This is a genomic window from Dactylosporangium sp. NPDC000244 (genome assembly GCF_040300725.1).
In the GTDB taxonomy this organism is placed as follows: Bacteria; Actinomycetota; Actinomycetes; order Mycobacteriales; family Micromonosporaceae; genus Dactylosporangium.
This window is the reverse complement of sequence record NZ_JBEPEH010000046.1, coordinates 57,067-108,579: the sequence shown is the minus strand read 5'-3', so window position 1 is coordinate 108,579 and position 51,513 is coordinate 57,067. Positions and strand designations below refer to the sequence as shown.

44 protein-coding genes and 3 pseudogenes (1 of these 47 only partly in view) are annotated in these 51,513 nt (G+C 70.5%); 15 read left to right on the top strand and 32 right to left on the bottom strand.

Annotation, left to right across the window (positions count from 1 at the left end; translation table 11 throughout):
• Window positions 1–173: 173 nt before the first annotated feature.
• The 7 genes from ABT369_RS47315 to ABT369_RS47285 form a co-directional block, all read right to left on the bottom strand.
• Window positions 174–887: a hypothetical protein gene (locus tag ABT369_RS47315; protein ID WP_350623348.1), complete on the bottom strand. Its 714-nt coding sequence runs from the start codon at window positions 885–887 to the stop codon at window positions 174–176.
• A gap of 281 nt (window positions 888–1,168) precedes the next feature.
• Complete coding sequence (locus ABT369_RS47310) at window positions 1,169–1,570, bottom strand: hypothetical protein (RefSeq protein WP_350623346.1); 402 nt, start codon at window positions 1,568–1,570, stop codon at window positions 1,169–1,171.
• A 161-nt stretch (window positions 1,571–1,731) separates the two neighbouring features.
• Window positions 1,732–2,115: a DUF6283 family protein gene (locus tag ABT369_RS47305; protein WP_350623344.1), complete on the bottom strand. Its 384-nt coding sequence runs from the start codon at window positions 2,113–2,115 to the stop codon at window positions 1,732–1,734.
• A gap of 229 nt (window positions 2,116–2,344) precedes the next feature.
• Window positions 2,345–3,094: a tyrosine-protein phosphatase gene (locus ABT369_RS47300; RefSeq protein WP_350623342.1), complete on the bottom strand. Its 750-nt coding sequence runs from the start codon at window positions 3,092–3,094 to the stop codon at window positions 2,345–2,347.
• A gap of 289 nt (window positions 3,095–3,383) precedes the next feature.
• Window positions 3,384–4,235, bottom strand: coding sequence for a hypothetical protein (locus ABT369_RS47295; protein ID WP_350623340.1), 852 nt, complete (start codon window positions 4,233–4,235; stop codon window positions 3,384–3,386).
• A gap of 76 nt (window positions 4,236–4,311) precedes the next feature.
• Window positions 4,312–5,244, bottom strand: coding sequence for a nucleotidyl transferase AbiEii/AbiGii toxin family protein (locus ABT369_RS47290; protein WP_350623338.1), 933 nt, complete (start codon window positions 5,242–5,244; stop codon window positions 4,312–4,314).
• On the bottom strand, window positions 5,241–5,837 hold the full coding sequence (locus ABT369_RS47285; protein WP_350623336.1) for a hypothetical protein: 597 nt from the start codon (window positions 5,835–5,837) through the stop codon (window positions 5,241–5,243). Before ABT369_RS47285 ends, ABT369_RS47290 begins: the two co-directional genes overlap by 4 nt.
• A gap of 318 nt (window positions 5,838–6,155) precedes the next feature.
• Between ABT369_RS47285 and ABT369_RS47280 the strand changes: the two genes are divergently transcribed.
• On the top strand, window positions 6,156–6,611 hold the full coding sequence (locus ABT369_RS47280) for a hypothetical protein (RefSeq protein WP_350623334.1): 456 nt from the start codon (window positions 6,156–6,158) through the stop codon (window positions 6,609–6,611).
• A gap of 145 nt (window positions 6,612–6,756) precedes the next feature.
• Here the strand turns inward: ABT369_RS47280 and ABT369_RS47275 are convergent, their stop codons facing one another.
• The 5 genes and pseudogenes from ABT369_RS47275 to ABT369_RS47255 form a co-directional block, all read right to left on the bottom strand.
• Entirely contained in the window at window positions 6,757–7,200 is a 444-nt protein-coding gene (locus ABT369_RS47275; RefSeq protein ID WP_350623332.1) for a DUF6896 domain-containing protein, read from the bottom strand.
• A 271-nt stretch (window positions 7,201–7,471) separates the two neighbouring features.
• Entirely contained in the window at window positions 7,472–7,927 is a 456-nt protein-coding gene (locus ABT369_RS47270) for an HAD-IA family hydrolase (protein WP_350623330.1), read from the bottom strand.
• Window positions 7,928–8,032: 105 nt separating this feature from the next.
• Complete coding sequence (locus ABT369_RS47265; RefSeq protein WP_350623328.1) at window positions 8,033–8,257, bottom strand: IS3 family transposase; 225 nt, start codon at window positions 8,255–8,257, stop codon at window positions 8,033–8,035.
• Window positions 8,258–8,291: 34 nt separating this feature from the next.
• Window positions 8,292–8,951: pseudogene (locus ABT369_RS47260) on the bottom strand (IS3 family transposase); the annotation flags it as partial.
• Window positions 8,948–9,259 carry a transposase gene (locus ABT369_RS47255; RefSeq protein ID WP_350623326.1) on the bottom strand — a complete coding sequence of 104 codons (312 nt, stop codon included), beginning with the start codon at window positions 9,257–9,259 and terminating at the stop codon, window positions 8,948–8,950. The gene ABT369_RS47255 and the pseudogene ABT369_RS47260, both read right to left, overlap by 4 nt.
• Before the next feature lie 84 nt (window positions 9,260–9,343).
• Between ABT369_RS47255 and ABT369_RS47250 the strand changes: the two genes are divergently transcribed.
• Window positions 9,344–9,982 carry an SMI1/KNR4 family protein gene (locus ABT369_RS47250; RefSeq protein WP_350623324.1) on the top strand — a complete coding sequence of 213 codons (639 nt, stop codon included), beginning with the start codon at window positions 9,344–9,346 and terminating at the stop codon, window positions 9,980–9,982.
• A 60-nt stretch (window positions 9,983–10,042) separates the two neighbouring features.
• Here the strand turns inward: ABT369_RS47250 and ABT369_RS47245 are convergent.
• Together ABT369_RS47245 and ABT369_RS47240 are read right to left on the bottom strand one after the other, a co-directional pair.
• A pseudogene (locus ABT369_RS47245) lies at window positions 10,043–10,840 on the bottom strand (IS5 family transposase).
• A 344-nt stretch (window positions 10,841–11,184) separates the two neighbouring features.
• The gene (locus ABT369_RS47240; RefSeq protein WP_350623322.1) at window positions 11,185–11,820 is read right to left on the bottom strand and encodes a hypothetical protein; all 636 of its coding nucleotides are present in this window, start codon (window positions 11,818–11,820) and stop codon (window positions 11,185–11,187) included.
• 150 nt (window positions 11,821–11,970) lie between these two features.
• On the opposite strand from ABT369_RS47240, the gene ABT369_RS47235 reads away from it, so the two are divergent.
• Together ABT369_RS47235 and ABT369_RS47230 are read left to right on the top strand one after the other, a co-directional pair.
• Window positions 11,971–12,867, top strand: a complete 897-nt coding sequence (locus ABT369_RS47235) for a tyrosine-type recombinase/integrase (protein WP_350623320.1) — start codon at window positions 11,971–11,973, stop codon at window positions 12,865–12,867.
• Between the two features lie 119 nt (window positions 12,868–12,986).
• Window positions 12,987–14,093 carry an IS630 family transposase gene (locus ABT369_RS47230; RefSeq protein ID WP_350623318.1) on the top strand — a complete coding sequence of 369 codons (1,107 nt, stop codon included), beginning with the start codon at window positions 12,987–12,989 and terminating at the stop codon, window positions 14,091–14,093.
• A 27-nt stretch (window positions 14,094–14,120) separates the two neighbouring features.
• On the opposite strand, the gene ABT369_RS47225 is transcribed toward ABT369_RS47230, so the two are convergent.
• Both ABT369_RS47225 and ABT369_RS47220 read right to left on the bottom strand, forming a co-directional pair.
• Window positions 14,121–14,561: a hypothetical protein gene (locus ABT369_RS47225; protein WP_350623316.1), complete on the bottom strand. Its 441-nt coding sequence runs from the start codon at window positions 14,559–14,561 to the stop codon at window positions 14,121–14,123.
• 545 nt (window positions 14,562–15,106) lie between these two features.
• The gene (locus ABT369_RS47220; protein ID WP_350623314.1) at window positions 15,107–15,367 is read right to left on the bottom strand and encodes a hypothetical protein; all 261 of its coding nucleotides are present in this window, start codon (window positions 15,365–15,367) and stop codon (window positions 15,107–15,109) included.
• A 99-nt stretch (window positions 15,368–15,466) separates the two neighbouring features.
• Here ABT369_RS47220 and ABT369_RS47215 point away from each other — a divergent pair, with 99 nt between their 5' ends.
• Window positions 15,467–18,928 (top strand): ATP-binding protein, encoded by a 3,462-nt coding sequence (locus tag ABT369_RS47215; protein WP_350623312.1) that lies wholly within the window; start codon window positions 15,467–15,469, stop codon window positions 18,926–18,928.
• A gap of 79 nt (window positions 18,929–19,007) precedes the next feature.
• Window positions 19,008–20,381: an FAD-binding oxidoreductase gene (locus ABT369_RS47210; protein WP_350623310.1), complete on the top strand. Its 1,374-nt coding sequence runs from the start codon at window positions 19,008–19,010 to the stop codon at window positions 20,379–20,381.
• Here ABT369_RS47210 and ABT369_RS47205 read toward each other — a convergent pair.
• A complete protein-coding gene (locus tag ABT369_RS47205; protein ID WP_350623308.1) occupies window positions 20,378–20,815 on the bottom strand; it encodes a DUF2267 domain-containing protein in 438 nt (145 codons plus the stop codon). The two genes, ABT369_RS47210 and ABT369_RS47205, sit on opposite strands and share 4 nt — an antisense overlap.
• A 144-nt stretch (window positions 20,816–20,959) precedes the next feature.
• Between ABT369_RS47205 and ABT369_RS47200 the strand changes: the two genes are divergently transcribed.
• The 3 genes from ABT369_RS47200 to ABT369_RS47190 all read left to right on the top strand — a co-directional run bounded on the left by ABT369_RS47200 (window position 20,960) and on the right by ABT369_RS47190 (window position 22,664).
• On the top strand, window positions 20,960–21,391 hold the full coding sequence (locus ABT369_RS47200; RefSeq protein WP_350623306.1) for a hypothetical protein: 432 nt from the start codon (window positions 20,960–20,962) through the stop codon (window positions 21,389–21,391).
• A gap of 635 nt (window positions 21,392–22,026) precedes the next feature.
• Window positions 22,027–22,308 carry a hypothetical protein gene (locus ABT369_RS47195; protein ID WP_350623304.1) on the top strand — a complete coding sequence of 94 codons (282 nt, stop codon included), beginning with the start codon at window positions 22,027–22,029 and terminating at the stop codon, window positions 22,306–22,308.
• The gene (locus tag ABT369_RS47190; protein ID WP_350623302.1) at window positions 22,305–22,664 is read left to right on the top strand and encodes a ribbon-helix-helix protein, CopG family; all 360 of its coding nucleotides are present in this window, start codon (window positions 22,305–22,307) and stop codon (window positions 22,662–22,664) included. The genes ABT369_RS47195 and ABT369_RS47190 overlap by 4 nt, the downstream gene beginning before the upstream one ends.
• Window positions 22,665–22,838: 174 nt before the next feature.
• On the opposite strand, the gene ABT369_RS47185 is transcribed toward ABT369_RS47190, so the two are convergent.
• Both ABT369_RS47185 and ABT369_RS47180 read right to left on the bottom strand, forming a co-directional pair.
• Window positions 22,839–23,870 carry a hypothetical protein gene (locus tag ABT369_RS47185; protein WP_350623300.1) on the bottom strand — a complete coding sequence of 344 codons (1,032 nt, stop codon included), beginning with the start codon at window positions 23,868–23,870 and terminating at the stop codon, window positions 22,839–22,841.
• Window positions 23,867–25,399, bottom strand: coding sequence for a tetratricopeptide repeat protein (locus tag ABT369_RS47180; RefSeq protein ID WP_350623298.1), 1,533 nt, complete (start codon window positions 25,397–25,399; stop codon window positions 23,867–23,869). The genes ABT369_RS47185 and ABT369_RS47180 overlap by 4 nt, the downstream gene beginning before the upstream one ends.
• A gap of 402 nt (window positions 25,400–25,801) precedes the next feature.
• On the opposite strand from ABT369_RS47180, the gene ABT369_RS47175 reads away from it, so the two are divergent.
• A complete protein-coding gene (locus tag ABT369_RS47175) occupies window positions 25,802–26,020 on the top strand; it encodes a hypothetical protein (protein WP_350623360.1) in 219 nt (72 codons plus the stop codon).
• 59 nt (window positions 26,021–26,079) lie between these two features.
• On the opposite strand, the gene ABT369_RS47170 is transcribed toward ABT369_RS47175, so the two are convergent.
• From ABT369_RS47170 to ABT369_RS47145, 6 genes are read right to left on the bottom strand one after another with little or no spacing between them, the layout of a single operon-like run.
• Window positions 26,080–27,453 (bottom strand): sensor histidine kinase, encoded by a 1,374-nt coding sequence (locus ABT369_RS47170; protein ID WP_350623296.1) that lies wholly within the window; start codon window positions 27,451–27,453, stop codon window positions 26,080–26,082.
• A complete protein-coding gene (locus ABT369_RS47165) occupies window positions 27,450–27,743 on the bottom strand; it encodes a hypothetical protein (protein ID WP_350623294.1) in 294 nt (97 codons plus the stop codon). Before ABT369_RS47165 ends, ABT369_RS47170 begins: the two co-directional genes overlap by 4 nt.
• 52 nt (window positions 27,744–27,795) lie before the next feature.
• Entirely contained in the window at window positions 27,796–31,797 is a 4,002-nt protein-coding gene (locus ABT369_RS47160; RefSeq protein ID WP_350623293.1) for a glycoside hydrolase family 38 N-terminal domain-containing protein, read from the bottom strand.
• Window positions 31,794–32,657, bottom strand: coding sequence for a carbohydrate ABC transporter permease (locus ABT369_RS47155; protein ID WP_502891918.1), 864 nt, complete (start codon window positions 32,655–32,657; stop codon window positions 31,794–31,796). Before ABT369_RS47155 ends, ABT369_RS47160 begins: the two co-directional genes overlap by 4 nt.
• Window positions 32,658–32,683: 26 nt before the next feature.
• Window positions 32,684–33,661 (bottom strand): carbohydrate ABC transporter permease, encoded by a 978-nt coding sequence (locus ABT369_RS47150; RefSeq protein WP_350623289.1) that lies wholly within the window; start codon window positions 33,659–33,661, stop codon window positions 32,684–32,686.
• Window positions 33,662–33,693: 32 nt separating this feature from the next.
• Window positions 33,694–34,962, bottom strand: a complete 1,269-nt coding sequence (locus ABT369_RS47145; RefSeq protein ID WP_350623287.1) for an ABC transporter substrate-binding protein — start codon at window positions 34,960–34,962, stop codon at window positions 33,694–33,696.
• Between the two features lie 352 nt (window positions 34,963–35,314).
• Between ABT369_RS47145 and ABT369_RS47140 the strand changes: the two genes are divergently transcribed.
• Entirely contained in the window at window positions 35,315–35,527 is a 213-nt protein-coding gene (locus ABT369_RS47140) for a hypothetical protein (RefSeq protein ID WP_350623285.1), read from the top strand.
• 1,238 nt (window positions 35,528–36,765) lie between these two features.
• On the top strand, window positions 36,766–36,924 hold the full coding sequence (locus tag ABT369_RS47135; RefSeq protein ID WP_350623283.1) for a hypothetical protein: 159 nt from the start codon (window positions 36,766–36,768) through the stop codon (window positions 36,922–36,924).
• Between the two features lie 311 nt (window positions 36,925–37,235).
• On the opposite strand, the gene ABT369_RS47130 is transcribed toward ABT369_RS47135, so the two are convergent.
• Window positions 37,236–38,663, bottom strand: coding sequence for a DUF6745 domain-containing protein (locus tag ABT369_RS47130; RefSeq protein WP_350623281.1), 1,428 nt, complete (start codon window positions 38,661–38,663; stop codon window positions 37,236–37,238).
• Window positions 38,664–38,811: 148 nt separating this feature from the next.
• Here ABT369_RS47130 and ABT369_RS47125 point away from each other — a divergent pair, with 148 nt between their 5' ends.
• The gene (locus ABT369_RS47125) at window positions 38,812–39,150 is read left to right on the top strand and encodes a helix-turn-helix domain-containing protein (RefSeq protein WP_350623279.1); all 339 of its coding nucleotides are present in this window, start codon (window positions 38,812–38,814) and stop codon (window positions 39,148–39,150) included.
• 333 nt (window positions 39,151–39,483) lie between these two features.
• Here the strand turns inward: ABT369_RS47125 and ABT369_RS47120 are convergent, their stop codons facing one another.
• The gene (locus ABT369_RS47120) at window positions 39,484–40,377 is read right to left on the bottom strand and encodes an alpha/beta fold hydrolase (RefSeq protein ID WP_350623277.1); all 894 of its coding nucleotides are present in this window, start codon (window positions 40,375–40,377) and stop codon (window positions 39,484–39,486) included.
• Here ABT369_RS47120 and ABT369_RS47115 point away from each other — a divergent pair.
• Entirely contained in the window at window positions 40,315–41,466 is a 1,152-nt protein-coding gene (locus ABT369_RS47115; protein ID WP_350623275.1) for a helix-turn-helix transcriptional regulator, read from the top strand. The two genes, ABT369_RS47120 and ABT369_RS47115, sit on opposite strands and share 63 nt — an antisense overlap.
• 617 nt (window positions 41,467–42,083) lie before the next feature.
• Here ABT369_RS47115 and ABT369_RS47110 read toward each other — a convergent pair.
• The gene (locus tag ABT369_RS47110) at window positions 42,084–42,536 is read right to left on the bottom strand and encodes an SUKH-4 family immunity protein (RefSeq protein ID WP_350623273.1); all 453 of its coding nucleotides are present in this window, start codon (window positions 42,534–42,536) and stop codon (window positions 42,084–42,086) included.
• A 192-nt stretch (window positions 42,537–42,728) separates the two neighbouring features.
• Window positions 42,729–42,947, bottom strand: a pseudogene (locus tag ABT369_RS47105) (tyrosine-type recombinase/integrase); the annotation flags it as partial.
• Between ABT369_RS47105 and ABT369_RS47100 the strand changes: the two are divergent.
• The gene (locus tag ABT369_RS47100) at window positions 42,898–43,164 is read left to right on the top strand and encodes a PfkB family carbohydrate kinase (RefSeq protein ID WP_350623356.1); all 267 of its coding nucleotides are present in this window, start codon (window positions 42,898–42,900) and stop codon (window positions 43,162–43,164) included. The pseudogene ABT369_RS47105 and the gene ABT369_RS47100 overlap by 50 nt on opposite strands.
• On the opposite strand, the gene mhpA is transcribed toward ABT369_RS47100, so the two are convergent.
• The 3 genes from mhpA to ABT369_RS47085 all read right to left on the bottom strand — a co-directional run.
• A complete protein-coding gene (mhpA, locus tag ABT369_RS47095) occupies window positions 43,161–44,732 on the bottom strand; it encodes a bifunctional 3-(3-hydroxy-phenyl)propionate/3-hydroxycinnamic acid hydroxylase MhpA (RefSeq protein ID WP_350623271.1) in 1,572 nt (523 codons plus the stop codon). The genes ABT369_RS47100 and mhpA overlap by 4 nt on opposite strands.
• A gap of 5 nt (window positions 44,733–44,737) precedes the next feature.
• Window positions 44,738–47,836 (bottom strand): ATP-binding protein, encoded by a 3,099-nt coding sequence (locus tag ABT369_RS47090; protein ID WP_350623269.1) that lies wholly within the window; start codon window positions 47,834–47,836, stop codon window positions 44,738–44,740.
• A 765-nt stretch (window positions 47,837–48,601) separates the two neighbouring features.
• Window positions 48,602–51,513, bottom strand: partial view of an nSTAND1 domain-containing NTPase gene (locus ABT369_RS47085; protein ID WP_350623268.1) — the 3' portion only. Its footprint extends 769 nt past the window's final position; 2,912 of the gene's 3,681 nt are visible here — the last part of the coding sequence; its start codon lies off the right edge, out of view — the gene reads right to left on this strand; it ends in the stop codon at window positions 48,602–48,604.

Here is a 51,513-nt window from a genome sequence, read left to right as displayed (position 1 = left end):
TCAGCCTCCGCGACGTCCAGATCGCCGCCCGCCACGCCGACCCGCGAACGACGATGCGCTACGACCGGGCCCGCAACAACCTCGACCGCCACCCCCACTACATCCTCGCCGCCTACATGGCCTCCGGCACCTGACCTTGGAGCACGACCATGCCGATGAGCGGAAGTTTTGCGTCAAGGCCGAGGACCGAGCTCCAGCCGCACGGGTGGAAGATTCAGCCGGTGCCTGCTGTCGTTGACCACGCGAGCAATGTGTTCGCGCAGCACCGCAGGATCGCCTACCAGATCACGGATCTCCGATGCCTCGGCGGCCAAGGCGTGCTCCCAGCCGGTCGACGAGTTCGTTGCGGCAACCCGGGCGAGATTTTGCTCGGCGATCGTGGTCTTTCCGGCCAGGGCTGCGGCAACACCCGCATGGAAGGCGTGCCAGAGCGGTGATTCGTCGCGGCGCGCCGGGCGCGAGATCAGGCCGGACGCGACGGCATGGATATCGGGAAATTGCCGCCGAAGCTCGGCGGCCTGGCCCGCCGCGATGTCAGCCACCACGGCGACGTCCCGCGCGAACTGATCGGGATTCAGGAAGCCGACGTGCTCGGTCCACCCTCGTTCACCGATCGGCGGTTCGGACGCCCAGGAGCCGTCCGGACGCCAGCGCAGCCGAGCGCCCTCGTCGAACGCCCACCGGTCGCGACCGGCCCACAGCCACATCGCACCAACATTGAGGTACGTGCCAGGGCTGCGTCCGGGCTGGAACTCCACAACGGTCAACCACCACTGGTGGTCGGCGTACCACAGTCTCGAGCGCCCAGAGCGCACAAGGCCAAGTGGCGCTAAACGTGGTCCTGCCGCTGCCGCGATCAACCTGCCGGCTTCCTGGGCAACGGACATCGCCACACCATACCGAGCACGGCCTGTGCGCTCATGCCGCTGCTGGCGCTCGACAGTCGCCCAAAGATTTTCACCGACCGTGAGCGGATTTCGGCATGGTCGGCCGCGTCCGACCATGCCGATGAGCGCGCACGTGATCCCGCCTGCGGCCAGGGGTGCTATGGCCATCGGCAGCCTTGGCGCAGATGTAGCCTCCGTGGTTGACGATCAAGGCCGGCTGCGATGGGCCGCAGAACCCGACAGGATGAGGCGAGGCCTGACCGGCTGGCATCAAGAATCGTTTAGAATCGGGCGAACTGGATGGCGAACAGCACGAGGACCGCGGCGAGCACGACCCCGACCGCGACAAGCTTTTGACGCTGGTACCGCTTCGGCGTCGGCAGCGCGGCCAGGGCCAACGGCAGCGCGGCCGGCATGTACACGAACAGGCCGAAGAACATCCCGCACAGCGCCATCGGCACCAGCACGACGGTGACCAGCAGGCACGCGGCCCGGAAGTCCAGATGGTCCCGGCACGCCAGCGGAACCACCGTCAGCAGCACACAGATGACGTACAGCGGCGTCGACTCCGGATACCCAACCGCCAGTGGCACCGACACGAGCGTGGCGTAGCCGGCCCCGGCCCCCACGGTGAGCCGATCCCAGGCGACCGGTGTCAGCGCTACTTGAACACGTTCAACCACGCGGTTAGCGTAGACCACACCCGGAAGTACTTCATGCTCGTGTGACCTAATCGCGGCGACCACGGCCATGTCGACGTGCTGGGCAACCGCCGACGGTGCGCTCATAGCCGCTGTCTTCGCGCGGCGCGACGGCGGCCGTGCGGACCCGAGCGTGGTGCAGCTTATTGCTCCGGCATCGTCTGGGCGTCAAGGACGTCTTCCCAGGTGTTGTACAACGCCGGCCAGTTGGCTCCGGGCTCGAGCGCGCTTTCCGGAAGCCGTCCACCGACGATGGCGACACGCACGCCGACATGATCGCCGCCGAATCGAGCAAGCCAGCCAGCACAAGCAAGGTCCGCGTTGGTTCCCGGAGTGCCTTTGTGGCAGCCGAACAGGTCGTCGCCGAGCATAGGCTGCCGTCCTGTCGCCGGATCACGAACGGTGACAGCGAGGTCAGCCCATCGCTCGGCCGGGAACTTTGCAGCTGCGTTATCGGCATTATCTACACGGAACGGGCACTCATCGCAGGGGAAGCCCCGATGCGGGAGCGGCGCCGGTTCGACCATGCCCGTCACCCTACGATCGCGACCGGACCCGAACCATTCGCCGACCCGCCTCGGGTGCGCGCATCTGCCGCGATCCGCGCGCTACAGACCGTGATGGCCCGGCTGGCGGCTCGGCGCGCGGATCTAGCCGATGAGCGGGCATCCGATCTTTGCACTTGCGCGCTGTTGCTGGCCGCGTAGCGATCGTACGGTACATGGGTGGCAATCATGCTTGTATGCCGTGCGCGGCCTACGGAGCAGCAGGAGTCAGCAGCGCTCTGATCGCGCGCAGGTCGGCGGGGGCCAGTAGGTCGGTCGCGTCGAACGTTGCGATCCACTCGCGGAGAGCGGGCGTCCTGTCCGCCAACTGACGTTCCACGTCCTCTGCGAGGGTCGGCTCCTGCTGGTGCTCGCGCCAGTTGCCCTGGTCGGGGTCATAGACCCAGGCGTGCCCGGCATACGCCGCTGCGCCACGCCACCCGGCCGCGTAGTCATCGATGATGGCGTGGTCCGTCGCACCGGCGATGTGCAACAGCATCGCAGAGATCATGCCGGTGCGGTCCCGGCCTCCCGCGCAGTGCACGAGCACTGCCCCGTCTGCCCGGGCGACCGCGCGCAGAGCGGCGGAGATGCGGTCGGGGGCAAGCCGGGCATTGTCGGCCCAGCAGCGCGGATGATCCAGGAACGGCCCGCAGACCCGGAGGAACTCGGTGTCATCAGGGTCTTCGGTCGGCGCCGGCACGAAGACCAGGCCCTGCAGCGACTCGGCGCTGATGATCGGATGTTCTGCTCGACGCTGCGTCTCAGCCGGTGCGTTCCGCAGGTCTACCACAGTGCGCACGCCCGCCGCCTTCGATGCAGCCCACCCTTCATCGGTCAGGTGCTCCGGCGCCGCCGAACGGAACACCTTCCCGAACGCCGTGCAGCCGCCGACGCGCAACGCCCGACCACCCAGGTCCCGCACGTTCCGGCCACCCGACCAGTGCAACACGTCCAACATCGCCTCCGCTCAAAACGACTTCCATGCCGTTCATATGGTGCTTGGTCACGCTAGAACCAACCGAGTACGGCGCACACTCATGCCGCCGATCGTGCGCGGCGACTTTCAAGGCGGGTGCGGTCGGTGACGGGCCCAAGCGGCGCGAAGGTGCCCTGTTCTGTCGATGACGGCGCGCTGCCGAGTCGACCCATCCGGCCGCGCACCGTCAACCGTCGCTTGTGGCTTTTGTAGGCGGGCCGAGCGATCGAAGGCCGCTTGACCGTCCTGATCTGAAAGCAGCTGCCCCGGATCAGCGGCCGTCGACGGCTTGGTAACCGCTGATGTACTCGTGGGCGTCGGTCGGCATTGAGTCGCCTTCGTTGGCGGCCCACCAGATCTCGTTCTCCAGCCAGAAGCGGTAGAGGAACGACTCGAAGGATTCGGCGCAAAAGTCGATCTCGCCGCGCTCGGTATCGTCGGACTCCGGGCCGCCGTAGAAGTCCGACGAGGACACGACCGCATGGTCGGTCGCCGTGAGGTACAGGTACCAGTAAAGGCAGCCCTGCTGATCGGCGAGGAACCGAATCAGATAGCCATCGGAACCCGGCGCCTCTACAGGCACCGGATCTACGCTGATGTAGCAGGCCGTACAGGAGCGAATCTTGCTTTGCAACGCGGGCGAGCGCATGAACCGCAGGAAGACCGGCGGTAAGGCCAGGCCCAGTCTGTCGCAGGCGGCCTCCAGTTCGGGAAGTTTGGTGACCGGCTCGGTGCCGATGCTCCACTCCTCGGGCGTGGGCAGGTCGGCCAGCCACGCCAGGTCACCGGTCAGCTCACGCGCGACCGGTGGAAGCGCCTCGAACTCGTACCGGCCGTACGTGCCCACCGCAGGCCGGGCCGGCACCCCGGCCGCCTCCAGGCCAAACGCCCACCAGTAAGGACGAAAAGGTGAATCCTGCGCTTGCATGTAACCTCCGCTTGCCGACCTTGTCGGCAAGATACCGACTGGGTACGACAGAAACCTGCCGCTGCACACGACGCGGTCACCGAAACCATCCGGCACGCCAAACTCGCGGAACCTGATGCGGAAGTCATGCTCGGGGCGACGTGGCTCGACCGTGGTTACCGGATCTGCCGCGATCCGCTCGCTACGCAACGTCATGACTTGAGGATCGTCCGGCTTGCTGATCTGCCGAAAGTAGCGCGTCCTCCTGCGGGCTGGAGGGCAGTCAGGGGCACTAGGGGCGGTTGGCGTCGGGGTCGTGGCGACCGGGTAAGAGCGGTTCGAGGGCGCAGACGAGGCGGTCGAGCCAGTCTGTGGTGCCATCGTGCATGGAGGGGTGGTTCGTGACGGTCCAGGTCCTAACCGTCGCCGGGTCGAGTTCTGCAACGCCTGACATCCGGCGTAGCCGTGGCGACAGCCGGATCCCGGGCAGTTCGGCCAGGAGCACGGCGTCGTGGAGGTCCTTGCCGTCGCCGTTGCCTCGATCGGCGTGGTCGGCGACGAGCCATTGAAGTTTCCAGGCCAGTGACAGCGCCGCGCTCGCGGTCCAGAGTGCGGTGGGGGTGCCATCGATGCGCGGGATCGCGGTCAGCACCGCGGACTCGGGCAGCGTCTCGTCGTACGCGAAATCGATCTGTACCGCACCGCCGTCGAACGGCACCATGACGCGTACGCCCGCCCCGTCGTATCCCGTCGTCTCGTAGCTGCAGCCGAAGGCGGCGTCGAACTCGGCTCGTGCGGGGTCGAGCCGCACCCCGTCGGGTGTCAGCGGATGGGCTTCCAGCAGTTCGAGCAGATCCATATGCGGCCGGTCGGGCTCGATATCGTCGGCGCGCAGCCAGCGCAACCCGTCCGGCGGGAGGCGTGGCCGGTGGCCCTCGGCGTCGTATTCCTGTGCCGCCCACAGCTCGTCTCGTGGCCTGCGGTGCACGGTCTCCGGCGCGCTACGCACGCGGTGGAGCCCGTCGACATACGGATACGGCCACCAGCGATCCTGGGGCTGGACGGCTATCGGCCGGACGATCCAGTCGATGTCGGCAGGTTCGCGCGCGTGCGGTCCCGCCCACGCCAGCATCGTGACGCTGCCGCGCAGGACCAGCACATCCGCCAGCGGCGAGTCACCGACGAGGGCGAGGATGTGATCGATCGCCAAGCGGTGCGGATTCATGCGGAAATCCAGCCGGCGTCCACAGCCGGGTTGCTGTCCAGCACGACGTACTCCTGTTCGACCTCGACGATCGTGAGCCTCGCCGAGGTGAGTTCCGCGAGCAGTGCGTCGAGGCGGCGGCGTGCTTCCGGGCGGCCACAGCCGCGGCAACGCTGGGTGACGAACCGCTCATGGCGCCCGTCGGGGTCACCCCGGCGGGCGTTGCGGGACACATGCGCGGTGTGCCGCAGGCTGATTCGCCGGGCCAGAACGATGCCGGCATTATCGACGACCAGCTTGACGTGGTGCTCGAAGTACTGGTCCGGTGGGGCTTCCGCATCGAGCTGTGGCACACCACCGTTGAACGGCGATGCCTCCACCTTCACCCGCACGACCGTGAATCCGTCCCCGGCCAGCCGCTCCTCCCAGCCGTGCGCCTCGGCGGCCACGGCGGCGAGCCGACCGCAGGTGCGTAACGTCAGCATTGGCTGGTCGGGAGTCACACCGCGGTCGAGCACGATACGGGTGTATTTCAGCCCCTGCGCCAGGGCGAAACCGGCGAGCCGCGGATCGGCCAGCAACGTCAGATGGATCTCGAAGTCCCCGTCAAGCACGCCAGCGAGGCTAACCCCCTCGACAGGCCAAACGGCGGCCTCCCCCGCGACCGCACAAGGTGAACAGCCAAGATCACATTACCGGATCTGCCGCCGACGGTGCGCGGCGGCCTGTTCGTGCACGTCACAGCGAGTAACCAGCACGGTGAAGCCTAGGCTTCCTGTCCTGGCGATGAGTGCGCTTGCTGCCGGTGCGGGCGACGGCTCCGGCGGAGCCGGGTGCCGGCAGGCCGCCGCGCCGCGACCTGACGCTGCGAGGAGCGGACGGTCCCGGTTCCAGCAGGGGGACACTGGGCCACAGAACGATAGATTATGTTGGTGCCCTGGGCGTACGCGATCTTCATGTTCGCGCTCTCGATTCTCGCGATCACGCGACACCGAGTTCCGGAGAGATGGCGCGGCCGTGAGCGCCGATACGCGGCGATCACGGCGGGAACCGGTGCAGTGCTCGTGGCGGCCGCGGTGCTCGGCTGGGTCGGCTGGCTCTTCACGTTGATGGGCGCCGGGATGTTGGTGTTGTCTGTCCTCGCGGTCACGCGTATCTGGACGCCGCCAAGACTTCGCGGATTCGAATTGCCCTTCGCGGTGCTGACGTTCGGGTTCGCCGTCGTTTGGATACCCGGCGGCGTGTACCTGCAGACCGACGATGAGATGCGCGGCGCGGTTCCGATCCTGCTGCTCACCGGTCTCGCCGTCATCGTCGCGGGCGGGGTCTTCATGGCGCGTCGTGAGAGGCGACTGCGCCGGGAGAATGGCACCGGCCCGCTCCAGTGACGCTCTGCGGGATCGGGGTGCGGCCGACGGGTTATCCGAGTCCCCTATAACCCAATGGCGCGCACTCATCTGGCGCTGTGGGAGGGCAGTTGCGAACCAGCATTCGCCGCCCCGGTGGTGAATGGCCTGGGCCGACGCGATGCTGCTACGGATGGGCGGAATGGTCGACGGCGAACCACCCCGTGCCATCCAGCATTCGTAGCCGGCCGAGGGACGATAGGTGCTGGCAGGTCGCCTCCAGGTCCTCGTCCGGCACGGAGGGTGCATCGCAGCTCGCCAGGAATTGCTGAATGCGCCACACGTCGGCGGCTTCGACCACCGATCCGGTCGCCGGATCTCGCCGCAGGTCGACGTCCACCACTCGGCCGCGCCGATCGGTCATCAGACAACCCGCCCCATGTACGAGGTACGCGATCCCGGAAGCAGTGGTTCCTTCGCGCTCGATGACCCGCCCGGATCGGACGGCGTGCATAAGGCCCGCGATCCCGTCGACGCCGGGAAGGTCACCGAGCAACAGCGTCCTGACCTCGCTGTAAGCGGCGAGGAACGCCTGCGTTGCAGCGATCGCGTCGCCAGAGGTTCCATCCACTCCAGCATTGTCCGCGCGCACCAGCGCCGGTGCACGCACATGCCGCCGATGACGCGCGTCCGCTCGATTGCCGCCAGGTTGCGACTACTCATAGTTATGTCGATGGCGGCGGCGTTAGGGGCGGGGCCGGTTATGACCGCCCCGTGGAACCAGGTTGCCCGGGACGGCCAACCTGGTAGGCCCAGTCCGCACGCGTAACTTGCTGTCGCCCTGCTGGCCTACCTCGCTACGGCTGATCAGGGAAAACGCCACCGACGTGCGCCGGCTCCACTTACCGCGGACCGCCCACGCACCGGGCCAGCCGGGCCAGAACAGCGTCGAGGGAGAGGTCTGTGGCGCTGGGAAGCAGCAGGTCCGCTGCCTTGAAGTGGGCGTCGTGAGCATGCGGGTTCGGCACTGCCACGCATCGCAGCCCGGCCGCGTGCGCCGCCGCGACGCCGTGCGCGGTGTCCTCGAAAGCGACCGCCTCTTTCGCCGGCAGCCCGAGCCGGTCCAGCGCCAGCAGGTAGACAGCCGGATGCGGCTTGTGCGCGGCCACCTCCTCGCCGGTCGCCAGTACCTCGAACCGGGCTCGCAGCCTGGCCTGATCCAGCATCGCGCCCACGTGGGTGATCGGGGAGCTGCTCGCCACCGCCAGCCGGAGCCCCAGCTGCACGGCCCGGTCGAGCCAGCCGACGATGCCAGGTGTCGGCTCCAGCACCGCATTCAGTTCCGCCCGGTGCGCCATCCGCCGCGCGTGGCTGGACTCGCGGTCATAGGCCGGTCCGACTGCCGCGGCCAGCGCGGCGTAACGCGGCTCGTTTGAGCTTCCCCCGCTTTGATGGAGCGGTGGTTACCTGCCTCCGGTCGGGGCAGGGGTGAGGTTATCTGGCTCGGTCTGGGCGTGCCAGGCGGTCTCGTATTCGTCTGGGCTGCGGTAGCCGAGGTCGCGTTGGATGCGGCGGGTGTTGTACCACCCGTCGATGTATTCGAAGATCGCGTTCTCGGCCTCGTCCCGGGTCCGCCACGAGGTGCGGTAGACGAGCTCGATCTTCAGCGTCGACCAGAAGTTCTCCATCAGCGCGTTGAGTGTCGTACGAGTCGCCGACGGAACCCATCGAGGGCAGGATCCCGTTGTCGGACAAGCGTTGCGTGAACCGGAACGACGTGTAGTTCGAGCCTCTGTCGCTGTGGTGAATCAACTGGCCGTCGCGGACGTCGCGGGTCCAGATGCCGTACTCGAGGGCGCCGAGGATCAGGTCGGTGTCGCAGCGGTCGCCGGCCTTCCACCCGACGATGCGGTTGGAGAACGCGTCCCGGACCGCGGCGAGCCAGAACACGCCCTCGCCGCAGCGGATGCGGGTGGCGTCAGCGACCCACAACCGGTTCGGGCCGGTCGCGGTGAACCGTCGGTTGACCAGGTCCGGGGCCGGCGTCGCCCGCGGGTCCTGCACGGTTGAGCCGCCGCGCCAGCCGCGGCGCAGGAACGCGCCCTGCCAGCCCTGCCCGGCCATCAGCCGCTCCACGCGCTTGCGGCCGACCCGGATGCCGTCACGGCGCAGCTGGCGGTGGACCCGGTCCGCACCGTAGGTGCAGCCCGACGCGGTCCAGATGTCGTAGATGTTGGATAGAAGCCCCCGGTCGACCTCATCACGGTCGCAGGGCTGGGCGGCTTGGCGCAGCCACGCGTAGTAGGTCGAAGAGCTGATCTGCAGAACCCGTAACAGGAGCGCGACCGCGAAGCGGTCCGAATGTTCGTCGATGAACGTCATGACCGTCGCCGGGTCGGGTCGAGCTCCGAGGCGAAATACGCACTCGCCGCCTTCAGGATCTCGTTCGCCCGCCGCAGCTCAGCGTTCTCCCGCAGCAACCTGCGATTCTCCTCCACCAGGTCGCTGGACGGCCGGTCGGTACGCTCCCCGGCGTCGGCCTCGGCTTGGCGGATCCAGTTGCGCAACGCCTCGTGATGCACGCCCAGCTGCGCGGCCAGCCGCCGGATCACCGGCTTCGGGTCCGACTCCCGATACAGCCGCACAGCACGCTGCCGCAGCTCATCGGGGTACTTCTTCGGTGGTGCCACGGATCTTCCTCCCCACGGCCATCAGACCATGATCAAGAAGCTCCATGAAAACGGGGGTGGCTCAAGGCCTGCCAGAATGACCTGGTGGTGACAGAAATCGAGCGGAGCTGGGCCATGATCCGGGCGTGGCTGGAACGGTCGTTGCCCGGCTCGCTCACCCAGGCACCCGACACCTCGATGGAACCATCGACACTCGCCTCCCCACTGATGCCCATGGCCGACATTCAGGCGTGGTGGCGCTGCACGGCCGAACTCGTCGGTGGCATGGACCGGATCGGGCTGCTGCCACCAGGCTACGCGCCGCTGTCCCCGCAGGATGCGCACGCCCAGGGGGCACTGCTATCTCGGACACGCAACGAGGTACTACGCGATGTGCTGCCGTCGCCCGACGCGGTGCAGATCTGGGACCGAGAGCCGGCCGGGTCGCCACAGCGGCTGGCCTGGCTGCCATCATGGCTGCCGCTCGGCATGGACGTCATGGGCGGACTGCTGTTCGCCGATTTGCGCGACGGGCCGCTGCGAGGAGCGGTACGGTCGTTCTCCCACGACGGCGGAGCCGGCGAACGGATCCACTGGCCCAGCGTGCGATCCATGCTCGCCGACATCGCAGCCGGACTCTCAAACGGGACACCAGTGGACGGGTACCTGGCGCATGCCGACAAGGAGGGACAGCTCCGTTGGCGCCCGACGTTCCAGGCTCCTCTCACAAGAGCAGGAAGGTAAGGACACAACGATAACCGCGATCGTGCGTGGATAGCGGAGCACAGCGTCTAAAACCATGTCTCATTTGGGATGTTTAACCAGTTTGCGATAGCAGATGAGGGCACAGGCGATCGTGGTAAACGCGGCGAAGTGCTCGGCGTAGCGGCGGACCAGGCGCCGGTAGCGCGTCAGCCATGCCACGGTGCGGTCGATGACCCAGCGGTGCCGGGCCGAGGCGTTGTGAGGACTCGATCTTCTTGCGGGCGATCCGCACGGTGATGCTGCGCCGACGGAGCTCAGCCCGCAGTGCTTTGTGGTCGTAGGCCTTGTCGGCGTGCAGCTTGTCGGGCCGGCGGCGAGGGCGCCCGACCCGGCCGGAGACCGCGGGCATGCCGTCCAGCAGCGGCAGCAGCACCGCCGCGTCCGGGGTGTCCGCTGCGGAGATGGTGGTGGTCAGCGGTAGGCCGCCACGCTCGACCATGACATGGATCTTGCTGCCAGGTTGGCCGCGGTCGACCGGGCTCGGCCCGGTCAGATCGCCCCCTTTTCAGCCCGGACCTGGATCGAGTCGATCACCGCCCGGGACCAGTCCAGGTCGCTGTGGGCCTGCAGCCGCTGCAGCACCGCCAAGCGCAGCGCGGGCCACAGCCCGGCCTTCGTCCACTCGGTGAAGCGGCGGTGCACGGTGGCGCGGGTGACGCCGAACATCGCCTCCCGCAGCTTCCACCACGAGCACCCGGCCTGGGTCAGGTAGCAGATCGCGGCCAGCACCGCCCGGTCGTCCACCCGCCGCCGGCCACCACCCTGCGGCCGCACCGGCACGAGCGGGATCAACGGGCCTGCGATCTCCCACAGAGCATCAGGACACCAACGCTCCACATCGGACACACGGAAAATTGAACATCACGCTCAAGCCGGTGTCAGGCCCAAATGGGACGCGGTCCTAGACACCGGCACCGGCGACTGGCGGGGCCTCGATTTCCTCGGGCAGCGGGTTCTAATCACCCAACCGCTGGATCACCGGCCACGGGGCTGGATCGTCGCTACACCTGCGGGCCTGGCGGGGCAGCCATGCGCTCCCGTCAGACCTGCAACTCCAGTTCCAGCATCCTCGATACCTTGACCGCGGTGCAGGTTGTCGGCCGGTCAGCGGACCGACCATCGACGCTGTCAGATGCCGGTCGCTTGAAGCAGTGATGCGGCGAAGTCGGCGTCGATAGTCTCTACGGCGTGGGTGAAGCTGGTGTTGGGCCTCGGTTGGCGCCGGGTCCTGTCGTCGTCTGACTCGTCGTTGTGATCGTCCCCGGCGACTGGCTGGGCGAGGACGGTGTACAGGTCGGCACGCATAGGACAACAACTCCGTTCGATGGTGGTGTGAACTGCGGTGTGCTCGCGGGCTTGTCCGCTCCAGACGTGAACGGCCAAACGACCGCGTACAACATCGCGGCGAGCGCCGCGAGCAGAACGCCGTCGCGCAGCACGGTTATCCGAGCCCGGATCGTCTGCTCGCCAACCCCGACGGACTCTGCATAGCCTAGCGCCGCCTCACGCAGGACCGGCCGCCGACCTAATACGAGGTAACTGGTGTCGATACGCTGAAACACCGCCTGGGAGGTGAGTAGCGAGATGGCGCCGCCGGCAGCGAGCACGGCGAGCAGGGCGCTGGTCGCCCAGACACAGGTCAACACGACGCCGTGGTCGAAAACACGCCGGGCGCCCGCGGACAGTACCGCGATCTCGGCGAGGCTGAGCGTGAGCAGCGTCCCGGCCCTTGTCCGCGTGCGCTCAAGATCCGCCAGCTGCCGGTCCAACTGCCGACGCCCCTCCTCGACCACGATCTTCAGGTCGTCATTGTCCATGCCGGCTGGAACTCGGCCGCGACCGCACCGGTACACGAATGCAGGCCCGACGCACAGGGTTCGTGACACCACAGGCCGCCCTCGCCGAGTACCGACGACTGAGCCGCCAGCGGGACGCACACCCCCCCCCGACCCCGACTGTCCGACACGGTGCAGACGCTATGCGACGACTGGCTGACGTCCCGAACTCAGGAGTTGCAGCCGAACACTGTCTACAACTACGCCCGCCTGCTCACACTGATCTACCCCTACATCGGCCGAGTTCGCGCTTCCCGGCTCAGCGCCCGGATGACCGAACACGCCTACCAGCACCTCGAGACCGCCGGCTACTCACGCACCACCCTACGAACCCTCCACCTCGTCCTCGCCAAAGCCTTCGTCGAACAGACCGGCCGCCCCCTCGGCGCGCACAAGCCACGCGAGACCGACGACCTCCGACCCGTCTGGACCATCGCCGAAGCCCACACCTTCCTCGAACACACCACCGGCGACCGGCTCTACCCGCTCTGGCGACTCCTGCTCACCACCGGCCTACGCCGCGGCGAACTCTGCGGCCTCAAGTCGTCCGACCTCGAACCCGACCTCGCCGCACTCACCGTCCGCCGACAACACGTCGTGGAAGAACCCACCAGCCACGTCCGGGAGAAGCCACCCAAGTCCCACAACGGCACCCGCACCCTGATCCTCGACCCGGCCACCCTCGCGACACTGACCACCATCAGACCAACCACCAAGACGGCACTCGTCACCGGCCACATGTTCCTCGGCCGACGCGGCCAACCACTCCGGCCGGACAACCTCAGCAACCGGTCCAACCAACTCGCCCGCGCCGCCCACGTCCGCCCGATCGGACCTCACCAAATCCGACACCTTCTGGCCTCGAACCTCCACGATCTGGGCTATGGCATAGCCGAAGTCGCCGAACGTCTCGGCCACGACCCCGCCACCCTCATGCGCGACTACTCGCGCATCAACGCCACACGCCGCCGGCAGGCCGCTCACGACCTCGCCGATCTCGTCACACCAACTGCAAAGCTCATGACCTAGTGCGGTGGCCATGAACGTTCACCGGGTCGGTGACACGCCGGGCTGGATCCACCCGGTTGCGGGCCACCTGTCGCACGCTCGATAGCGCTCATGTTCGCTGTCGAGGGTGAGGTGGGTGGATGGCTGAGCCTGTCCGGGCGCGGCGGTTGAGCGATGAGGAGGGCCGCCGGTTGCAGCAGATTGTGCGGCGGGGCAAGCACGAGTCGATCCGGGTTCGCCGGGCGTTGATCATCATGGCGTCGGCGTCCGGGACGCCGGTGCCGGCGATTGCTCGTCTGGTCGCGGCGCACGAGGACACCGTTCGGGATGTGATCCACCGGTTCAACGAGATTGGGCTGCGTGCACTGGACCCTAACTGGGCGGGTGGCCGTCCCCGCCGGATCAGCGAAGACGACGAGGCATACATCGTCGCGACGGCCATGGCGCGGCCCAAGCAGCTGGGCCGCCCGTTCACTCAGTGGAGCATCCGCAAACTCGCCGACTACCTGGCCACCAACAAGGTCCGGCGGGTGTACCTGGGCCGGGAATCGTTACGGCAGCTGCTGCACCGCAACGGCATCTCCTTCCAGCGCACTCGCACCTGGAAGGAGTCCACCGACCCGGACAAGGATGCCAAGCTCGACCGAATCGAGGAGGTCACCACCGCGTTTCCGGACCGGTGCTTCGCCTTCGACCAGTTCGGGCCGCTGTCGATCCGCCCGCACCATGGCACCGGCTGGGCTCCGAAGACGCGGCCGGACCGGTTGCCGGCCACTTACAAGCGCACGCACGGGATCCGCTACTTCCACGGCTGCTACAGCCTCGGCGATGACCAGCTCTGGGGTGTGCTGCGTGCCGATCACACCTTGACCGCGCTCAAGTCGATTCGTGCGGCCCGGCCGGATGGCGCCCCGATCTACGTCATTCTGGACAACCTCTCGGCCAACAAGACCCCAGCGATCCGGGCGTGGGCTGCCCGCAACAAGGTCGAGCTGTGCCTGACTCCGACCAGCGCGTCCTGGGCGAACCCGATCGAGGCCCAGTTCGGGCCGCTGCGCCGCTTCACCATGGCCAACTCCAACTACCCCAACCACACCGTCCTGGCCCGCGATCTGCATGACTACCGACGCTGGCGCAACGCCAACGCCCGCCACCCCGACGTCCTAGCAGCCCAACGCCGCGAACGCGCCCGCATCCGCAGCGAACGTCAACAATCCTGGGGTCGTCCACGCTCCAAGGCCGCTTGACCTACTCGAACCGTTGGCGGCGGCTGATCAACGCAGTGCATCGGCCTCACCGACCGCCACGAGCAACTCAATCGGCAACTCCGGATCTCCCTGGCCAACGGCGAGCGCAACCCACCGACCACCATCCAGCGGCCGCCAGACGAACATCTCACCACTGAGCTGGCAAAGCTGGTTCATCGGTTCCGGCGCGTGGTCCTCACCCCACAGATACGGCTCGAGATCAACAGTCCGGGGCTCGCCCCAGCGGGCCGTCAGCACGGTCGCCAGCGTCCGGAAACCGGCGTCGATCTCCGCCTGCGCTGTCTCGACGATCTCCTCGCTGCGGTCATCCCAGAAACTCCGGCTGGCCTGCAGGACATACACGTGGAAGCCAGGCCCGCTCGACTGGCGGCCCTCTCGTGTGTTCCCACCTGGAAAAGGAAGCACGAGCAGGCCGTCGATGATCGCGAGTCCCTCTTGCATGACCATGCCAAGAGGCTAGAGAACCCGGCGAACGTATCTGGTCACCGCACTAGCCACGCCCGAAACACCGCATCGCGACGGGCCCACGTCATAGACCCCTTTACTCGGCCGGTTTATGCTCGAGGCGACCTGGGAGAACGTGCACGAGCACGTCGCTGGGGCCTCCTACGACTGGGGGTCAAGGGGTCGTGGGTTCAAATCCCGCTGTCCCGACACGGAAGATGGCTTGAGCTGGGAAAACAGGCTCAAGCCATCAGTGTTTATAGATGATCAAGATGAACACTCCCCGTAAACCCCCCCACTTTCAGTCTCCACGACAGCCCGGCGCCACAGCCCAACGGGCGACGGGATCAGTCGGACGGAGCGGCCCACATTCGTGCGCCTCGCGCGATCCCCCGAGCCGGGCATCCGAGCTCAGCACCGCCACCGGAATGCCAACGACGCCGTCACCACCCCTCGCTGGCGTCAGCCTGATCACCGCCCGCCAAGTCTCAGTCCTCCGGGTCGCCCACCCAGCCCTGGACGGTAACCCTGTGCAACTCAGCCATCACCTATACACCGCGGGTGAGCTGGCCCGTTTCACGTAGGCGTCGCAGGTTCGTGCCGGCGTCGGCAAAGGCGGTGTGCCAGTCGCCGCGGGCGCGGGTTTTGCCGAGCAGGAGCCGGCGCGTGTCGCTGGTGAAGCGTTCCCAGGTGACCTGATCGACGATGGCGGGTCGGTCGGCGTATTGCGCACGGTGTTCCAGGGTTTCTGCCCAGACGTCGCCTTGTTCGTTCGGCTGGAACGTGGCGATCGACAGCGCCGACGTCACCCCGTAGCGGGCGTGCCGGGGACGCCCGTCAACAGGCGCCCCGGCAGGTCCCGCTCATACCTGACAGAGATCACGCTGAACCGCCGTTATGGTTGCGGCGTGACGCGGCTCGACTTCCGGATCCTCGGACCGCTTGAGGTGCGGACGCCGGCCGGCGAGCCGCTCGATTTCGGCGCCCGCAAGCAGCGCGCCGTCCTGGCGCTGCTCCTGGTGGATCCCGGCCGGGTGGTGTCGCTGGACCGGATCGTCCACGGGCTGTGGGCCGGCGAGGCGCCGTCGAGCGCGACGGGCACCCTGCAGGCGTACGTCTCCCAGCTGCGCCGGGTGCTCGAACCCGACCGGCCGCCGCGCACCCCGCCCGCCGTGCTCATCACCCGCGACCCGGGCTACGCGCTCGCCGTGGAGCCGTCCCAGGTCGACGCCGCACGCTTCGCGACGGCCGTCGAGGCGGCCCGGGCCGACCTGCGCTCCGGCGCCTACGACCGCGCGGAACGTTCCCTGACCGAGGCGCTGGGGGAGTGGCGCGGCGCGCCGTTCGCCGACTTCGCCGACGAGGAGTTCGCGGTCGCGCCGGCGGCGCAGCTGACCGAGCTGCGTGACAGCGCGGTCGAGGAGCTCATCGAGGTCCAACTGGCCACGGGTCGCCTCGCCGGCGCCGCGGCCTCGGCCCAGGGCCTGCTGGAGCGCCACCCGTTCCGCGAACGGGCCTGGGGTCAGCTCATGATCGCGCTGTACCGTAACGGCCGGCAGGCGGACGCGCTGGCCGCCTACCGCCGGGCCCGCGAGGTGCTGGACGCCGAGCTGGGCCTCCCACCGGGCCCCGACCTCCAGGCGCTGGAGGCGGCCATCCTGCGCCAGGATCCCGACCTCCACCCCGCCGGCAGGGCGCTCGTCACACCGGATATTTCCGAAAAATCGGTAATGTCAGGCCAAGGTAGCCGAGCTTTCGGAGCGGCGGGGGGTCAGGCGCGGCGCGTGGCCACGGGTGAGGAACGAGGGCCGTCGGCTGGCCGCGGGGCAGCGTTCGCTGGAGGGCCGCCGGCCGGTGACGTCGAGCCGCTCGTCGGGCGGGCGGCCGAGGAGCAGCGCGTCGCCGAGCGCATCAACCAGGCCGGCGCCGGGCGCGGCGGCGTCCTGCTCGTCGTCGGCGAAGCCGGCGTCGGGAAGAGCCTGCTGGCCGAGTGGGCCGCCGCCACCGCCGAACGGCACGGGCTCGCCACCGCCTGGAGCCGGTGCGTCGAGTCCGGGGCCACGCCCGCGTTCTGGCCGTGGGCGCAGGTGCTGCGCGCGCTGCCCGACACCCCGGAGCGCCGGCATCTCCGCGACGTGCTCGCCGGGCGGGGCGAGAGCGAGTGGCGCCGGCAGGACCCCGACGCCGCGCTGTTCCACCTGCACGAGGCCGTGGCCGAGACGCTGCGGGAGGCCGCCCGCGAGCGGCCGCTGCTCCTCGTGGTCGACGACCTGCACGTCGCCGACGCCTCGTCGCTGCAGCTGCTCGCGCACCTCGCGCCGGCCCTGCACCGGCTGCCGATCCTGCTGCTCGCCACGCTGCGGCCGGAGGCCGGCGACGCCGACCCGGCGCTGCGCGAGGCGCTCGCGCTGCTCGCCAACGAGCGCGGGGCGGAGCGGCTGCGGCTCGGGTCGTTCACGGCCGCCGACGTCGCCGACTACCTCGGCGGACGGCCGAGCGCCGACGTGGTCGAAGCCCTGCTCGAACGTACCGGCGGAAACCCGTTCTATCTCAAGGAACTCCTGCGGCTGCTGGCCAGCGAGCACCCCGGCGGCTGGGGCTCGGCGCAGGCCGTCGTGGACACCGGCGTGCCCGAGAGCGTCCGGGACGTCATCTCCCGCCGGGTGTCCCGGCTGCCCGACGACACCCAGGTCCTGCTGCACGCCGCCGCCGTGATCGGCCGCGACGTGAGCCTGCTCGTGCTGGAGGCGAGCACCGACCGGCCCAACGAGGCGGTGCTGGAGGCCCTGGAGCCGGCCGTCGCCGCCGGGCTGCTCACCGAGGTGCCGGGGACCTGGGACTACCGCTTCTCGCACGCGATCGTGCGCGACACCGTCTACGGCGGGCTCAGCCGGCTGCAGCGCGCCCGGCTGCACAAGCAGGTCGGCGAGGCCCTCGAACGCACCGAGGACCCAGCCCTGCTGCCGCTGCTCGTCCACCACTTCACGATGGCCGCGCCGCTCGGCGTCGCCGACCGGGCCGTGCGGCACGCCCGCCGCGCCGCCGAGCTGGCGATGGCCCAGCTCGCCTACGACGAGGCCGCGCGCTACCTGGAGACGGCGCTCGGCGCGACCCGGCCCGGCGCCAGCCAGGACCGCGGCCGGCTGCTCGTCCAGCTCGGCGTCGCCCGCCGCGCCGCCGGCGACGTGGCCGGCACGCGGGCCGTCCTCGACGAGGCGCTCACCATGGCCACCCAGCTCGGCGACGACGAGCTGGCGATCGACGCGGCCACCCTGTTCGGCGGCGTCACCCTGTGGAACTGGCGCCCGTACCTCGGCGTCGACGAACGCATGATCGGCATCCTGCGCGCCCAGCTCAGCCGGCTCGACCCGGCGGACGACCGGCGGCGCGCGATGCTGCTCGGCACGCTCGCGGTCGAGTTGTACTACAGCGCCGACCGCGCCGAAGGCGAGGAGCACGCGGCGCGGGCCGTCGCCCTGGCCCGCGGGAGCGGCGACCCCGACCTGCTGGTCCGCACGCTGAACAACTACTGGGTCGCCGCCTGGGTGCCGCAGCGGGAGGCGCAGCGCCGCGCGGTCGTCGACGAGCTGCTCGCCGTCGAGGCGCTCGCGCCGACCGTCGAGGTGACCGCCCGCGTCCACCGCATGATGTCGGAGACGATCGCCGGCGACCTCGCCGGGTTCGACGCCGATCTCGCCCGGTGCGTCCGGCTGGTCGAGGAGATCCGCACGCCGGTGCTGGGCGCGCAGGTCAGGTACGCGCGGGCCGGGCGGGCCCTCGGCGCCGGCGACTGGGCCACCGCGGAGCGGCTGGTCGACGAGGCGTTCGCGATGCAGCAGCACACCAGCCTCTGGGGCACCCAGTGGATCCGCCTCGCCATGCTGCACACCAGCCGGCGCTTCCAGGGCCGGCCGGGGGACCTGCGCGACGAACTGGTGCGCACGGCCGACGAGCCGCTCCTGGAGCTCCTGCGCCCGATCGCGGTGCTGGCGGCCTGTGAGTCCGGTGACGAGGACCTGGCCCGCGAGTTGGTCGACCGCTGGGGTACCACCCGGGAACACCTCTGGTCCTGGACCTTCATCGCGTTCCAGTGGGGCCTGGTGGCGGCGCGGCTGGGAACGCCGGACCCGCGGGAGTTGTACGACGAGATCCTGCCCTTCGCCGACCAGTGGTCCTCGGTCGGGAGCGGCTGCGCGACGTGGGGCACGCTGCACTTCGTGCTGGCCGAGTTGGCCGCCCGGCTCGGCGCTCCCGCGGCGCTCGAGCACGCGACGGCGGCCCTGACCGAGCACCGCCGGGCCGGCATCGCCCACCTGGTGGCCGCGAGCGAGGCGCAAGTCGCGCGGGTGGCGGCGCAAGTCACGGCCTAGTTGCCCACAATTGGTGCCCCGCAGAGTGACTCCTGCACGGCCCCCGCCCCGGGAGCCTCTGTTCTAGGGCAGTTCTTCGATGACGCTTTCTGACATTTCGATAGATGACCTGACCGCCGCCGTCGCCGGCCCGGTGTTCGTGCCGGGCGACGAGGGGTACCCCGCCGAGATCTTCGCCTGGAACGCCGCCCACCAGCACAAGCCGCACGTCGCCGTCGGCGCGACCAGCGCCGCCGACGTGGCCGCCGCGGTCCGCTGGGCCGGCCAGCACGGGCTCGCCGTCGCGGTCCAGGCGACCGGCCACGGCGCGGTACGCCCGGCCGAGAGCTGCGTGCTCGTCTCCACCACCCGCATGCAGCACCTGAGCGTCGACCCGGCCGCCCGCACCGCCCGCGTCGGCGCCGGCGTGTGCTGGGCGCAGGTGATCGAGGCGGTCACCCCGCACGGCCTGGCTCCCCTCAACGGCTCGTCCTCGAACGTCGGCGTGGTCGGCTACACGCTGGGCGGCGGCATGGGCCCGCTCGGCCGCGCGTACGGCTTCGCCGCCGACCACGTCCGCTCGATCGAGATCGTCACCGCCGACGGCGCGCTCCGCACGATCGACGCCGACCGCGAGAGCGACCTCTTCTGGGCCGTCCGCGGCGGCAAGGGCAACTTCGGCATCGTCACCGCCATGGAGTTCGGCCTGGTCGAGGTGGCGTCGCTGTACGCCGGCGGGATTTACTTCGCGTCGACCCACGCCACCGAGGTCCTGCACGCGTACCGCGAGTGGGCCCCCACCCTGCCCGAGCGCACGAGCACGTCGATCGCGGCGCTGCGCCTGCCCCCGCTGCCACAGCTGCCCGAGCCGCTGCGCGGCGCGTTCGTGGTGCACCTGCGCTTCGCCCACCTCGGCCCGGCCGAGGAGGGCGCCGAGCTGCTGGCCCCGATGCGGGCGGTGGCCCCGGCCGTCATCGACGGCGTCGGCGAGCTGCCGTACCGGGCCATCGACGCCGTCCACGAGGACCCGGTCGACCCGATGCCGTCCCGCGAGCGGGGCGCCCTGCTCGGCGGCCTGTCCGCCGAGTCGGTCGACCGCCTGCTGGAGGTCGCCGGCCCGCAGATCGCCGACCTCCCGGTCGTCATGGTCGAGCTCCGGCTGATGGGCGGCGCCCTGTCCCGCCCGGCCGCCGTTCCCAACGCGGTGAGCGGCCGCAACGCCGCGTTCTCGCTGTTCGTCATCGGCCTCGGCGTCCCCGATCTGGCCCCGGCTGTCGACGCGGTGAGCGCCGACATCCTGGCCGCGGTGGCCGCCGACACGGTGCCGGGCGGGCTGGTGAACTTCTCGGGCAGCGCGGTCCACGAGGCGCTGCTGGCCAACTGGTCGCAGCCCGATCGCGACCGCCTGCTGCGGGTCAAGCGCTCCTACGACCCGACGAACCTGTTCTCGACCAACCAGGCGCTGCTTCCCTAAGCGCCCGTTCCGGCCAGTTCGCGGTACTCGGCGGGAAGCCGGCCCAGCGCGTGCCGCACCCGCGCGCTGTCCGGCAGCCCGCTGAGTGTCGCGAGGACGACCCGCAGCCCGCGGGTGACCTCGTCCTGGTTGAGCCCGGTGCGCTCGCGCGGGTGCCGGGTGAAGTCCCGCAGCGGCTGCGGGTGGGCCTGCCCGTCGTGCTGGGTCACGTGCCCGGCCAGCTCGATGGGCAGGTCGAGCGCCAGCTCCCGGCTCTCCCCACCGCTGAGCTGCTCCAGCGCGGCCCGGATGAGGTCCAGCGCCTCCTCTTTTGGCCAGCCCGGCCTGCTCCGCGAACGTCCTGTCGTCCACGCCGTCCAGCCTTCCGGCTTCCGCGCACACGAATCAAGATCGCCACCTGGACCACCGACTTCTACAACCGCCGACGCCGCCACTCCGTCTGCGACGGACGCTCACCTATCGACTACGAACGATCAACGGCTCGTGCACTGGAGGCCCAGGCCGCATAACGGAGTCCTCCACGTTTCTAGGGGATTGACAGCATCACCTAACGACGTTCCAGGGTCATACTCAGCGCCATGGACGACTGGGATTCGGTGGCGCGGGCTGCACAGGAGCGTGGTGACTGGGATGAAGCAATCGCGGTTGTCGGCTCCGTTGCCGAGTGTCTCAGCCCGGACCCCTACCTTCACAACGCACACCTGTGGCACATGGACCTACTCGCGAAGGCGGGGCGGCTCGATGAACTCGCCCGCCGGGGCGAGAGCGATCAGTGTGCACGCCGACGGCTGGACCGCCTGCTGTACGAGCAGGGGCGCGGCAGCGACCTCCGGCATCGCGCCGAACGCGGCGACAAGACCGCGTTCTACATGATTGTGCGCCTGCTCCGTGATCGGGGCGACGAAAGAGCAGCTCGCCAGGCGGTTGCCGACATCGACCAGACAGACACGTACGCGACGCAACTCGCGCACGAGCCGCGCACTCACGTTGGGCGGAACGGCAGCAGTTAGTGACAGTGATCAACACTCCGGGCGTCATCGAGCCGACTTTGCCGGGGCCCTGCCTGGATCCCCTCCTCGGCAGGGCAGCGTAGTCGGTTGACGGACTGCCGAACTGTGCCCCAGTAACGCAACAGGACAGGATTTCCTAGTCCTCATCAAAGCGGTACAGGTCGGACGAATAAGCATCCTTGGCCGGGAAGATGCCCCTCACGCCTTACGACCCGACATCGCTTCTGTTAGGAGAACGGCAGCGTAGGCGTCTCATCGAGCAGCGGAGGCGGCTATGGGCGGCGACGCCGTGTTTCAGCGGTGCGGGTGCGTGAACCCAACTACCGGCAGGAGATGGGACCGGGCGTGTCCCCGGCGGGACGAGGAGAGGCGCGGCTCGTGGTACTTCGCCTGCTCGGTACCCGACCGGTTGGGTCGGGCTCTGCGGGTGCGCCGGGGTGGTCACGTACGCCTGGTCGCCTCCTCCTCATGAACGGCTACGCGCTCCATCGGCACGTCGCACCTCGATTCCCATACCGCCTCACTGCCGTCTGGTATGGCCGGCTGAATCTCGCGCGACCATTACCGCCAGTCACGCTCCCGCAGTGATTGGCAACGTGCATCTTCGCCGTATGACGTTGTGATACGGTCGGGCGGTGGTGGAACGGGAGTACCTGTGGACGGATGAGGGCCTTACCGTCGCCCGTCGCCGCAAGGTTGCCCTCGAGGAGGTAGAACAGGCGCTGCATGCCCCGCCGGGGTTACGGTTCGAGCGACGGATCGGGGATCTACTGCTCGTGGTGATGGGGATGGCTGGTAGCGCGCGGGTCGTCGCGGTGATCTGCGAGCAATTGCACCGAACCACCAAGTATCGGATCTTGAGTGTGAAGGCGTTGGCCGGTGCGGAGCTGGATGAGTGGAGGAGGCGAGTTCTGTGAGTGGTCCTGACTTCGAGCGGATGTCGAAGGACGAGGTCGTCGCGTGGTTCAACACCTCGGAGGATGTCTCGCCGCTGCTGTCTGCGGTGACGCCGGTGTCTGATGAAGTGGCCTCACCGGCGGTGGACGGGCCGATGGCGCTGATCAGTATCCGGTTGCCGGTCGCGATGGTAGACGAGTTGGAGAGCCTCGCGGACATAGAGCGCACCCGACGTTCTGACATCATCCGAGACGCACTGGCGTCATACATTAAGGAACGAACGGCGCCGGTCGGGCCCGATGACGCGCAACAGGCGCTCGAGGTGCTGCGGAAGGTGGTCGCCGGACGGTTCGGCAGCCAGGCCGAGGCTGCATAGGTTCGGCGGCGCGGCTCGTCTGCCGTGGACTCCTCGGCTCGGCTGACTACACGGCAGCTGAACGCCTTAGCAGTGCTAAGAACACGATCTCGGGCACGTGGTCGCCGAGGGCCGCACCGCATCGGCTGCGCCGTCCCCCGACCGGGTGGCTGCAACACAACGAGGCTCGGCGACCTATCGCGTACCGAACACGACGCGAGGCTCTGTTTTGGCAAGCAACTCGGCCCCTACCGTCTCCTGGACTATTCGCTGGCCCACCGCCAGCAATTGGGCAATGTCTTCACCCCGCGGTCCCGAAAGCCATTCGCGGACCCACCGGCACAAGACGTCGTCTGCCAGGTACGGCGTGTTGCGTGGCTTGCCCCCGGCGAAGCACAAACGGTACAGGTCACGCGCAGGCTGCAGATCGCCGAGCCCCAACGTCGCCGCTTTACCAGCGGCCATGCGAGCGGTACGGAGACCGTGTGTGTCGATATCCCCGAAGTACATCAGGCGAGCCGGAGGCGGCTCGGTCGCCGCCAGGCTCGTCAGCCGGGTGCTGACCTGGTTGTCGGAGCCCCAGATGATGCGGCCATTCCACCCATGACGGCGGGCCGTGCCGGCCAAGGTGCGGAATGTCGTCCAGTTCTCCACGACGAGCCAGGGCCCGTCGCCGAGAACCTCTTGATGCACCGGCGGCCAGCAGGGCTCACATCGCAGCATCTCGTACGAAAGCCGGTCGGCTCGGAACAGCGGTCCGAACACCACGGCATCGAGCGCCTTTTCGTCACCACAGATATCCAACGACCGTTCCCGCAGCGGTACGACCGTGTCGCCGCGGCGGCCGAGCCAGGCGTTGACGGTTGCCAGAAACCGTCGGTCCGCGTCGCCGAGTTGGCCGGATGCCTCCAGGCCGGCGGCCCAGCCGAGTTCGGCGTTCCAGATCGTCGACGACCGGCGCGCGGCCGCGGGACCGGTGGCCGAGACCTTGGTGACGTACGCCGGCAGATGCGGTTCGGCGGCGGTGTCCCACCGGGTCCGGGGCACGGTGACGACGCCAGCCAAGACGAGCTCGTCGAGGCCGGCGGCGATTCGGCCGCGCCAGCCCACGGCGGTGGCTCCGGTGCGGTCGATCGCTGCCGCCGCGGCGAGCAACGTCGGCAGCGGCACCCGCTGCCCGGTGGCATTCGAGATCGCCTGGGCCATGGCGATCGCCAGCGCGTTCATGCCAGCGGCTCGGCTCTGGCCGAGCTGACGCGCTCAACGACGTTGACTTGGGTCGCGTTGCGCGATGCCTCATCGTCCGCGACGACATAGGCCACCCCAGGCCGGCCAGCTGCAGGCTTCTTGCGCATGGCGGTGATGCGTGGGAACGCGCCGACGGCGGCCAGGTCGCCGATGCCGGTCCAGAACAGCAGCTGGACACCGTTGGCGGCCGCCACCTTCCGCTGCAGTTCCAGAAACGGCAGATAGTTGGCCTTGCCCAGCGGGTTGTCCAGCGGCACCACACCTCCAGCAGCTCCGGCTCGGGCGCCGGTTCGATTCTCCGTACGCAGCTTCGCAAGTACGCAGAACAGCACGAGACTTGCGGTGAGGTTCTCGCCACCTGACCACTTGTGGATGTGCTCGACCGGCGTGCGGCCGGGGGGCTGATCGGGGGCAGGCTTGAGGATGCTGGCACGGAAGCCGTCCACGACGGCGGCGCTGGTCGCGCGCCAGAGCAGCTCCACTGGATCGACGTCCACCTTGCCGGCCGCGACCATCTGGTCGACGAGTTCCCCGATGCGGACCTGGACCTGCTCGGGTGTCGGGCGCGTGCGCGGACCGACCAACAGGAACGGCTGACCGGCCCAGGGACCGATACCGTCCGGCAGCTCGGAGAGTGTGGATGCGCGGCTCAGATCGGCTATCGCCTCGGCCACCAGGTCGCCGAGGCGGGCAACCACGTTGCGTTTGTGGGTCTCCACCTGCGTAAGCTGCTGGGTGATCGCCTGTTCCCGGGTGGCGAGGTCGAGGGCGAGCTCCACCGCGCGCGGCGCGACCCGGTCGACCAGCTGATCGCCGCGCAGCAGGTCGCGCATTTGCCGTACCGCCATACCGTGCTCATCGTCGGCGAGACGGGCGAAGCGGTCCTGCAGTGCCCAGTTGCGCAGCGCGTCGGCGCGCTGGGAGCGGCTCGACATGGCGCTCTGGTGCGCGCTGTCCACGCCGTCGAGCCGTCCCGCGAGCCTCGCCACGTCCTGGCGGACCCGCTCGTCGTCGGGATCGATGTCACCGAGCGGGCGCTCTCCCGGCGCGACGCCGGAGAGTTTGTCGGCCTGATCGGCCAGCATCCCTCGCCGCGCCGACCATTGACGCGCCCGGGCGGCCTCGTCGTCGCGTTCCTTCTCCAACCGGCCGACCTCGGCCTGCCGTGCCGCGGCCACTTCGGTCAGATCGATGGTCCGGGCGACGTCGAGCGCCGACCGGTGCTCCCGGACCGCGTCGCGGTGCCGGCCGGCCGGTCGGTAGGCCTCGCCGAGGCTGTTCAGCACCGTCGCCGTGGCCTCGCTCGCGTCGCCGGTGAGCGCGGCCGCCCGCCGGCCCGCCTCGATCGCCGCGTCGTGGCGGCCCAGATGGGCGTTGCTGACGCACAGCGACGCCAGCGCGTACGCCTGGCTCGGGCCGCTGCCGATGTCGCGGTGCAGGGCCAGGGCCAGCGTCCCCTGCTCGACCGAAGTCGCCGAACGCCTCGGACACGACCCAGCAACCCTCATGCGCTACTACACCCGCATCAACGCCCACCGCCGCCAACAAGCCGCCCACGACCTCGCCGAACTCGTAACACCGACGACAACCTGATTCACGGCAGCGCAGCATCCGACCCGCTGGCGGAGTGACCACATCAATGCCCGCGCGGCACCGAATCACCGACGCCTTTACTCGGCCGGTTTATGCTTACAGCGACCTGGGAGAACGTTGCTGAGCACGTCGCTGGGGCCTCCGACGACCCCCTGGGGGTCAAGGGGTCGTGGGTTCGAATCCGGCTCGTCCACGCGCGCGCACCATCCGACTCGGGAACCGTGCTGACCTACGGTTTCACAGTTTCGACGGTCAGCACGCCGCTGAGTGACCCCAAAACTCGCCTCGTCCCGCAAGGGGCACGAGCAAGGTCCACTGTGGACGATCACGACACGCCGGCGACACGTACGTTCGGCTACGCCGGCGCGTTCACCGTTCTGGCCTGGCAGGCCGAGCGGGGCCAGTCCGTGCTGCACCCGGACGCGCCGAGCCTGGTCGCGTTCGGCGCGGTCGCGGCACTCACCCTGGTGGGAGTGGACACGGTGGTCACGTCAGCCCGTAGGCAGATCGTGGAACTCGCCGCCGTGCACGGGTGAGCGGCCGCACGGACCGGCGGCTGACCTGGTTGTGAGCCGAAGGGCGGCGGGGACGGTGATCAGCTCCCGCTGATGGGAAGCTCGGCGTGGATCAGCGTCCCCTGGCCGGCGGGGCTGTGCACGCTCAGGGTTCCGCCGAGCGCCTCGACCCGGTCGGTGAGGCCGACGAGCCCGGAGCCTCGGGTGCGGTCGGCGCCGCCCACGCCGTCGTCGTGGACATTGATGTGCAGCAACTCGTCCACGACGCCGGCGTTCACGTGTGCCCTCGACGCCCTGGCGTGCTTGACGGCGTTGGTGAGCGCCTCGCTGACGACGTAGTACGTCGCCACCTCGACCGGCTCCGGCAGGGGGATCTGGATGGCTACCTCGAGCCCCACGGGAATCCCGGCACGGCGGGCGAGTGCCTTGAGGGCGCAGGAGAGGCCCCCCTGCGACAGGATCGCCGGATGGATGCCGCGGGAGATCTCGCGCAGTTCGTCGAGCGCGTCGTTGAGACTGTCCACGATGTGCCCCAGCTCCGCCTGCTGGTCACGTTGCTGCGGTGGCAGGGAACGCTGCAGGGTGCGCAGGTCCAGTCCCAGCGACACCAGCCGTTGCTGGGTCCCGTCGTGCAGGTCGCGCTCGATCTGCCGCCTCGTCTCGTCGCTGGTGGCCACGATCCGGGCCCGCGAAGCGGCCAGGTCCGTGCGTGCCTGCGCGTTGGAGATGGCGGTGGCGATGAGTTCGGTGAACTCGCTCATCCGCAGCTCGGCGTCCACGGGCATCGGCAGGGTCCGGACGGCCGCGGCGATCACTCCCCACAGCCGCCGGTTGACGAAGATCGGCCCGCCGGCCCCGGCGGTGTACCCCATCCGCCGGGCCAGCGCCGCCTCCAGGCCCGGCACGTTTGTGAAGTCGTCGACCCGGGCCGGCAGCCCGCTGCGGGATATCCTCCCGGCGACACCCTCGTCGTCGACGGTCCCCAGCCCGCCCGTCGGCACCCGGCCACCCGCCTTGCTCCAGCCGGTCACGATGGTCACATCGCCGCCCGGCTCAATGCGGTAGATGGCCGTGGCGTCGACCTCGAGCACCTGTCCCACCTCGCGGGCAACGGCGGTGAGGATCTCCGCCGGTGGTGCTCCCCTGGCCACGAGGGTCGCGACGCGCCGCAGCGCGGTCTGTTCCTCGACCAACCGGCTCATTTCCTGCCGCACCTGCAGGGCCCAGATCGCCGCGCCCGTCAGTTCGGTGAGGTCTACGACGCTGTTCTCGGTGTCGCTGGGCAGCGGCTCCGGGCGCGTCACCGACACGACGATCGTGCCCCACAACCGGTCGTTCACGAGGACCGGCAATCCGACCGACGCGGAGACCCCCATGTCGCGAAGGCGCTCGGCGATCGGCCCTGAAGCATGGGCGTAGGTGTCGAACCTCGCGGGCTGACGTGTCCGCTTCACCAACGTCGCGATGTTGTGCCCGGCCACCGGGACCCGGATGCCGAGCGGCATCCCCAATCCGCCGTGGTCGCTCCACACCGCTCAACGACGGCATGATCGCCGTCGTACCGCACCACGTGCGCGACGTCGGCGTGCACCAGCCGCCCGACCTCCTCCGCCACCGCGGCCAGCAGCTCCGGCAGGGGCGCCCCACGCATCACGAGCGCGGCGTTGCGCCGCACGGCGGCCCGCTCTTCGAGCAGCCATGCGCACTGCTGCTCGTCAGTGGATGCGCCTTCCCGGCTGACCACGGGTCGCTCCCTCCATCAGCCTGACCACCAGCGTATCCCCGATAAGTCCGATTTATCCGGAGGCACCGGCGGGTCTGATGACGATGCGGACGGGTTCGCAGTAGGCGATCCGGCCGAGGGCGCAGATCTTGGGCTGGGCCCAGAACTGCCCGGGTGGCGTCCCGACCGGGACGGCGACGGGGAACTCGATGCTGCGCGTGGACCCGGGCTCGATGGTGAAGCCCCGGGTCGGCTCGCTCGTCAGCGGCCAGATGTAGTGCGGGGTGATGAGCTGGGCATGCCCCCGCAGCGGGGTGCGCAGCTCGTGGCTCACCCGCACGCGGACGTGGCCACGCACCCCGGGGGCCAGCGTCAGCTGCGGGGCCTCGGCCCGCGCGTGCAGCAGCGGCCCGGACAGGGGCCGGCCCACGGGCACGACCAGGGCGTCCTGCAACTCCTGGTCCCTGTGGGCGATGCTCGCCGCGATCGCGTACCAGCCGGGTTCGGCGTCGTCGGGAGCCGTGACGGTGACGGGCACGCCGAGGTGGCCGCCCGCGGCGACGGTCACGCGCCTCGACCGCGGGGTGGCGACCCAGCCCTGCGGCGCCGTGACGAGCAGGTCTCCGTCGTAGCCGGCGTCGGTGTCGTCGCAGACGACCTGGGCGCACAGCCGCACGCCCGCCGCGGCGCCGTCGTCGCGCGGCCGGTCGTCCGGCCGGAGGGTGAGCGCGACCGGCAGGTTGCCCATGGGCGCGGGGCCGCAGTTGTGCAGCCAGTACCGGGTGAACACGGGCTGGACGGGCTCGGCGCTCGCCGCGAGCGCCGTCCCGCCCCGCTCGGCGCGAGCCGGTGACAGGGCCAGCGACGCGATCCGGTACCCCTCGACGCCGAGCCGCACCTCCCCGCCGTCGTGCTCCAGGGGCGCGCCGGGGCGGTCGAGCAGGTCGGCGGCCGTGGCCGAGGCGATACCGCCGGCGAGGCGGATCGCGACGCGGCCGGAGCGGCCGTGGGGCTCGTAGCCGCGGACGATCAGGCCGTCACACGCGTCGGCAGGCGCCGCGGAGCCGGTGGCGAGCGGCTCCCCCAGCGGCTTGACCGCGGTGACGACGAAGTCCTCGGCGGGCTCGACGCTCAACAGCGATCCGGTGGCCGGCAGCGCCCCGTCGCCGGACGGGGCGGCGGTCGCGGCGAGCGGATGGTTGACGGACTGCCCGGCGGCGACGAAGCCGGCGGTACGCCATCCGCCGGGGCCGCTCACCAGGTGGTACTCGAAGCGCCGGCTGGTGTGGTGCTGGAAGCTGCGCCCGCCCGGCGCGTTGCGGTCCGGGAAGTTGATCGCGGTTCCGGTGGGCCAGCCGGTGCAGGCGCGGGCCAGCGACATGTTCAGCGTGCCGTCGGGCTCGACCGCGAAACCGGGGGTGCCGCGGTTGAGCAGCGCGACGGCGTAGTCCTCGACGGTCGACTCGCCATGGTGCAGCGCGGACGGCTGCGTCACGTGCACGCTCGCGTCGCCGAGGTCGTCGAGGAGCTCGGTCAGGGCCCGCCGCTCGGCGTCCGCGTCGTCGCCGGCGATCAGCAGGACGGGCAGGTCCCGGATCGAGCGCACGTCGGCGCCCGGCTGCCAGACCTCGCCGAGCGGCCGCTCGGCCGGGATCCAGAGGCGGGCTGTGCCGGTGGCCGCGAGCCGGGCGGCCAGTTCGGCGGCGAACGGTGCTGGCGCCCGGTCGAGGAGCTCGGCGACGAACCCGTTGCGCTGCGGGGTGCCGACCGTGACACGGCAGTCGGGAAGGTTGGAGTCGGTGTCCAGCGCGCCGTAGCGGTTGCCCGTCGCGCTCGTCACGGTGGCGGTGACACCCGCCCGGGCCAGCCCGACGGCGAGCCCGCGGGTCGAGGGCAGGCCCTCGTCGCCGTCGGGAACGACGATCTCGGCGATGGAGACCGCTCGCGAGCGCTCGGCGCGCTCCTGTGGATCGTGCAGGTGGACGGTCAGTGCCGCGGCGAGGCCGAACCACTGGTGCGCCGTGTTGTCCAGGGTCCGGGGGTGCTCCGCGGCGTCGGCGTCGAGCAGGGCGTAGCCGCGGCCGATGACGGCGGCCGCGGTCTCACTGACGGGCATGCCGCCGGGGACGTCGCAGGGTATGCGCACCCGCAGCAGCCGGTCGGTGGCGGCGAACCCGTCGATGCCGGTGGCGAAGTCGATCCGATCAAGGCCGTGCCACAGGGTCGTCTGCTGCGTGTAGCGGCATCCGTCGACCTCCGCGGTGGCCGTGATGCGCTCGCCGATCGGGCAGCGTTCGACGGTGACGGCCGCCTCGGTGTCCGCGCTGCGCCAGGCGACGGCGTGGGGAAGCAGGTGCCACGGGCCCTCACCGAACTCGGGATGGTCGCGGTGCTCGGCCACGCAGACCAGCTCGTTGCCCACCCGGCCCGGCGGGAGGAGGTCCCGGCCGGCGGCGAGGTCGGTGATTTCGGTCAGGGCGCCGCCCCGCGCGGGGTCCGCACGAACCCGGTAGCGGTCGTTGGCGATGCTCGTCGCCTCGACGGGTTGCCACGCGGACTCCGGCGGCTCCGCGGTGCCGGGCAGCAGGCGGTAGGTGCGGTAGCCCATCGACGGCACGTCGCGGGCGACCCACCGCAGCAGCACCCGGCCCGGCCGGCCGTCGGCGGCCGGCGCGAGGGCCTCGGTGAGGTACGGGACCGGGGCCCCGCCGTCGTCGGTGAGCGTGAGGCCCACGGCCGGGTCGAGGTCGACCTCCAGGCCGACGGTGTCCGTCCGGGGATGCGACAGCGGGTTGAACACGACGACCGCGGTGCCCTCCCCGCGGGTGTCGACGTGGCCGGCCAGGTGCCGGCGGGCCGAGCGGTCCACGTCGGCGGCCAGGTCGTGCGCCTCGCGCCAGCCGGCGACCAGGTCGAGATAGACCTGGTCGGACTGGGTGCCGGTGACCGCGTCGTGGTGCGCGCCGAACAGCAGCAGCCGCCACGCCTTGTCGACGGCCGCGGCGGGGTAGGCCGCGCCGTGCAGCGCGGCGAACGTGGCCCACTTCTCGGCGTCCAGCAGCAGCGTCTCCACCAGGCGATGGGCCTGCTTGGTGTCGATCGCGGTGACGTCCTTGCCGGTGTAGATCGGATTCATGTCGCGGGTCTGCGGCGTGGCGTGCACGCCCCGCGCGGCCAGCTCGTCCCGCACGGCGGTGAAGAAGTCGCGCGGCAGGCCGTAGCGCAGCCGCACCTGCGGGTACCGCTCCTCCCAGGCCGCGCGCAGCTCGGTGACCCAGCGCATGGGAGGGCTGAAGTCGCTGCCCATCGGGATCATGACGTTGCGGGTCGCGGCGGCCGGGCGCAGCTGGGTGAACAGCTCGTGCAGCTCCGCCGCCGCGGTCTGCGGGTCCTGGGCGGCGTCGAGGCTGAAGCCGGCCGAGTAGTGGCCGGCCATGTAGTGGGTGAGCAGGCCGTCCCCGCCGGGCGACACCCACTCGAACTCGGTGGGGAACTGGGTCGGCGCGAAGGGCTTGCGGTGCTCGCGGATGTTCCAGCTGCTCAGCATCGGCCCCCACTGGTGGTAGGGGCCGCGGGCGAAGGCGATCGAGGTCAGCCCGGCGCCGGCCATCACCTGCGCGAACTGCGGATCGTGGCCGAACACGTCCAGCTGCCACGCGGTGGCCGGGACGCCGCCGACGACGTGGCGCTGGAACCCGGCGCCGTGCACGGCGTTGCGGATCGTCGTCTCGATGCCGGTGAGGTTGGTGTTGGGCTCGTTGTAGGTGCCCCCGACCAGCTCCAGGCGGCCGTCCGCGATCAGTCGCCGGATGAGCTCGCGGTCCTCGGGATACGTGTCCCAGTACGGCTTGAGGTAGTCGACCTCGGCGAGGACCACGCTGTACTGCGGATCCTCGCGGATCTTCGCCAGGTGCGCCTTGACGAGGCTGAACGCGCTGTGCCCGGGCCAGGCGAAGCGCGCCTCGCCCGCGTCGGGGGCCTGCGGCTGGTCCCAGGTCTGGGTGTACGCGGACTGGGTGTTCCACCACACCGGGTCGTAGTGGAAGTGCGGGATGAGCCAGACCGTCCAGCTCACGCCTTCACCGCCCCCTGCATGATGCCGCCGATGATCTGCTTGCCGAGGAAGAGGAACACCAGCAGCACGGGCGCCGTGCTGATCAGGGTTCCGGCGAGCACGAGCGAGTAGTCCATGTAGTAGCCGCCGGCCAGCGTGGACAGCGCGACCTGGGTGGTCGGGTTGCCCTGGCCCAGGGCCAGCAGCGGCCAGAAGAAGTCGTTCCAGGTGTTCATGAAGGTGAACAGCGCGAGCACCGCGGCGACGGGCCGCGCCGCCGGCAGCACGATGTGCCAGTACAGCCGGTGCGTGGAGCATCCGTCCATCCGGCCGGCCTCCAGCAGCGCGTCGGGCAGCGCCTCGGAGAGGTACTGGCGCATCAGGAAGACGCCGAAGGCGGAGGTGGCCGCTGGGACGATGACCGCCTGCAGGTGCCCGGTCCAGCCCAGCCACTGCGACATCATGATGTACAGCGGAATGATGCCCAGCTGGGCCGGCACCATCATCGTCACGAGCAGGAACCCGAGCAGGGCGTTGCGGCCGCGGAACCTGAGCTTCGCGAAGGCGAAACCGGCCAGCGTGCTGGTGAGCACGACGCAGACCGTGACCACGATCGAGACGATCATCGAGTTGGCCAGGGCGAGGCCGAAGTTCGCCTGGGTGTACGCCCGCTGCAGGTTCTCCCACAGGTGACTGCCGGGCAGCAGCCTGGGCGGCCAGCTGCCCGCCGCGGAGTTGTCGTTGGACGCGGCGACCAGCGACCAGTACAGCGGGAACGCCGACACCGCGGCGATGAGCCCCACCAGCAGGTAGGTCCGCGCTCCGGCGCGGCGCTGGCTGGGCGCCGCGGACCGCCCGCGGACGCGGCGAGGGCCGGTCATGGCCCGGGAGACCGGGATCAGGGTCGTCATGCGGAGCTCCGGATGCGTCGGGACAGCAGGTAGTTCACACCCACCGCCAGCACGATGATCATGAACATGGCCCAGGAGACCGTGGCGGCGTAGGAGTACTTGCCGTGGGTCCAGAACTGCTCGTACACGTACATGGCGAGGGTCTGGAACTCGCGGGAGTCACCGCCGGTCGGGCTCATCCCCGGGTTGAACATCAGTGGCTCGGTGAACAGCTGGATCGTGCCGATGGTCGACATGATCACGCTGAAGATGATGGTCGGGCGCAGCGCCGGGACGGTGATGGTCCGGAACTTGCGGAACTGCCCGGCGCCGTCGAGGTCGGCCGCCTCGTAGAGGTCGTCCGACACAGCCTGCAGCGCGGCGAGGTAGATCAGGGAGTTGTAGCCGGTCCAGCGCCAGGTCAGGATGACGGCCAGCGCCAGCCACGACTGCCAGGTGCCGGACTGCCAGTCGACCTTGCCCAGCCCGACCAGGCTGAGCACCCAGTTGATCAGGCCGAAGTCCCGCCCGAACAGCTGGGCGAAGATCAGCCCGACCGCGGCCACCGAGGTGATGTTCGGCAGCAGGACGCCCATCCGCAGCAGGGTGCGGGCGCGCATCCGGCGATGCAGCAGGTGGGCGATCCACATGGCCAGCAGCAACTGCGGCACGGTGCTCAGCACGCCGATCGCGACGGTGTTGAGCAGCGCGTTCCAGAAGTAGTCGTCGTGGATGAGCCGCACGAAGTTGCCCAGCCCGACGAAGGTGTGCTCGCTGCCGGGGATGTCGCGGTTCCACTGGGTGATGGCCATCCAGCCGGTGTAGAGCAGCGGGAACAACCCGAACGCCGCGAACACCACGAAGAACGGTGCGATGTAGAGGTACGGCGTGCCGCTCACGTCGAACGTGCGGCGCAGGTGGGACAACCGCTCGGCCTTGACCGGCGCGGTCTCCCGCCGCTCGGTTCGCACCGGCGGAGGTGCGATGACTGCCATCAGGCTCGTCCTTCCTTTCTGCTGCTCGGTGTTTACGGCTCGGTGGCGTTCGCGACGTCTTTGAGGACCTGGTCCCACGCCTGGCCGGGTTGCTGCTTGCCCTTGTCGACCCGGGTGATCCCGAGGCCGATCAGCGGTCCGATGTCGCCGTCCTTGGGGCCCTGGTACTGCGGCCGGAGGGTCCTCGCCGCCCCGGTGAAGATCCGGCCGGTGGGCGCGTTGTTGAAGAACGCGTTGGTGTTGCCCAGCACGGCCGGGTCGTTGTAGAGCGCGGCCTGGCTGGGCAGGTGGCCCTGGGTGCGGAAGATCCAGCTCGCCTGCTCGGGTGCGGTCAGGAACCTGGCGAGCTCGGCGGCCTCCTTGCGGTGCTTGCTCTGCTTCGGCACGGTCAGGAACGAGCCGCCCCAGTTGCCGCTGCCGCCGGGGATCGTGGCGATGTCCCACTTGCCGCTGGTCTGCGGCGCGTTCTGCTTGATGGTGTCGGTCATCCACGCCGGGCAGACCACCGTGGCGAACGACCCCCGCTGGAACCCGGCGTTCCACTGCTGGCTGAACGTCGCCAGCTTCGCCGACTCGCCGGCCTGCACGGCCTCGACCGCGAGGTCGAACGCGTTCTTGACGGCCGGATTGTCCGCCACCACCACCTTGTTGCCGGGGGCGGTGTAGCCGACCGGCGCCTGGCCGATGATGGCGTTGAAGATGTTGGAACCGGAGTCGAACCAGGCCACGCCGCCGGGCGTGTTGGCCTTGAACCGCTTGCCGGTCGCGATGTACGACTGCCAGTCCGGCCACAGCTTGGCCACCTGGTCGCGGTCGGTCGGCAGGCCGGCCTGCGCGAACAGGTCCCGGCGGTAGCACATCGCCAGGCCGCCGACGTCCGCTCCCAGACCCATCAGGCTGCCGTCGGGGCCGGTCGCCTGCTGCGACTTCCACGGCAGCCACTGGCCCGGGTCGGCGCCGTAGTCCCTGAAGTCGACGAACTTGTCGGACATGACCTTGAACTGCGAGATGTAGCCGCCGTCGATGGCCTCGATGTCGCCGGTTCCCGATCCGCCCAGCAGGTGCGCCTGCAGGTTCTTGTGGTGGTCGTCGTACGAGACGATGTGCTCGACGATCTTGACCCCGGGATGGCTCTGTTCGTACTTGGTGTACAGGTCGTGGTAGCCCAGGTCGCCGAAGATCTCGACCACGAGCTGCGTCTGGCCCGGCGTGGCGGAACCGCACGCGCTTACCGTCGTGGCGACCAGCGCCAGGCAGCCCAGCATCAGCGCGATCAGCGTTGCGGGCCGGCGGGTACGCATCGGAACTCCTCCAGGTGTTCGGACTGCTGGCAGGATCGGATGCGCAGGAATGAGGGCACGGCATCGCCGCACGACGAGCGCGTCACCGAATCCGGGGGGGTCGGCCCAGGGGGCCGTCGCCGGCCCGGTCGACCGGGCACGGACGCGAGGCCGCGGCGGAGGCGCTAGCAGGACGACGGCTTCATGCAATGCGATCAACAGCGCAGTGCACCCGGCCTCCGCGGCGGCAGTCGGCGCCGGCCCGCGATGCATCTCACGGAAGCGGCCCAACTTCTGGGAACTGTAGCCCGCTCATTTTGGTCCTGTAAAGCCCGAATTACGGAGAACATTCGTATTGTCCGCTCGGCAACTATTGAGCCACGTCCGCCCGATCGGACCTAACCAGATCCGCCACCTCCTCTCCTCGAACCTCCTCAACCTCGGCTACGGCATCCCCGAAGTCGCCGAACGCCTCGACCACGGCCCCGCAACCCTCATGCGCTACTACACCCGCATCAACGCCCAACGCCGCCAGCAAGCCGCCCACGACCTCGCCCAACTCATCACACCAACAGCAAGCCCATGACCTAGCCACGCCCGGAACAGCACATCGCGACGGGCCCACATCACAGACCCCATTACTCGGCCTTGGGGACCACCTCGAAGGCCACACCCGACGGTGACCGCCTTGCCTGGGCGCTGAGTTTCCATACGTCTCAAGGCGGCCCTTCGGGCCGCTGCACACCCTCTGCCACACACGACGATGCCCAGCGCTCACCGGTAGGTGAACACTGGGCATGCGGACGGTCGCAGACTGCGTCGGGCTCCTACGGACTCACGAGGCTTGGCGGCGCTCGCCCGGGGGCCCTGCAGTCGCCGGCTGGATCGGATCCGGCCGAAGACGCCACACTCCGATCAGGCAACCCCCGGCTATGGCCGCGCGGATGATTGGGAATGGCCAAGGACCCCCAGCGATGGCCTCCCGCACCTTCTTGCATGGGTCCGACGCAGAATACTGGAGGCGTGAGTGTCCACCGACGTGGATGTCACGAGGCAGCGGCTTGGAGCCGGAGTCCATATAGGACTCACACGCACGCCCGGCCACGTCGAACCTGACGTCATACATTCGTCGCCCAGCATCGTTCCATTTGATGCCGACAACCTCCGCGTCGACCACTCCACCGCGCGCTTCGTCCAAGGCAGCCCAGCCGGTCAACAAACCTGCAACCGTCCACCCGACGGCCATGACCAGCAACAGGACGCGGCTTGCCTGCCTGCTTGCCCGACTCCGGGACCTCCGACCGCGCACCACAATTCCAATCCGCGTTGTCGTTTCAGAAAGCGTCGCACGATCTACCAGCAGAAGAACCACCACGGCCAGCAAGTGACACGCTGTCCTCGCTTGCAACACTGGCGTACCCCTCGCACGCTCCCCGGGCCGCGTTAGTGGGGACATGGCGGCCGCCGTGTCCCGCTTGATGCCTCCGGCGGGCAGGGCAACCCGTCCTGGACCCGACGCTCCGGGATGCCAAGGTCCGTCGCGGCCTCCCGCCGCAACACCAGAGGCAGCCAGACCACACCTGCCCGCGCCAGGACCAGCCCCTGTACAGCAGCGAGGTACCGCAGCGACCGGAATCAACCTCAGCGGAACCGTCTGACCTCGGACGACACCCCACCGGGACACCGTGCCGAAAGTCCATACCGGGTGGCGTTCCTCCGGTATTGCCAACGCCGCGGACACCGCAACGCCAGGTCAGTGGCCGACGGCCGGTATCGCGCCCCGGCGCAGTTGACCGGCCGGTGCTACCTGCGGACGATGGTGGCATGTGGCGTCTCTGGGGCGGCGACGAACCGATCGAGCCCTGGTTGAAGTGGACATTCGCCGCCGCCGCGGCGACGAGTGCAATCATCCTGCTGGCCCTGGGCGCGTTCGTCCTGCCGATCGTGTCGGAGATGCTGACAGTGCTCGCAACCAGTGACTGAGCGCACACCGGCTGACCTCAGACCGCCATCACGGGACCGCCGGGCCGGCAGTTCGCATCGAGGGGCAGCGGAGCCGATTCCCTCGGCGGCAAGATCGGGAGAGATCCTGGAGACGATCTTGCAATCGAGGCCCCATCGAGAACCCATGTGGTCTCAAGCGGGTGGATCGGCACCGGCGACGCCGGCCGTGCAACCGGTAGTCGTCGGCAGCTCGATCATGGCGGCACTGGTGGCGCTCGCCGTTCTCGGCATGCCGGCCGGCCGGGACGTCCGCCGGCTGCAGACGGTCGTCCCGATGCCGCGGGGCACCTTCAGATCCCGGTCAGTGCCCCGCTGGCGTAGTCGATCCGGTCCGGCGGGTCGGCCGCCCGGCCGTGCGTGCACCAGGCGGTGACCCCGTCGGACCAGCGCAGGGCCGGGCCGTCCTCGCGGTGCAGCTGCGGGAGATGGTCGTCGGATTCCACGATGGACATCTCCCGTGGGCGTTCGCTGATGACGACGAAGTCCGCGTTCGGCCACCACCATCCGGCGCGGCCGGCGTCCGCGTAGGCGTCGGCGAGCTCCCACAGGTTGCCGGGCAACCGCAGGCCGGCATGCTCGCGGAGCCAGAGCGGGCCGGCGAGCAGGCTGGCCGCGTAGGCGCCGCCGACGTGCGGACTGACGGCCTCGGCCAGGCGCGGCGTCTTCACGAAGCCCGGTGTGTCGGACTGGGCCGGACCGGCCGGTCCGGCGACGGCGGTCACCAGACGATCAGCGACGCCGACGACGGTCTGGCGCAGCAGCCGCTCGTCGGCGCTGAGCGGCACATCGTCGTAGTCATCCAGACTCGCGTTGACGACGTTCTCAGTCGTGGTGTGCAGGCCGCGCAGGGCGACCCGGACCGGGTCGTGGGCCGCGCGTGCGACCTCGTCGCGCACGGCGTCGCCAGTCGCGGTGTCGACCGCGACGCGGACCGCCTTCGGCACCGCGTCCCGGATCCGCTCGGCGGTCCGGTCGAGGGCCGGCTCGGGCGCCTGCGGGCGCGGCGGCTCGGGCACCACGACCCGGGTGCACGCCGCCACCACCCCCGCGACGACAGCGCCGGCCACCGCCGCGGCCGGGCCCCAGCGCAGCCCGGCCCCGGCCGCGGGCCCGAACCAGCTGCCCAAGCCGGTCTGCACGCCGCTGAGCCAGGCGCCGATCGCCGCGCCCTCCAGGGCGAAGACCACGGTCCCGACGAGCCCCAGCAGCGCGACGCGCACGCTCGGGTCAGCCTTGCTGCGCGAGTTCGAGCCCACCACCGCGGCGACAGCGAAGAGGCCGCCGACGATCGCGCCCACGACGGCCGGCGCACCGGCCAGGCCGGCATAGACGGCGACCCCCGCCCAGGTGCCGGCGAGCGCGGCGGCCAGGAACCCGGCCACGACGCCGACCGCGGCGCCGATCCGGACGATCTCGCCCACACGGCGCCGGCGGGGCGCGGGCCTCGTCAGGGGCGGCGGCGGGTTACGAAATCGCTCGATCCGGACCACGGCCTGCGTCACGGCCGCGGCGCCGACAACGGGCGAGCCGACCCAGACGACGTTGCCGTGCCACGGCAGCCCGGCCGCCTCGTAGCAGCGGCGGATGCCGGCCACCACCTCGGCCCGTCCGGCGTCATCCAGCGGTGCGCAGTCCGTGCCCCGTTCGATCCAGTCCCGCACGTACGGCGCGAATGTCTCGCGCTGCGCATCGGTAAGTGCGTCGACCCTATCCGGCATGGCGGCCCCCCGTTCCGGTACGAGGTGTGCAGCATCAGGATACCGTCCGTTGTCGATGTCACGCGCCGTCCTGAAGGTCGGGCTTCCACGTCGGCACGGTGCTCGGCTATCGGGTGGACGTAGCGTCTAGGTCTAAAACTGCCGGACGTTGTTGACACTTTGGGTCTCCGATCGCTGGAGACTCCGTGCACCCGAACAGAAGCTAGACCGCCAGGCGCAGCATCGTCTGGCGGTCTTGCGCCATGCCGAGGAAGTGACCGGCAACGTCGCCCGGACCTGCCGGTACTACGGCATCAGCAGGCAGACGTTCTATAAGTGGCTGCGCCGCTGCCAGGACGAAGGTATCGCCGGATTACGCGACCGCTCGGGCGCGCCGCACCACTGCCCGACGGCCACTCACGCCAAGCCCCGCGGGTCGACGACGAGCCGAGAGCCCTCCCAGGCAATGATGTGCCCATGGCGGACATCGCGGGCCGAGGCGTCGTAGGGCGAGACGATCGCCGGGGCCAGCAAACCGGGCTGCACTTCCCCACGGCACTGAGGCTTTGCCAACCTGCCTGTGATGTCGGCGAGTTGGCCGCAGGTAGGTACCGGCGGGCAGGACGCGTGTGGTGCCGTGGGCGAGCGCGACCGCCCAGTATGCTTCCGAGGTGATCGATGTCATCGCCCTCGATGCAACGGTCATTGACGCTGCGGTGGCGGCGCACCAGGCCGCGTCGATGGATTCCTGGGCGCGGGGGTGTTCCGCACGAACGCGACCCCGGTGAATCGCTCGACTCTCGGCAGGATCGTGAGGTCAACCTCGTCAGCGGCCACTACCCTAGGCGGCATCCCGCTGGTCCAGCCACTTCAGAATCGCCTCGGTCGTTTCCTCCGACTTCTCCTGCTGGATCCAATGACCGCAGTCCAGACTGACCACTTCCACATTCGGCACGAATTCCGTCAGTCTTGCAGCCCTCGCGACCGTGTCGCGGTCGCCGTAGAGCATGAGGGTGGGCTGTCGGATGATCGGGTCCGCGTCCGCCAGCAGGCGCCAGTTGCGGTCCAGGTTTCGGTACCAGTTGATTCCGCCCGTGAACCCTGTTGATTCGAACGCGGAGACGAAGACGGCCAGTTCGCTGTCACTCATGACGGGCTCACCGAGTGGGGCTTCCGCTCTGGCGAGGTTGATCAACGCATTGCCCGGTTGAGGCTCTGCGAGGGGCACGTTCTTCCGGTACAGGTTCCGAAGGAATTGGAACGTGTTCTCCTCGAACACGGCGTCGGCGACGCCCGGCTGCCGGTTGAAGTGGACGAAGTAGAAGTCGGCGCCGAGCACGGCCTCCATGACCTCGATCCAGGGCATCTCTCCGCGCTCTTGGTAGGGCAGGCTCAGCGCTACCACGCCGTTGACCCGGTTCGGGTGCAGCAGGGTCAGGCCCCAGACGACGAATGCGCCCCAGTCATGGCCGACGAAGGTGGCATCCTCGTAGCCGTAGTGATCGAGGAGGGCGACGAGGTCACCCGACAGGTGGTCGATGTCGTAGTCCGTCACTTCGGCGGGACGGGACGAGCTGCCGTAACCCCGCTGGTTCGGGACGATGACGTGGTAGCCCGCCGCGGCCAGGGCCGGCACCTGATAGCGCCAGGAAAAGGCGTGCTCCGGCCAGCCGTGACAGAGCACGATGGGGTTCCCCGCGTTCTGCCGGCCGGCTTCGAAGACTTCGAGTTCCACACCGTTGACCGAAATGCGGGTGGGCTCGGGAAAATCGATTGTCATGCCGGCATCATGCCGACCGATACCGGTCACCTCCTGACCGGTTTCCGTGGCAGTGTTGCCCGGGTGCGAGCCGACCGGTTGATGGCCATCCTCCTCCTGCTGCAACGTCGCGAGCAGGTGACCGCAGCGGAGGTCGCCCGGGAGTTGGAGATCTCCGAACGCACCGCCCGCCGCGACCTCGACGCCCTGGGCATGGCCGGCGTGCCGGTGTACTCCGTGCAGGGCCGGGGCGGCGGCTGGCGCCTCGTGGGCGGCGCCCGCACCGACCTGTCCGGGTTGACCGCGAGTGAGGCCCGCGCCCTGTTCCTGGTCGCCGGCCCGGCCTCGTCTGCCACGCCGGCCGTGAAAGCGGCGCTGCGCAAGCTCGTCCATGCCCTGCCGGAGCCGTTCCGGGCGCAGGCCGAGGCGGCGGCGTCGTCGCTCGTCATGGACCCGCAACGATGGGGGTCGAGCCGGGCCGAGCCCCGACCGCCTCGCTTCCTCGACGAGCTCCAGGACGCGGTGATCCGCGGCGTCCAGGTCCGGCTCGGCTATGTCGACCGCGAACGCAGCGAAACCGAGCGAACCGTCCACCCGCTGGGCATCGTCGCCAAAGGCCCGTCGTGGTACCTCGTCTCCAGCACCGAGGCCGGTCGGCGGACCTTCCGGATCGACCGCGTGTCGTCCGTCGACCCGACCGGCGATCCCGTGCACCGGCCCGATGACTTCGACCTTGCCGAGAGCTGGCGCGCGATCGCGGACGAGGTCGAACGCAAGCGAACACCCCTCGAGGCCCGGGCGATGTGCGCGCCCCACGGGATAGGCGTGCTCCGGATCGGGTTCGGCGATCGGCTCGAGGTGGGAGGTTCCACGACCGACGGCCGCATCGAGGTCGTGATCCGCGGCAACGACGAATTCATCCTCGCCGGCGAGCTTGCCGGGCTGGTCGCATGGATCGAGGTGACCGGCCCTCCGGGTGTGCGAGACCACCTGGCCTCGATCGGCAACGCACTCGTCGAGCGATACGGCTCAGACCGGCACGGACGTCGTACGGCAGAACGATAACCGAGGTCATCAGGTTCCACAGCGCCGATGAACTCCGACTGCTCGCACGACACTACGACGAGATGAGCGCCATCTACGCGGCCCAGCTCTCCTGCCTCCGTAACGACGAGTTGTGAGCGAGGATGCCGCTCGTCATCGACGCGGCAAGGAGCAGCAGCCGTGGCAGCGCCCCCAAGCAGGGGTCGACGCACGCTCATCGGCTTCTTGCGAAACACTCGCGCTCACTGCTCGCCGGAGTCGCTACGGAGAGTGGCTGACTCGACCGTCCGACCCACAGAGCCTCGCCTTAAACCAATCGCAGTTCCTCGCGGAGGACGATCATGTAGTTGGGGTTCGACTCGGGCCTCCGGCAAGAACCCCCACACCACCAGGCCCGCGCCAACGGTCAGGATCGCACCCCTCGTTTACCCCGAAAACTCCGCAAACGGACGCCAATCTGCGACAAGGCCAGAGCCGTCACCATGAGTATTTTGGCAGGTCAGCGTCGAGTAGCGACAATCAGTGAAAGGACCGAAACGGGTGCGACCATAACAAGGGGATACCGGCCGAGAACTACTTGCCGGTCCGGAGCCGTATGCCGTGAGCGGCATCGACCCCACCGGCCGGCGGATCGACGATCACAGTTCACCCAGGACTCCGGACCACCAGCCTGCACTGCGAGTAAGTGGATCCACCTCGTACAGCCTCTTACGCAATTCACCACCCTCCGCCTCGATGCGCACCAACGCCCGCCCGTCCTGCTCATCTACGAGCGCTCGCTTTTCGATGAATTCACAGTACGGCACTAAAATGGCCACGAACTGGCGGAGCGACGAGTTCAGGGGCGTCAATTCTCCGCTTTCCCGATGGATCGCGTCGAGTTGGCGGCTGATCAAGTTCAGGCGCGCCTCGTATTCCTCACTCCAGAGCTTTCCAAGCGGAACCAGTTCGCCTGCCCGCTCCAGGCGGGCGGCACTTACGAACAGCCACGAGCAGTCCAGCGGAATACCTTGGCTGGTCAGGATCTCCAGCTCCTCCCCCTGCAATCCCGCGGTCCGCGCCTCTTCGGTTCCGTACCGGAGAAGTTCCATGACGATTCCTCGACAAGCTCTAGATTCCGAAGCGCTGGTTCATAGCCGCTTCTCTGGCTGCCCTGCCGCGGTCTCTTGAGGTTGCGGTAGAGCTCGACGAACAGGGCGAGGGCGTAGCCGGTGCTCGCCCACCAGGCGTCCGGCTGGGTCGCGAAGCTCGCCAGTTGCAGCACGGTACGGTACGGATCGAGCTCCTGCGTGCCGGCGGGCCGCAAGATGGGCACTCAGGGCCGTTCCGGCGTCCTCGATCGAGCGGTGATCAGGGTGCAGGTAGCGCTGCGTCGTCGTGATCGACCCATGCCCGGCGATCTTCCGCGGAACGTGGACCGGCACCCCTGCGTCGGCGAGCCACGTCAATCCGGTGTGTCGCAGGTCGTGGCGGCGTAGGTGCTCGAACCCGAGCGCTTCCACCGGGGCCGGCGACATCTTCGCCGGCGTGTTTGCCTCGGCCTGGGCACGAGCGGCGTCTCCTGTCGCGGCAGTGCGTTGCGCGTGCGTTGCGGGCGCACTGGCCACCCCGGTCCTCGGAGCCGCCGCTTCGGCGCCGTCGGAGGCCCAGATCGACCGACTGGAGCGCGCCCAGGCGGCGGAGAAGGAGCGGCTCGACCCTGCTGGCGCTGGGATCTAGACGGTTGTGGCGCGCGGCTGCTCCGAGCGCAGCGGCACGGCGTCCGCGGCGGTGGAGTAGACGAAGCGGTCCGGGCGCAGCACGGCCAGGTCCACCCGATGCCGGTCGAACCATTCGCCGAGCACGCCGTTGACGTCGACCACGTTGACGACGTCGTGGGCCGGGCCGCTCGCGGAGCCCGACGAACGGGCCGGCAGGACCCGGACGAAGGTCGCCGGGGGCCCCGCCCAGGCGGCCGCCGTCCGTGCGTCGACGCCCGGGCCGATCACCGCGAAGGCCGGGCCGAGCACGTCGTCCAGCAGGCGCGGGGTCGTTGTGCCCGGGGTCGTGACCTCCGGCTGGGGAAACATCGTGCCGATCGGGCCCTTGTGTACGCCACCGGACATCATGCCCCTCCGCACTGCCGGGGCCGGCTTGAACTCGAAGTGACGCACGAACCGGCGGACCCGCGGCACGAGCTGCGCGGCGCGGAGCACCGCGTCGCGGGCGGCGGCGGCGTAGCGGTTGCGGACCAGGAACACCCTGCCCAAGCGGACGCTCGTGACCGCCATCTCCTCGGTGTGCGGGCGCCGTTCGGCTTCGTACGTGTCGAGCAGGTCGGGGCCCGCCGTGCCGTCGAGGACCAGCGCGAGCTTCCAGGTGAGGTTCGCGGCGTCGCGCAGGCCGCTGCACAGGCCCTGGCCCAGGAACGGCGGCATCTGGTGAGCCGCGTCGCCGAGCAGGAACACGCGTCCGCTGCGCCACCGCTCGGCGATCAGATGGTGGAAGGTGTAGACGACGGCGCGGGTGACGGTGAAGCGCTCCGGATCGACGTACGGGGCCACCAGCCGGGCGATCGTCTCCGGCCGGCTCATCTCCTCCGGCGTCTCGCCGTCGCGGAGCATGAACTCCAGGCGATGGGTGCCGAAGGCGCCCGGCGAGACGAACGCGGGACGCCGCCAGTCGCAGACGAACCGGGTCCGCGGCTGGCGGACCCCGCCGGGCCCGACGTCGCCGGAGATCGCCAGCCAGGGCTCCTCGTACGACGCGCCGACGAGCCGGATGCCGGCGGCGGTCCTCGTCGTGCTGCGGGCGCCGTCGCAGCCCAGCACGTACCGGGTGCGTACCGTGGTGGCCTCGCCGGTCGCGACGTCACGGAGCCCGACCGTGACGCCGTCGCCGTCCGGGGTCAGGTCGGTGAGCTCCACGCCGGTGCGCAGGGTGACGTGCGGGAACCGGTCGAAGCCCGCGCGCAGCGACGCCTCGAGGCGCGGCTGGTCGAAGAAGTGCAGGGGTGCGCTGCCGAGCCCGAAGTCGATCTCGTCGAGGGCGATCGTGGCGAAGGGCCTGCCGCTGCCGTCGACGTAGTCGACGACCGGCGGGGGGTACATGTCGGCGGCCACCTCGTCGCGCAGCCCGGCCTGCTGGTACACCCGCAGCGCCTCGTCGTCGCAGGAGAACGCACGGGGCTGCTGGTGCGCCGCGGTGCTGCGCTCGACGACCAGGGTGCGCACGCCGCGCATGCCGAGCAGGTTGGCGGTGAGCGCGCCGACCGGCCCGCAGCCCACCACGATGACGTCAGGATGCATGCCGCCTAGCGAAGACGACGGCTGTGGAGATCCTGTGGAGGCCGGTCTCCACAGCGGCTCACCAGCAGCCCGGCGCCCTGCTCGGCGGCGTTCGCGGCGCCGCGCCGCACGTCCCGGTCGTCGCCGCGGGCCAGGCCCCGCACCCGGCGCAGCTCGGCGGTGAGCACGCGTTCGCCGACGGCTTCGGCCGCGGCGAGTCCCTCGTCGGCCAGCACCGCCGCGGTCGCCGGGTCGCCGGCCGTGAGGTACGCGTCGGCCATCGCGGCGATCACGATCGTGCGCGTGGCCCGCAGTCCGTGCCGGTAGATGGCCTCGCCCGCGGCCCGCATCGCGGTGAGCCGCGCCCGCTCGCCCCCGTGCACCGCCGCCCAGTCCGCCAGGAAGTCGCCGATGCCGACGAAGTGCGGCATGTGCTGCCGCTCGCCGACCTCACGGCACCACCGGGCGGCCTCGCGGCCCGCCGGGGCATCGCGTTCCTGCAGGGCCACCCAGGCCGCGAACAGCACGGCATTGCCCCGGCCGTACGGATCGTCGGCGTGCTCGGCGAGCTGCCGCGCGGCCGCCAGGTCGGCGTGCGCCGCCGGCCGGTCGCCGCGCAGCGAGCGCACCAGCGCCCGGAAGTTGTACGGCGACAGGGTCGGGGTGCGCCCGACCTGCCCTCGCAGCCTGCGCGGCTCGACCGTGCGCAGCCGGTCGACGGCGATGGTCAGCTGCGCGTCGGCCTCGGCGAGACGGCCCGTGAAGTAGCCGACGACGCCGAGCAGGTACGGCCCGGCGGCGGCGATCAGCGGGTCGTCGTCCGCAGCGGCGCCGGTCAGCCGGCGGGCCAGGTCGGCGGCGATGGCGAACTCAGCCCGGTTGCAGGCGACCTCGCCGAGTGTCCACAGTGCCGTGCGCAGGTCGGCGCCGGGGCCGGCGAGCGGGAGCAGCCTCCGGGCGCGGGCCGCGGCCTGTTCGACCGCGTCGCTGCCCACGCCGACGGTGATGTGCAGCAGCGAAGTGCGATGCAGCTGTACCGTGAGCTCGGCCTCGGCCGCGTCCGGCGAGGTGGCGGCGGCGGGGGCGAGCCGGGCGGCGGCCCGGTCGAGATGTGCGAGGGCGTCCTCGTAGGCCAGCCTCCACGTGGCGTCGTCGGCGGCCCGCAACGTCCAGCGCAGGAAGTCCTCGCCGTGGCCGAGCCCGACCGCCTGCCCGTAGTGGCGGGCCAGCTCCGCCGGGGTCAACCCGCCCAGGCCCGGCATGCTCGCGGCGGTACCGGCGAGGCGGGCGTGCAGGACGGCCCGTCGCGGCGCGGTCAGCTCGGCGTAGGCGACCTCGGCGAACAGCGGGTGCCGGAACCGCACCGCGCCCGGACCGGCCCCGGCGATCAGGTGCGTGGCGGCCGGGGCGGCCAGCAGCTCGGCCGCGTCGGTGCCGGTCGCGGAGTTCAGCAGCCGCAGGTCGAGCTCGCGGCCGGCGACGCCGAGCAGGTCGAGACATTCGCGGGTGGCCGGGTCGGGTGCCTGCAGCCGCAGCAGGACCGCGTCGCGCACGCTCGGGGGCAACGCGCCCCGGTCCCGGAAGGGGCCGCCGGACGCGAGCAGCTCGGTGAGGAAGAACGCGTTGCCGCCGGTACGCCGCACGAGCCGCTCGACGAGCCCGGCGGCCGGTGCCGCGCCGGTCCGGTCGTGCACCAGGTCGGCCACCGCGGACGTGCCGAGTCCCCCGAGCCGCAGCTGCCCGCCGCCGGCGGCGCGGGCCAGGTCGGCGAGCGTGGCGACGAGCCCGGCGTCGTGGTCGTACGGCCGCGACGTGACGACGACCAGCGCCCGGCCGCGGTGGACGGTGGTGGCCAGGTACCGCAGCAGCAGCCGCGAGTCGGGGTCCGCGGCGTGCAGGTCGTCGAGGACGACGACCAGGCCGGACGGCTCGGCGACCGCGTGGACGAGCCCGGCGACCGCCTCATAGGCCCGGAACCGGGCCGCCGGGTCCGGGCCGTCGGCGCCGTTCGCCGTCTCGGCGGTGAAGCCGGCAAGCGCCGCGCTCGCGCCCGGCTCGCCGAATCCCGGCAGCGCCGCGATACTGCGGAGGACCTGCGTCCACAGCCAGAACGGCGGCGCCTCGCCAAGGTCGGGGCAGCGGCCCCACACGACCGGGACCGCGGCCGCGGCGGCCCGGTCCGCGATCGCGGCGGCCAGGCTGGTCTTGCCGATGCCGGGCTCGCCGACGATGGTCGCGATACGCCCGCCGTCGCGGCCGGCCGCCGCCAGCAGGTCCGCCAGCTGGGCCAGCTCGGCGTCCCGGCCGACGAGCGACCTCCCACGCGCCCCGCGCGCCGCGCCGATCGGACCCGCCGTGGCGGGCGCGGCGGCGGGCGGAACCGTGTGGGTGAGGATCCGGCGGTGCAGTTCGCGCAGCCGCAGGCCGGGCTCCACGCCGAACTCGTCGGCCAGCAGCACCCGGCCCGCGTCGAACACCTCGAGCGCCTCGGTCTGCCGGCCGGCGCGGTACAGCGCGAGCATCAGCTGCTCGCGCCCCGACTCCCGCGCCGGGTGCCCGTCGACGAAGCGCCGCAGGTCCGGCAGCACCGCACCGGGGCGCCCGGCGGCCACGGCGGCGGCCAGCCGGCCCTCCTCCGCGGCCAGCCGGGTCTCGGTGAGGCGGGCGACGTCGGGACGCACGGCGGCGAACTCGGCGACGGCCGGCTCGCCCCGCCACAGGCCCAAGGCCTCGGCGTACCGCCGCTCGGCCGTGCCGGGATCGCCGTCGGCGAGCGCCCGGGCGCCCTCGTCGGCGAGCGCGGTGAACCGCACGGCATCGATCGACTCGGGCGGCACACACAGCTCGTAGCCGCCGGTGTGGGAGCGCACGATCCGGCCGGGCGAGCGCGGCCCGCGACCGGGTTCGAGGGCCCGGCGCAGACCCGCGACATATGTCCGCAGCGTCACGAGCGCGCTCGACGGCGGCGCGCCGTCCCAGAGCGCGTCGGCCAGCCAGTCGGCTGTGAGCAGCCGGTTCGGCCGCAGGAGCAGCAGGGACAGCAGCGCCCGCTGCTTGGGGCCACCGACCGCGACCGGCTCGCCGTCGCGGGACACCAGCAACGGCCCCAGGATCCCGAACCGCACGGCGTTTTCCCTCGTCATTCCCGGCACGGACCCGGCGATCCTACCCGGCCCGTGCTCGGCGGCGCCGAGCGAACCGCCGGGGCGGTCGGCCGGCGCCACGCTGACTCGTCAACCGCTGCCGCGGGCCGGCTCCGCCGCGCGGGCGTCGACGGCCGACGGCCCCGGCAGGCCGCCCCGGGCGCGGAAGGCGGCACTCGACCGGCACCCCAACTACATCTGGGCACCCTGATCGACCCCCTGACCGCGTTCGCCGCGCCCGGCCCGGCCGGGTGGCCTCACGCCCTCCGGGGCCAGTGGTCTCATCCTCGACGAACCCGGCTCGGCGTCGGCCGGGGTGCGCAGCGCAAGGGCGGCGGCGCAATGAGCAACGTGGTCGGACAAGAGCCGAACGGAGCGGGCGCATGTTGGGATTGATCTTCGGCCAGGTGCGCCATGCCCGCGGCCGCACCTTGACGCTCGCGGCACGCTCGTGGCGCGCCTGGCCGCGGCCGGCGGCTGACGGGCCGGCCGCGGGCGCAGCGCGACGCCCGCTCATTCCGGCCTGGGCGGCGTACCGTCAGTGATCTGTGCGGGAGCCCGGTGTGAGTCGCCCGACGAGCGTGTCGAGCGGTCTGCCGGCGCCTGGACCGTGACGCCGGGGCCACGGAGCAGCCGGTTTGCCGGCGACGGCCGCAAACCACCGCGCCTTGCGCCAGTGCGCAGCAGGCGGCACGAGCGATGGCGGCGGGATGGGGACCATCAGCTGCGGGGTGATGTTCGCTGTGCCTACCGGCACGGCGGTGCGAGGGGACGGTCGGGTACGTACTGCTGCCATTGCTGAGCGCTCAGCACGGTGGTGGCGCAGACGCGCTGGATGGCCTTGTCCAGGTCGAAGTCGGTGAACTGGATGGTGCGATCGTCGCCGGCGGTGGCCAGGACACCACCGCCGGGTTGGTAGGCGGCGCTGGTGACAGGGCCCGTGTGGCCGGCGGTGAGGGGCTTGCCGATCGGGGCGGCGTGTGCCGGATCGGTCACGTCCCACAGCCGCACCGTCTGGTCGGCGGCCGTGCTGGCGAGCGTACGGCCGTCGGGGCTGAAGCCGACCCAGGTGACCGCGGCGGTGTGCCCGGTCAGCGGTGGTGCCAGGGCACGGGGGTGCGTGGGGTCGCGCAGGTCCCACAGGCCGACGGAGTGCCCCGCGCCGGCGGTGGCGAGCAGGTGCCCGGCCGGGTCGAACGCCGCGTGCAGGAGGCCGTCCGTGTCTCCGGTGGCGATCGTGCCCAGGGGGTGCGGCTGTGCCGGATCGCGAACGTCCCACAGGCGTACCTTGTCATCGGAGCTGACGCCGGCCAGAACCCGGCCGTCGGGGCTGAAACCGGCCCATGTCGCGGGACTGATCTGACCGGTCAGCGGCTGGCCCAGCGGCGCCGGACGGTCAGGGTCGGACATGTCCCACAGCCGCAGGGTGTTCCCGGGTCCGTCGGTCGCCAGCACGGCGCCGTCCGGGCTGAACGCCAGGGCGCCGGCCGGGGCCGTCGCGCCGGTCGCGATCGATCCCGCCGGCACCGGCCGGGCCGGTTCGGACAGGTCCCACAGCCGGACGGTGTGATCGTCGCTCGCGCTGGCCAGGATACGGCCGTCGGGCGGGCGGAATGCCACGCGGCTCACCGCGCCGCTCAACGACTGGGGCAGCGGGGTGGGGCGGTTGCCGGGGTGCGACAGGTGCCACAGCCGGACGGTACCGTCGCCGCCGGCGCTGGCCAGGATGCGCCCGTCGGGCGGGCGGAATGCCAGATCGTTGACGGTACCGCCGGGGTTGGCCAGGACGGTGCGCGGCAGATTCCACAGCCGTACCGTGTGATCGTCGCTGACGCTTGCCAGCGTGGCGTCGGACGAGCTGAACACCAGCCAGTTGACGATGCCCGTGTGGCCGAGCAGGGGCGGTCCCAGCGCGGTGGCGTGTGCGGGGTCGGTGACGTCCCACACCCGGACGGTGTGATCGGCGGCGCCGGTGGCCAGGGTGTGCCCGTCGTGGCTGAACGCGACGGCGAGGATGGCGTCGGTGTGGCCGGCCAGCGGGCTGCCGAGCGCGACGGGACGGGCCGGATCGGCGATGTCCCAGAGGCGCACCGTGCGGTCGGCGCTCACGCTGGCCAGCGTCCTGCTGTCGGGGCTGAACGCCACGGCGTAGACGGTGTCCGCGTGGCCGGACAGCGGCGGCCCCCACGGCTGCGGGCGGCGCGGGTCGGTGACGTTCCACAGCCGGATCGTGTGGTCGTGGCCGGCGCTGGCGACGGTACGGCCGTCCGGGCTGTACGCGGCCGACGCGACGGAGCCGGTGTGCCCGAGCAGCGGTGGCCCCAGGGCGGAGGCGTGTGCGGGGTCGGTGACGTCCCACAGCCGTACCGTCTGGTCGTAGCCGGCGCTGACCAGGGTGTGCCCGTCCGGGCTGAAGGACACCGAGAACGCGTAGCTGCTGTGCCCGGTGAGCGGCGGCCCCCATGGGCGCGGGTGGCGCGGGTCGGTGACGTCCCACAGCCGGATCGTGTGGTCGCGGCCGGCACTGGCCAGGGTGCGCCCGTCCGGGCTGAACGCGAGCCAGTACACCCAGCTGGTGTGACCGGTGATGGGCGCGCCGAGCGCCACCCGGTGTGCGGCGTCGGTGACGTCCCACAGCCGGATCGTGTCGTCGCCGGCGCCGGTGGCCATGAGGTGTTCGTCCGGGCTGAACGCGACCGCGTACACCGCCGCGGTGTGGCCGGCCAGCGGCGTGGACAGCGCGGTGTTCCCGGTGTCCAGCAGGGCGGTGACGGCCCGCGGTGTCGGCCGGATGCGGTCGGCGGCCAGGTCCAGCTGGGCGGCCAGCGATGGATCACTGCCGCGGACCAGATCGGCCTCGGCCAGCACTTGTTCGGCCACTGCCCGGTCGCGTTGGGTGCGGGCGGTGGAGCGCTGCTGGAACGCGACCACGGATGTCACGCACGCCAGTACGGTCAGCACGGCCAGGCCCGCCAGTGCGGTGCGGCGTGCCAGCGACGCGTGCCGCTGCTGGCGCAGCGAGGCGGCCAGGAACTCCCGTGCCTTCCCGGTCAGCAGTGGCTCGTGGGTGCGGCGCTGTGCCCACTCGGCCGCCGCTTCCAACCGGCTGCCGCGGTACAGCAGCGAATGGTCGCGGTGGTCCCGTTCCCAGGCCTGAGCCGCGTCCAGCAGTTGCTGGCCGAGCAGCAGGCCCGCACGGTCCTCGTTGATCCAGCCGCGCAGCCGGGGCCACGCGTGCAGCAGCGCCTCGTGGGTGATCTGGACCGACTCGGCGTCCAGGGTGATCAGCCGGGCCTGCGCGAGGATCTCCAGCCCGTGCCGGTTCGGCTCGTCGGCGGCCAGTTCGATCCGGCTCACTCGCCGCTTGGTGTCCTCGGTGCCCGCGCCGAGCGCCACCAGCCGCAGGAAGATGCCGCGTGTGAGGGCCCGCTGCCCGGCGTCCATGCGGTGGTACACGGTTTCGGCGCTGTTGGCGAGCGCGTGCTGGATGCCACCGGCGGCCTCGTACCCGGCCAGTGTCAGCGTGTTGCCGCGCCGGCGCCGCCACGTCTCCCGCAGCGCGTGTGAGACCGATGGCAGCACCCCCGCCTGCCCGGTCGCGTCGGCGATCACCCGGGAGAGCAGCCCCGAGTCGACCGCGTACCCCGCCCGGGCGGCAG

Coding starts and splice junctions, on each gene's coding strand:
- ABT369_RS47300 (WP_350623342.1), bottom strand. CDS start 3,094: ATGTTGGACGTGTTGCACTGGTCGGGTGGCCGGAACGTGCGGGACCTG.
- ABT369_RS47200 (WP_350623306.1), top strand. CDS start 20,960: ATGGACGACTGGGATTCGGTGGCGCGGGCTGCACAGGAGCGTGGTGAC.
- ABT369_RS47145 (WP_350623287.1), bottom strand. CDS start 34,962: ATGCGTACCCGCCGGCCCGCAACGCTGATCGCGCTGATGCTGGGCTGC.
- ABT369_RS47240 (WP_350623322.1), bottom strand. CDS start 11,820: ATGGACAATGACGACCTGAAGATCGTGGTCGAGGAGGGGCGTCGGCAG.
- ABT369_RS47295 (WP_350623340.1), bottom strand. CDS start 4,235: ATGACGTTGCGTAGCGAGCGGATCGCGGCAGATCCGGTAACCACGGTC.
- ABT369_RS47315 (WP_350623348.1), bottom strand. CDS start 887: ATGTCCGTTGCCCAGGAAGCCGGCAGGTTGATCGCGGCAGCGGCAGGA.
- ABT369_RS47130 (WP_350623281.1), bottom strand. CDS start 38,663: ATGCCGGATAGGGTCGACGCACTTACCGATGCGCAGCGCGAGACATTC.
- ABT369_RS47180 (WP_350623298.1), bottom strand. CDS start 25,399: ATGAGGGTTGCTGGGTCGTGTCCGAGGCGTTCGGCGACTTCGGTCGAG.
- ABT369_RS47185 (WP_350623300.1), bottom strand. CDS start 23,870: ATGAACGCGCTGGCGATCGCCATGGCCCAGGCGATCTCGAATGCCACC.
- ABT369_RS47155 (WP_502891918.1), bottom strand. CDS start 32,657: ATGACCGGCCCTCGCCGCGTCCGCGGGCGGTCCGCGGCGCCCAGCCAG.
- mhpA (WP_350623271.1), bottom strand. CDS start 44,732: ATGCATCCTGACGTCATCGTGGTGGGCTGCGGGCCGGTCGGCGCGCTC.
- ABT369_RS47305 (WP_350623344.1), bottom strand. CDS start 2,115: ATGGTCGAACCGGCGCCGCTCCCGCATCGGGGCTTCCCCTGCGATGAG.
- ABT369_RS47225 (WP_350623316.1), bottom strand. CDS start 14,561: ATGGTCATGCAAGAGGGACTCGCGATCATCGACGGCCTGCTCGTGCTT.
- ABT369_RS47230 (WP_350623318.1), top strand. CDS start 12,987: ATGGCTGAGCCTGTCCGGGCGCGGCGGTTGAGCGATGAGGAGGGCCGC.
- ABT369_RS47270 (WP_350623330.1), bottom strand. CDS start 7,927: ATGGCGCACCGGGCGGAACTGAATGCGGTGCTGGAGCCGACACCTGGC.
- ABT369_RS47110 (WP_350623273.1), bottom strand. CDS start 42,536: ATGGAACTTCTCCGGTACGGAACCGAAGAGGCGCGGACCGCGGGATTG.
- ABT369_RS47265 (WP_350623328.1), bottom strand. CDS start 8,257: ATGGAGAACTTCTGGTCGACGCTGAAGATCGAGCTCGTCTACCGCACC.
- ABT369_RS47135 (WP_350623283.1), top strand. CDS start 36,766: ATGTGGCGTCTCTGGGGCGGCGACGAACCGATCGAGCCCTGGTTGAAG.
- ABT369_RS47290 (WP_350623338.1), bottom strand. CDS start 5,244: ATGAATCCGCACCGCTTGGCGATCGATCACATCCTCGCCCTCGTCGGT.
- ABT369_RS47150 (WP_350623289.1), bottom strand. CDS start 33,661: ATGGCAGTCATCGCACCTCCGCCGGTGCGAACCGAGCGGCGGGAGACC.
- ABT369_RS47210 (WP_350623310.1), top strand. CDS start 19,008: ATGACGCTTTCTGACATTTCGATAGATGACCTGACCGCCGCCGTCGCC.